43 protein-coding genes are annotated in these 45,283 nt (G+C 73.1%); 22 read left to right on the forward strand and 21 right to left on the reverse strand.

The features are described 5' to 3' along the window. On the reverse strand, positions 1–763 hold a 763-nt coding region (locus tag ACS04_RS11490; RefSeq protein WP_048476506.1), incomplete at its 3' end, for an SDR family NAD(P)-dependent oxidoreductase. 126 nt (positions 764–889) lie between these two features. Continuing rightward, complete coding sequence (locus ACS04_RS11495; protein ID WP_245236363.1) at positions 890–2,011, reverse strand: Gfo/Idh/MocA family protein; 1,122 nt, start codon at positions 2,009–2,011, stop codon at positions 890–892. Positions 2,012–2,413: 402 nt separating this feature from the next. On the opposite strand from ACS04_RS11495, the gene ACS04_RS11500 reads away from it, so the two are divergent. From ACS04_RS11500 to ACS04_RS11515, 4 genes are all read left to right on the forward strand, one after another. Beyond that, positions 2,414–3,286, forward strand: coding sequence for a glycosyltransferase family 2 protein (locus tag ACS04_RS11500; protein WP_053080745.1), 873 nt, complete (start codon positions 2,414–2,416; stop codon positions 3,284–3,286). A gap of 141 nt (positions 3,287–3,427) precedes the next feature. Further along, the gene (locus ACS04_RS11505) at positions 3,428–4,810 is read left to right on the forward strand and encodes an MFS transporter (protein WP_048476474.1); all 1,383 of its coding nucleotides are present in this window, start codon (positions 3,428–3,430) and stop codon (positions 4,808–4,810) included. After that, entirely contained in the window at positions 4,807–5,820 is a 1,014-nt protein-coding gene (locus ACS04_RS11510; RefSeq protein ID WP_048476475.1) for a TolB-like translocation protein, read from the forward strand. Before ACS04_RS11505 ends, ACS04_RS11510 begins: the two co-directional genes overlap by 4 nt. A gap of 74 nt (positions 5,821–5,894) precedes the next feature. After that, positions 5,895–6,683, forward strand: coding sequence for an SDR family NAD(P)-dependent oxidoreductase (locus tag ACS04_RS11515; protein WP_048476476.1), 789 nt, complete (start codon positions 5,895–5,897; stop codon positions 6,681–6,683). A gap of 100 nt (positions 6,684–6,783) precedes the next feature. Here ACS04_RS11515 and ACS04_RS11520 read toward each other — a convergent pair whose 3' ends face one another. Both ACS04_RS11520 and ACS04_RS11525 read right to left on the reverse strand, forming a co-directional pair. After that, on the reverse strand, positions 6,784–7,563 hold the full coding sequence (locus ACS04_RS11520) for a TIGR04222 domain-containing membrane protein (RefSeq protein ID WP_048476477.1): 780 nt from the start codon (positions 7,561–7,563) through the stop codon (positions 6,784–6,786). A 66-nt stretch (positions 7,564–7,629) separates the two neighbouring features. Then, positions 7,630–8,028 (reverse strand): SHOCT domain-containing protein, encoded by a 399-nt coding sequence (locus ACS04_RS11525; RefSeq protein WP_048476478.1) that lies wholly within the window; start codon positions 8,026–8,028, stop codon positions 7,630–7,632. Between the two features lie 229 nt (positions 8,029–8,257). Here ACS04_RS11525 and ACS04_RS11530 point away from each other — a divergent pair, with 229 nt between their 5' ends. Continuing rightward, positions 8,258–9,559 carry a hypothetical protein gene (locus ACS04_RS11530; protein ID WP_053080746.1) on the forward strand — a complete coding sequence of 434 codons (1,302 nt, stop codon included), beginning with the start codon at positions 8,258–8,260 and terminating at the stop codon, positions 9,557–9,559. Between the two features lie 58 nt (positions 9,560–9,617). Here ACS04_RS11530 and ACS04_RS11535 read toward each other — a convergent pair whose 3' ends face one another. Further along, positions 9,618–11,039: a DUF2252 domain-containing protein gene (locus ACS04_RS11535; RefSeq protein ID WP_048476480.1), complete on the reverse strand. Its 1,422-nt coding sequence runs from the start codon at positions 11,037–11,039 to the stop codon at positions 9,618–9,620. Between the two features lie 100 nt (positions 11,040–11,139). Then, positions 11,140–12,144: a YhjD/YihY/BrkB family envelope integrity protein gene (locus ACS04_RS11540; RefSeq protein WP_245236364.1), complete on the reverse strand. Its 1,005-nt coding sequence runs from the start codon at positions 12,142–12,144 to the stop codon at positions 11,140–11,142. Positions 12,145–12,343: 199 nt separating this feature from the next. Here ACS04_RS11540 and ACS04_RS11545 point away from each other — a divergent pair, with 199 nt between their 5' ends. The 5 genes from ACS04_RS11545 (at position 12,344) to ACS04_RS11565 (ending at position 16,359) form a co-directional block, all read left to right on the forward strand. Beyond that, positions 12,344–13,042 (forward strand): GAP family protein, encoded by a 699-nt coding sequence (locus tag ACS04_RS11545; RefSeq protein ID WP_048476481.1) that lies wholly within the window; start codon positions 12,344–12,346, stop codon positions 13,040–13,042. Between the two features lie 174 nt (positions 13,043–13,216). Beyond that, on the forward strand, positions 13,217–13,690 hold the full coding sequence (locus ACS04_RS11550; protein ID WP_245236365.1) for a DUF6325 family protein: 474 nt from the start codon (positions 13,217–13,219) through the stop codon (positions 13,688–13,690). A gap of 43 nt (positions 13,691–13,733) precedes the next feature. Continuing rightward, positions 13,734–14,018: an SHOCT domain-containing protein gene (locus ACS04_RS11555; RefSeq protein ID WP_048476482.1), complete on the forward strand. Its 285-nt coding sequence runs from the start codon at positions 13,734–13,736 to the stop codon at positions 14,016–14,018. A 58-nt stretch (positions 14,019–14,076) separates the two neighbouring features. Then, positions 14,077–15,480 (forward strand): chloride channel protein, encoded by a 1,404-nt coding sequence (locus ACS04_RS11560; RefSeq protein WP_048476483.1) that lies wholly within the window; start codon positions 14,077–14,079, stop codon positions 15,478–15,480. Between the two features lie 84 nt (positions 15,481–15,564). Next, positions 15,565–16,359 carry an aminotransferase class IV gene (locus ACS04_RS11565; RefSeq protein WP_048476484.1) on the forward strand — a complete coding sequence of 265 codons (795 nt, stop codon included), beginning with the start codon at positions 15,565–15,567 and terminating at the stop codon, positions 16,357–16,359. A gap of 42 nt (positions 16,360–16,401) precedes the next feature. On the opposite strand, the gene ACS04_RS11570 is transcribed toward ACS04_RS11565, so the two are convergent. The 8 genes from ACS04_RS11570 to ACS04_RS11605 form a co-directional block, all read right to left on the reverse strand. Beyond that, the gene (locus ACS04_RS11570) at positions 16,402–16,668 is read right to left on the reverse strand and encodes a hypothetical protein (RefSeq protein WP_048476485.1); all 267 of its coding nucleotides are present in this window, start codon (positions 16,666–16,668) and stop codon (positions 16,402–16,404) included. Between the two features lie 10 nt (positions 16,669–16,678). Next, positions 16,679–17,140: an ArsR/SmtB family transcription factor gene (locus tag ACS04_RS11575; protein ID WP_245236366.1), complete on the reverse strand. Its 462-nt coding sequence runs from the start codon at positions 17,138–17,140 to the stop codon at positions 16,679–16,681. A gap of 158 nt (positions 17,141–17,298) precedes the next feature. Beyond that, a complete protein-coding gene (locus tag ACS04_RS11580) occupies positions 17,299–17,673 on the reverse strand; it encodes a hypothetical protein (protein WP_048476486.1) in 375 nt (124 codons plus the stop codon). 213 nt (positions 17,674–17,886) lie between these two features. Further along, positions 17,887–20,415, reverse strand: coding sequence for an acyl-CoA reductase (locus ACS04_RS11585; protein WP_245236367.1), 2,529 nt, complete (start codon positions 20,413–20,415; stop codon positions 17,887–17,889). Then, on the reverse strand, positions 20,412–21,620 hold the full coding sequence (locus tag ACS04_RS11590; RefSeq protein WP_245236368.1) for a LuxE/PaaK family acyltransferase: 1,209 nt from the start codon (positions 21,618–21,620) through the stop codon (positions 20,412–20,414). Before ACS04_RS11590 ends, ACS04_RS11585 begins: the two co-directional genes overlap by 4 nt. Further along, on the reverse strand, positions 21,617–22,753 hold the full coding sequence (locus tag ACS04_RS11595; protein WP_048476487.1) for a GNAT family N-acetyltransferase: 1,137 nt from the start codon (positions 22,751–22,753) through the stop codon (positions 21,617–21,619). Before ACS04_RS11595 ends, ACS04_RS11590 begins: the two co-directional genes overlap by 4 nt. Then, positions 22,750–24,129, reverse strand: a complete 1,380-nt coding sequence (locus tag ACS04_RS11600) for an MFS transporter (protein ID WP_245236369.1) — start codon at positions 24,127–24,129, stop codon at positions 22,750–22,752. The genes ACS04_RS11595 and ACS04_RS11600 overlap by 4 nt, the downstream gene beginning before the upstream one ends. Next, positions 24,126–25,400 (reverse strand): phenylacetate--CoA ligase family protein, encoded by a 1,275-nt coding sequence (locus tag ACS04_RS11605; protein WP_048476488.1) that lies wholly within the window; start codon positions 25,398–25,400, stop codon positions 24,126–24,128. The genes ACS04_RS11600 and ACS04_RS11605 overlap by 4 nt, the downstream gene beginning before the upstream one ends. A 442-nt stretch (positions 25,401–25,842) precedes the next feature. Here ACS04_RS11605 and ACS04_RS37435 point away from each other — a divergent pair, with 442 nt between their 5' ends. Continuing rightward, entirely contained in the window at positions 25,843–26,181 is a 339-nt protein-coding gene (locus ACS04_RS37435) for a hypothetical protein (protein WP_048476489.1), read from the forward strand. A gap of 22 nt (positions 26,182–26,203) precedes the next feature. On the opposite strand, the gene ACS04_RS11615 is transcribed toward ACS04_RS37435, so the two are convergent. Together ACS04_RS11615 and ACS04_RS11620 are read right to left on the reverse strand one after the other, a co-directional pair. Next, on the reverse strand, positions 26,204–27,172 hold the full coding sequence (locus ACS04_RS11615; RefSeq protein ID WP_048476490.1) for an alpha/beta fold hydrolase: 969 nt from the start codon (positions 27,170–27,172) through the stop codon (positions 26,204–26,206). Positions 27,173–27,384: 212 nt separating this feature from the next. Next, positions 27,385–28,854: an MFS transporter gene (locus tag ACS04_RS11620; RefSeq protein WP_078864666.1), complete on the reverse strand. Its 1,470-nt coding sequence runs from the start codon at positions 28,852–28,854 to the stop codon at positions 27,385–27,387. A gap of 139 nt (positions 28,855–28,993) precedes the next feature. On the opposite strand from ACS04_RS11620, the gene ACS04_RS11630 reads away from it, so the two are divergent. After that, the gene (locus ACS04_RS11630; RefSeq protein WP_078864673.1) at positions 28,994–29,815 is read left to right on the forward strand and encodes a helix-turn-helix transcriptional regulator; all 822 of its coding nucleotides are present in this window, start codon (positions 28,994–28,996) and stop codon (positions 29,813–29,815) included. Positions 29,816–29,900: 85 nt separating this feature from the next. Here the strand turns inward: ACS04_RS11630 and ACS04_RS11635 are convergent, their stop codons facing one another. Further along, positions 29,901–30,287 (reverse strand): hypothetical protein, encoded by a 387-nt coding sequence (locus ACS04_RS11635; protein ID WP_048476494.1) that lies wholly within the window; start codon positions 30,285–30,287, stop codon positions 29,901–29,903. Positions 30,288–30,643: 356 nt separating this feature from the next. Here ACS04_RS11635 and ACS04_RS11640 point away from each other — a divergent pair, with 356 nt between their 5' ends. Next, a complete protein-coding gene (locus ACS04_RS11640; RefSeq protein ID WP_048476495.1) occupies positions 30,644–32,089 on the forward strand; it encodes a glyceraldehyde-3-phosphate dehydrogenase in 1,446 nt (481 codons plus the stop codon). Positions 32,090–32,187: 98 nt separating this feature from the next. Here the strand turns inward: ACS04_RS11640 and ACS04_RS11645 are convergent, their stop codons facing one another. Both ACS04_RS11645 and ACS04_RS11650 read right to left on the reverse strand, forming a co-directional pair. Further along, positions 32,188–32,997 carry an NPP1 family protein gene (locus tag ACS04_RS11645; RefSeq protein ID WP_078864668.1) on the reverse strand — a complete coding sequence of 270 codons (810 nt, stop codon included), beginning with the start codon at positions 32,995–32,997 and terminating at the stop codon, positions 32,188–32,190. A gap of 138 nt (positions 32,998–33,135) precedes the next feature. Next, the gene (locus ACS04_RS11650) at positions 33,136–34,020 is read right to left on the reverse strand and encodes a methylenetetrahydrofolate reductase (protein WP_048476496.1); all 885 of its coding nucleotides are present in this window, start codon (positions 34,018–34,020) and stop codon (positions 33,136–33,138) included. A 56-nt stretch (positions 34,021–34,076) separates the two neighbouring features. Between ACS04_RS11650 and ACS04_RS11655 the strand changes: the two genes are divergently transcribed. The 5 genes from ACS04_RS11655 to ACS04_RS11675 all read left to right on the forward strand — a co-directional run bounded on the left by ACS04_RS11655 (position 34,077) and on the right by ACS04_RS11675 (position 38,109). Beyond that, the gene (locus ACS04_RS11655; protein WP_483414638.1) at positions 34,077–35,045 is read left to right on the forward strand and encodes an NsdA family TPR-like regulatory protein; all 969 of its coding nucleotides are present in this window, start codon (positions 34,077–34,079) and stop codon (positions 35,043–35,045) included. Positions 35,046–35,133: 88 nt separating this feature from the next. Further along, complete coding sequence (locus ACS04_RS11660) at positions 35,134–35,871, forward strand: response regulator transcription factor (protein WP_048476497.1); 738 nt, start codon at positions 35,134–35,136, stop codon at positions 35,869–35,871. Further along, positions 35,868–37,316 carry a sensor histidine kinase gene (locus ACS04_RS11665; RefSeq protein ID WP_048476498.1) on the forward strand — a complete coding sequence of 483 codons (1,449 nt, stop codon included), beginning with the start codon at positions 35,868–35,870 and terminating at the stop codon, positions 37,314–37,316. Before ACS04_RS11660 ends, ACS04_RS11665 begins: the two co-directional genes overlap by 4 nt. 122 nt (positions 37,317–37,438) lie before the next feature. Then, positions 37,439–37,855 carry a hypothetical protein gene (locus tag ACS04_RS11670; protein ID WP_048476499.1) on the forward strand — a complete coding sequence of 139 codons (417 nt, stop codon included), beginning with the start codon at positions 37,439–37,441 and terminating at the stop codon, positions 37,853–37,855. Beyond that, positions 37,852–38,109 carry a hypothetical protein gene (locus tag ACS04_RS11675; RefSeq protein ID WP_158977241.1) on the forward strand — a complete coding sequence of 86 codons (258 nt, stop codon included), beginning with the start codon at positions 37,852–37,854 and terminating at the stop codon, positions 38,107–38,109. Before ACS04_RS11670 ends, ACS04_RS11675 begins: the two co-directional genes overlap by 4 nt. A gap of 69 nt (positions 38,110–38,178) precedes the next feature. On the opposite strand, the gene polX is transcribed toward ACS04_RS11675, so the two are convergent. Then, complete coding sequence (gene polX / locus ACS04_RS11680) at positions 38,179–39,903, reverse strand: DNA polymerase/3'-5' exonuclease PolX (RefSeq protein WP_048476501.1); 1,725 nt, start codon at positions 39,901–39,903, stop codon at positions 38,179–38,181. Between the two features lie 152 nt (positions 39,904–40,055). On the opposite strand from polX, the gene ACS04_RS11685 reads away from it, so the two are divergent. Further along, positions 40,056–41,429, forward strand: coding sequence for a GH1 family beta-glucosidase (locus ACS04_RS11685; protein ID WP_048476502.1), 1,374 nt, complete (start codon positions 40,056–40,058; stop codon positions 41,427–41,429). Then, positions 41,426–42,682, forward strand: coding sequence for an MFS transporter (locus ACS04_RS11690; protein ID WP_048476503.1), 1,257 nt, complete (start codon positions 41,426–41,428; stop codon positions 42,680–42,682). Before ACS04_RS11685 ends, ACS04_RS11690 begins: the two co-directional genes overlap by 4 nt. Positions 42,683–42,744: 62 nt before the next feature. Here ACS04_RS11690 and ACS04_RS11695 read toward each other — a convergent pair whose 3' ends face one another. Continuing rightward, positions 42,745–42,981 carry a chaplin gene (locus tag ACS04_RS11695; protein ID WP_048476504.1) on the reverse strand — a complete coding sequence of 79 codons (237 nt, stop codon included), beginning with the start codon at positions 42,979–42,981 and terminating at the stop codon, positions 42,745–42,747. 244 nt (positions 42,982–43,225) lie between these two features. On the opposite strand from ACS04_RS11695, the gene ACS04_RS38140 reads away from it, so the two are divergent. Together ACS04_RS38140 and ACS04_RS11700 are read left to right on the forward strand one after the other, a co-directional pair. Further along, positions 43,226–43,390, forward strand: a complete 165-nt coding sequence (locus tag ACS04_RS38140) for a hypothetical protein (protein WP_158977244.1) — start codon at positions 43,226–43,228, stop codon at positions 43,388–43,390. A 5-nt stretch (positions 43,391–43,395) separates the two neighbouring features. Further along, positions 43,396–45,258, forward strand: a complete 1,863-nt coding sequence (locus ACS04_RS11700; protein ID WP_048476505.1) for an ABC transporter ATP-binding protein — start codon at positions 43,396–43,398, stop codon at positions 45,256–45,258. Positions 45,259–45,283 lie beyond the last annotated feature (25 nt).

Below are 45,283 nucleotides of genomic sequence, written 5' to 3' on the forward strand. Positions count from 1 at the left end.
GCAGGCTGGTCTCGGTCCCGCTCGCGATGTTGAACACCTCGTCGGTCAGGTCCGATTCGGCGGCGAGCAGGTTGGCGCGCGCGATGTCGCGCACGTCGGCGAAGTCCATGGTCTGGGTGCCGTCGCCGAGGATCAGGGGCGGCTCCCCCGCGGTGATCCGCTCCATCCAGCGGATCAGCACCTCGGTGTAGAGCCCGTGGATGTCCATCCGGGGCCCGTAGACGTTGAAGTAGCGCAGCGCGACGTAGTCCAGCCCGTACATGGCGTGGAAGCTGCGCAGCATCCCCTCGTTGAAGGCCTTCGCGGCCCCGTAGAAGGTGTCGTTGTTGTACGGGTGGTGGCGCTCGGTGGTCGGGAAGGTCTCGGCGAGGCCGTAGACCGAGGCCGAGGAGGAGGCGACCACCTTGCCCACCCCGGCGGCGACCGCCGCCTCCAGCACGTTGAACGTGCCGTCCACCAGGACCTCGTTGGCCAGGCGCGGCTCCTCCGCGCACTGGGTGATCCGGATGGCGGCGAGGTGGAAGACCAGTTCGGCCCCCTCGGTCGCCTTGCGTACGGTCTCCCGGTCCCGGATGTCGCCCTCGACGACCTCGACCGCGCCGCTCTTCAGGGCCCGGGCCAGGTTCCCGAGCCGCCCCCGGACGAAGTTGTCGAGCACGACGACCTCACGCGCCCCGTGGTCCACCAGCTGGTCGACCACGTGCGAGCCGATCGTGCCCGCCCCGCCGGTGACCAGAATCCTCTTGCCTCGTACGCTGCTCAACGCCCTGCCCCTACTGAGTCGGTCGTGGTGTTTGGTGCCGGTGCGCCCGGCGCGGCGTGCCCGCCGGGCGAGGTGGTGCGGGGGGCGCCTTCCGTCGCGGTCGGCGCCCGGTGTCAGCGGCCGGGGTCAGCGACCGGTGCGCAGTCCGACGACCGCGCCGCGGAACTCCAGGCTGCGGGAGGCGGCTTCGAGGATGTCGAGCACCTGGAGGCCCGCCCGGCCGTCGGTGAGCGCCGGCCGCCGGGTCCGTACCGCGGCGGCGAACTCCTCGACCATGCTGCGCAGGGCCTCCTTCTCGCCGAGCGCGGGCGCCACCATCTCGCCGGTCCGGTAGGAGACGAGCATGTCCCGGCGCTCGTCCGCGCCGATCTCCTGCGGGGCGGTCATGTCCACTCCGCGGTCGAAGACGGCGACGCGCTGCGTGGGGTTGAGGTCGTCCCAGACCAGGGTGCGCTTGGAGCCGCCGACCATCGTCGTGCGGACCTTCACCGGGGAGAGCCAGTTGACGTGGACGTGGGCGATGGCGCCGGTGTTGAGCGTGAGCGTCAGATAGGCCACGCAGGACTGGCCGGCGCCGATCGGGTCGGCGCCGTGGGCGGCGACGGCGACGGGGTGCACGTTGTCCGGGAGGATGAAGTCGAGGACGGAGAGGTCGTGGGGGGCCAGGTCCCACAGGACGTCGATGTCCTTCTGGACGAGGCCGAGGTTGATCCGGACCGAGTCGACGAACTGGATGTCGCCGAGTTCGCCGGAGCGGACCATGTCGCGGATGCGGCCCACCGCGGGGGTGTAGCAGTAGGTGTGGTCGCACATGAGGGTGAGGCCGCGTTCCTCGGCCTCGGTGACCAGGCGCAGCCCGTCCTCGTACGTGGCGGCCAGTGGCTTCTCCACGAGGACGTGCTTGCCGGCGCGCAGGGCGGCCAGGGCCACGTCGAGGTGGGTGCCGGCCGGGGTGGCCACGGCGACGGCGTCCACAGCCGGATCGGCCAGGACGGCCGCGTAGTCCGCGGTCGCCTGGACGGTGGAGTAGCGGCCGAGCACCTGCCGTGCCCGGTCGAGGTTCAGATCACAGAGCCAGCGGAGCCGGAACTCCGGGCTGGACTGGAAGTTGCGGACGAGATTGGGGCCCCAGTAGCCCGCGCCGACGACGGCCACGCCTAACGGCTCCGCCGGTGCCGCGGCCGCGGCCCCCGGGCCCCGCCCCTCGTCCTTGGCGGGGTCCTTCGCGGTGTCCTTCACAGCGTTCACCTTTTCCTTCCGCGCACGCCCGCGGGCGCGATCGACAACCCATGGCCGGGACGCGTGCGAAGGAAGGGGGTGCCGACGGCCGGCGCCGGGGCGCGTGCGCGACCCGTGCGTGACCTGCCAGGCGGTGATGGCCCCCCACGACCGATGCCCTACGTGTTGCGACGTACGTACGCCCCCCGGCCGCCCGGCGCCCCTCGCACCGGTCCGGCCCCGGGCAGGCGGCCTGTTCCCCCAAGCCGCCGGACCCGTATGTTCCCCAACTGCCCTGCTCCCACTGGATTTCAGCGTCGCCGAAGCGCGCCGGATCCGGTCGGCTGCGTTCAATCTAGACCACCGGGACTACCCCCGGGGGGAGTTGGAGGAAACGGTCGGCTCGGGTGTTCGAGCGTGCATACTTCCGGGGTGACCAGCATCGTGATCCCGGCCCACAACGAGGGCCGGGTCATCGGCCGGCTCCTCGACGCGCTCCTGGCCGACGCCCCGGCGTCCGGGCCCGACATCGTCGTGGTGTGCAACGGCTGTACGGACGACACGGCGGCGGTGGCGGGCGCGCGGGGCCCCCGCGTACGGGTGGTGGAGATACCGACTCCCTCCAAACACACGGCACTTCGGGTCGGGGACGAGCACGCGCAGGGCTTTCCGCGCCTGTACGTGGACGCCGACGTGGAGGTCGGGGCGGCCGACGTGCGGGAGCTGACCGGCGCCCTCGCGGCCCGTCCGGACCTGCTCGCCGCGGCCCCCGGCCGGGACATCCCTCTTTCCGGGTGCGCCTGGCCGGTCCGTGCGTACTACCGGGTCTGGCAGCGGCTGCCGGCCGTCCGCGAGGGGCTGTTCGGGCGCGGGGTCATCGCGGTGACCGAGCCGGGACACGCGCGGATCGCCGCTCTGCCGCCGCTGATGGCCGACGATCTGGCCGCGTCGCTGGCGTTCGCTCCGCAGGAGCGGCGCGTGGTCGAGACGGCCCGGGTGGTGGTGCGTCCGCCGCGCACCTGGGGGGACTTGATCAGGAGGCGGGTCAGGGCGGCCACCTCCTCCGCCGAGCTGGAGCGCTTCCAGGCCTCACAGGCGCCCGGAAGCGCGCAGGGGGCGCACGCGCCGTCCGCGCGCACCGGTACGGATGATCTGCGCGCCCTGTTGCGGGCCCAGCCGAGCCTGTTTCCGGGGGTGGTGGTGTTCGTGGCGGCGGCGCTGGCCGCGCGGCGCCGGGCCCGCAAGGCCATCCGTTCCGGGGACTTCTCGACGTGGCTGCGCGACGAGAGCAGCCGGCAGGGCTGAGCGGTGGGGCACCGGGGCGGACCGGACCGCTGCGGTGTTCCGCCAAATCACGCCGTACACGGCCCGGTTGGGCCGTACGCGCATTAGGGTCTCCTGCGTACGTACGAGTGACCTGACCGTCGGCACCGGGAGCTCCAGAGCATGTACCTCGCGGACCGCTCCGCGCCCGCCGGCGCGAAGACCGCACCGGACGGCGCCCCCGTCCGGCCCCCCGCGATCGCCCCGACCGTCCTCGCGCTGGGCGCGGTCAGCCTGATCACGGACGTCTCCTCGGAGATGGTCACCGCGGTGCTGCCGCTGTACCTGGTCGCCGGGCTCGGGCTGAGCCCGCTCGGCTTCGGGGCCCTCGACGGGGTCTACAACGGGGTCGGCGCGCTGGTGCAGCTGACCGGCGGCCACCTCGCCGACCGGGTACGCAACCACAAGTTGATCGCCGGTATCGGCTACGGCCTGTCCGCCCTGTGCAAACCGCTGCTCCTGCTCGCGCACAGCCTGGGCCCGGTCGGTGTGGTCCTGGCGCTGGAGCGCACCGGCAAGGGCCTGCGCACCGCACCGCGCGACGCCCTCATCTCCCTTTCCACACCGCCCGAGTCGCAGGGCCGGGCGTTCGGCGTGCACCGCGCCATGGACACCACCGGGGCGCTGCTCGGCCCGCTCGCCGCCTTCTTCATCCTGAACGCGGCGGTGGGCGGGTACGACGCCGTCTTCGGGGTCAGCGCGTGCGTCGCCGTGCTGGGTGTGGTGGTGCTGATGCTGTTCGTCCCCTCGGGGGCGGCGCCGGGCCCGGCGCCGGAGGCGGCGACGAAACGGGACGGCGCGAAACGGGGCGGCGCTGTCGGCGCCGATCCGGACGGCACTGATCCGGGCGGGGCGCACTCCCCCCGGGTGAGCGTGCGCGAGGCGGCGGCCCTGCTGCGTCTGCCCCGGCTCCGCGCCCTCGCGCTCTGCGCCGCCCTGCTGGGCCTCACCACCGTCAGCGACGCGTTCCTCTACCTCCTGCTCCAGGACCGCACCGGCATCCACGAGCAGTGGTTCCCGCTGCTCCCGCTCGGCACCGCCGCCGTGTTCCTGCTGCTGGCCGTGCCGGCCGGCGCGCTGGCCGACCGGATCGGGCGCCGTACCGTCTTCCTCGCCGGGCACGCCCTCCTGCTGGCCGGTTACGGGCTGCTCTTGTCGGCCCCGCACTGGCCGGCCCTCCCGTACCTGGTCCTCGTCCTGCACGGCCTGTTCTACGCGGCCACCGACGGGGTGCTGCCCGCCGCCGTCGGCGCGAGCGTCCCGGCGAAGCTGCGGGCCACCGGCCTCGCCGTCGTCGGGACCGGCCAGGCACTGGCCCGCTTCGGCTGCTCACTCGCCTTCGGGGCCGCCTGGACGATGTGGGGCGCGGGTCCCGCCCTCGCGGCCGCGGCGGCCGGCCTGTGCTGTTGCGCAGCCGTCGCCGGGTTCGTACTGCGCCCGGCGGCTCCGGACACCGAGCCGGACTCCGCCACCGACCCGGCCCGACTCCCCCGAGGAACCCGATGACCCGCTCCCGCCGACTGCTCGTACTCGCGGCGGCCGTGCTGCTCCTCGGGGGCCTCGCCGCCGCGCTCGTACTGCGCTCCGCCGCCCGCGCCGAGCAGACGCACGCGGGGGACCCGACCGTCGCCCAAGGCCGGGTCGCGCTCGGACAGCAGGACCGGCTGGCCTTCCTCAACGGCGCCGGCGGCCCGCACCGCGGGGCGCTCGTCTCGGTCCCGCTGCAGGCACCGCAGACGGAGCGCACCGCCTCGGGCCTCACCTGTCAGCGCTTCCACGCGGCCGCCGGCACCGGGGTGTGCCTGAACTCCTCGCCGGGCGCGCTCGCCCAGGACAACAAGGCCGTGATCGTCGACTCCGACCTGCGTCCGCTGCACAGCTTCCCGCTGGCGGGCACCCCCTCGCGGGCACGGGTCGCACCGAGCGGCCATTTCGCCGCGTGGACGGTGTTCGTCGCCGGCGAGTCCTACGGCGCCGCGTTCTTCTCCACCCGTACGACGATCGTGGACACCCGCACCTGGGCGGTCGAGCCGGACCTGGAGAAGTTCTCCCTCGTGGTGGACGGCCGCCCCTACGCCTCGGGCGACGTGAACTTCTGGGGCGTCACCTTCTCGAAGGACGACGACACCTTCTACGCCACGCTCGGCACCGCCGGCCGGACGTACCTGGTAAAGGGCTCGGTCTCGGGGCGCAGCGTCACCACCCTCGCCCAGAACGTCGAATGCCCCTCGCTCTCTCCGGACGAGACCCGGGTCGTGTACAAGAAGCGCGTCCTGCGCGGGGCCTCGCTGTGGCGCGAGCACGTACTGGACCTGCGGACGCTGCGGGAGCAGCCGCTCGCGGAGAAGCGCAGCGTAGACGACCAGGCGCTGTGGCTCGACGACCGCACCGTGGCCTACGCGCTGCCCGCGGAGGGCGCGCCGGACACCACCGACCTGTGGACGGTCCCGGCGGACGGCTCGGGCACCGCGCGCCTGCTCGCCCCGGCGGCCTCGTCACCGACCCGCCTGGGCTGAACGGGGGGCCACCCGCCTGACGCTGCGGCCCTGTCGGGTCCCGGCGGCGCGGTGCTCGCGCAGACTCACTGCTCGTGGACCTGCATCTCAAGGACAAGGTGGCGCTGGTCACCGGAGCGAGCAAGGGCATCGGCCTGGCGGTGACCCGCGCCCTGGCCGGCGAGGGCGCGCTGGTGGTGGCAGCCGCCCGCACGACGGGCGGCGACCTGGCGGAACTCGCCGCCGGCGGGCGGGTCCGGCCCGTGGCGGTCGACCTGGCCACCCCCGACGGGCCCGGGCACGCGGTACGGGAGGCGGTCGCCGCCTTCGGCGGCCTCGACGTCCTCGTCAACAACGTCGGCGCCGTCCGGCCGCGGCTGGGCGGATTCCTGTCGCTGACCGACGAGGACTGGGCCTGGGCCCTGGACATCAACTTCCTGACCGCCGTACGCACCACCCGGGCCGCCCTCCCGCACCTCCTCGAACGCGGCGCCGGGTCGATCGTCACCGTCAGCTCGGTCAACGCCTTCCTGCCCGACCCGGGGGTGATCGACTACGGCGCGGCGAAGGCGGCGCTCACCAACTTCTGCAAGGCGCTGTCCAAGGAGGTCGGCCCGCAGGGCGTGCGCGTCAACACCGTCAGCCCCGGGCCGGTCGAGACGGCGCTCTGGCTCGGAGACCAGGGTGTCGCCGCCGCGGTGGCGGGCGGAACGGGGGGTTCACCGGACGACGTCGTCGCGGGCGCCGCCGCCCGGTCCGTCACGGGCCGTTTCACCCGCCCGGAGGAGGTCGCCGATCTCGTCCTCCTCCTGGCCTCCGACCGCGCCGGCAACACCACGGGCTCCGACCACACCATCGACGGCGGACTCGTCACGACGCTTTGACTCCGGCGACGCGCCGCTTGCCTCCGGCAGCGCGCCGCGCACGAGGACAAGTGGGGCCCGGATCGGCCCTGGCCCTGGCCCTGGAGGAACTGACGGTGTCCTAACCGCCGCAGGTGAACACCTCCGGGGACCCGCCTCCGCCCCGCTCCATCGGTTCCCGCGGCGGGCGGCCCAGCAGGCCGCTCTCCTCGGTGAAACGGGGAAGACCTGCACGCAGTGCCGGCGCCCCCACCAGCGCGACGTGCAGCAGCAGGCGCGCCGGCTCCCGCTCCGTGGGCCGGGGGGTTCCCGCCTGCTGCATGCGCAGGTGGACCAGGAGTGCGGCGCCGCGCCCGGTGCGCCGGGGCCACACCCACAGCAGCAGGGCGACGCCCTCCGCGAGCAGCGCCAGCGGTAATGACGCCGCGGGCGGCCCCGCCCCGCCGGCCCAGGCCGTCACCGGCCCCGCGGCGAACACCGGGAGGAGCGCCGCCCTGGCCGCGAGCCGGCGCCGGCGCGTCAGCAGCAGCCCGTCGCGCGCGAGTTGCCGCTCGGCGGCCCGCGTCGCCTCCCGTACCCGGTCCTCGCGCTCCAGCAGGCGGGGGTGCAGCCGACCGTGAAGTACCCGGTACACGGATCTGGCCAGATCGGAGCAGCCCGTCGGAGGTGTGGTGGACCGGCGGACCGTGTGCCGCCAGGCCGGTTCCACCGCGCCGGCGAGGTACAGCTCCACCAGCGCGGTCCGCACCGCGGCCCGCGCGCCCCCGCGCAGCAGGGCCGTCTCCACGGGAGTCAGCGGATGCCCGGCCGGGTCGCGCAGCGGGCCCCGGCCGGGCAGGAGACGTAAGACCGCGGCTCCCAGCAGCAATCCGGCCGCGGCCGCGGACACTTCGGTGATCATGATCGCTGATCCACTCCCCCGGGTCCGCCCCCTGCGGACCCGCCACCGAGGCTACCTCCGGTCGGATCAGGTGAGGAGCTTCGTCTTGGCCTGCTGGAACTCGGCCTCTGAGAGGTCGCCCTTGTCCTTCAGCGCGACGAGTTTGGCCAGCTCGTCGGCGTGCGATGCGCCGGCCGGGGACGATCCGGCCGTCTGGCGGATGTAGTCCTGGAGGGCGGCCTCGTTCTCCTTGGCCTGCTTGACGTCCCGCTGGGTCATGCCCTTGCCGCGGGCGATGACGTAGACCAGCACGCCGAGGAAGGGCAGCAGGATGACGAAGATCAGCCAGCCCGCCTTGGCCCAGCCGTTCATCTCATGGTCCCTGAAGATGTCCGTGACGATCTTGAACAGCAGGAACAGCCACATGATCCACAGGAAGAACCAGAGCATGCTCCAGAAGACATTCAGTGCCGGGTAGTCGTCCACGGACGCCTCCTTCAGACGGGCCGTATGCCCTCGATCCGAAGTATTGGCGCGCACATCGCCTTCCGCATGTCGAGCGGGTTCCCGCCGGCCTCCCCGCCGCCCGCCCCTGCGCGCCACGCCGGGGAACCCGCCCGCCTGCCGCGCCCCGCGGCGTTCACCCGGACGGGTCACCCCGCTCGCCGGACGAGGCCGACCGGGATTGCGTGGGGTTCGACCCCGGGAGGCCGCAATGCCGGACGACGAAAACCAGGCCGAGCTCGCCGCACTGCGGGCCCGGATCGCCTCGTTGGAGGCCGACGCCTCCCGGCGCCCGCCACAGCGGCCACGCCACCGGCTGCGCGCGTTCTTCTCGGCGCTGCTCATCGTCATCGGCTGCGTCCTGGCCCCGCTGGGCATCGTCGCCGCCTGGACGTCCGACATCGTGGGTGACACGGACCGCTACGTCGCCACGGTCGCCCCGCTCGCATCCGATCCCGACGTGCAGGCGGCCGTCGCGAACCGGGTCACGGACGCGCTGATGGAGCACCTCGACCTGCCCAAGCTGCTGGAAGGCGTGGCACCGCAGGACCGGCCGCTGCTGGAGAAGGGGCTCGGGAAGCTGGGCGACGGGCTGGAGGGAGCGGTCCGCAGCTTCGTGCACGACAAGGCGGAGGACGTCGTCGCCTCGGACGCCTTCGAGACCATCTGGACCGGCGCGAACCGTACGATCCACACCTCTCTCGTGCGCGCCCTCACCGGCAGCGACGAGGGGGCCGTACAGATCAAGAACGACTCGGTGACCCTCGATCTGGCCCCGGTGATCGAACAGGTCAAGACACGCCTCGTCGACGCCGGGCTCGGCGTCGCCGGGAAGATCCCCGAGATCCACACCGACTTCACCGTGGTCCGGTCGGACGACATCGGCCGCGTCAAGACCGGCTTCCGGCTGCTCGAACTCGCCGGTCTGTGGCTGCCGGTCGTGGCCGTCGTACTCGCCGCCGTCGGCGTGCTGCTCTCCGCGCACCGCCGCCGCACCCTCATCGCGTCCGCCCTCGGCTTCGCCGCGGCGGCGCTCGTCCTGGGGATCGCCCTGACCGTCTTCCGTACGGTCTACCTCAACGCACTGCCCGACACCGTCTCCCAGCCGGCCGCCGGGGCCATCTACGACGCGCTGGTCCGCCTGCTGCGCGTCACGGTCCGCACGGTCGTGCTCCTCGGCGTGGTGCTCGCCCTCGCGGCCTGGCTCTCGGGGCCGGGCCGGTACGCGACGGTGGTCCGCCAGGTGTGGCACTCCGGCATCGCGGCCACCCGTGCCACGGCCGACCGGGCGGGCCTGCGTACGGGCCCGGTCGGGGCGTTCGTGGGCCGCCACCGCGGCTGGATCACCTGGATCCTGGTCGCGGCCGCCTGCCTCGCCTACGTCCTGTGGCCGCACCCCACCGGCTGGGTCGTCGTCGGCCTCGCCCTCGCCCTGCTCCTCGCCCTCGCCGTGACGGACTTCCTCGCCGAGGACGCCGAGGAGGACCGTGAGCCCACTCGGACGGCCCCCTGACGGCCGCGGCCTCCGAGGGGCGGCCACGGCCGCCGCCGGCGACCGGGCCCATCCGCGCTCACGCGGAGCGCGCCGCCACCCGGCCCGAGGCCACCGCCTCCACCAGCGCCTGGTGGTCGCGCTCGTTCCGGTCGGCGTAGGCCTCCGCGAACCGCACCAGGGCCCGGTCGAAGACCTCGCCCGCGCCCAGGTAGGCGGCGATGGCGACCCGGTCGCCGGAGCGGGCGTGTGCCCGGGCCAGCGTGGCGGCGCAGACGTCGCCGAACACCTTCATGCCGGGCGGCAGCATGCCCGCCGGCTCAAGGCTCCCCTTCCAGTCCCGCAACTGCCGAAGGTAGAAGTCCCGTTCCCGCCCGTCGATCCCCTGCGCCCGGTGCCAGCCGAGGAAGATGTCACTGGCGGCCTGCATCAGGCGTTGCCCGGCCACCACCCGCTCGCCCTGCGTGTCCTGCTCGCAGGGGCCGGCGTACGGGGCGAGGACCGACTCCCCCGCCTCCTTGGCCTGGAGGATCAGCGGGTCCTCGCCGTCCTTCCCCAGGAGCAGGATGATCCAGCACCGGGTGCCCACACTGCCCACACCCACCACCTTGCGCGCCACGTCGACGACGGTGAACTCCCGCAGCAGGTGGCGCCGGTCGGAGGACAGGGTCTGCCCGTACCGGTCGACCAGGTCGCGGATGTTCCCCTCCAGCGCGCTGCGCTCCTGGTCCGGCAGCAGCTCCCAGAGCGGGGTGACCAGCGGCGGAAGCGACGTGAACCGGCGCTCCCCGGAGACCGTCTCGGTCAGTTTTCCGGCGGCTTGGACGCTGTCGCGACCGCGGGCCTTCTCCAGTGCCTCGGCCAGCTGCTTGCGGCCGCGCGGGCGCAGTTCGGTCGATGCCAGCGCGCGCAGCTGCTCCGCGTCGATCCGCGCGTACCAGACGTCGAGGTTGTTCATGGCCGCGTAGCGGCGCATCTGCTCGCGGTAGGACCGGCCCGCGGACCGGACGATCACGGCGCGCTCGCGCTCGTCGAACCCGTTCTCCCTGCCCGCGACGGCCAGGCTCACGACCAGCCGTTTCACGTCCCATTCCCACGGTCCGGGCAGCGTCTCGTCGAAGTCGTTGATGTCGAACAGCAGGTTCCGCTCTGGTGAGCCGAGCAGACCGTAGTTCAACATGTGTGCGTCGCCGCACAGTTGGGCCCGCAGGCCCGAAACGGCCGTGTCGGCCAGGTCCCCGGCCATGACGGCGGCCGCGCCCCGGTAGAAACGGAACGGCGACTCCACCATCCGGCCGTAGCGGATCGGCACCAGGTCCGCCACCCGGCCGGCCGATTGCCTTTCCAGTACGTCCACCGGATCCGACCGCCCCGCGGGCGGCTCGAAATCCCCCTGCCCGGAGCGGGGCGCCCTGCGCCGGGCGGCGCGGCCGCGCGCGGCACGCTCCTCGACGGACAGCCGGCGCATGTCGTTGTCGGCACTCGCGGCATACCTTGCCATCGCCGTGCACCTCCAGGCCGCACCCCGCCCCCTGCTGCCCAGCATGGCACTCCCGGCCGGGCACCGCCGTACGGAGGGCCCCGGGCCCGGACAAGGGGGCTCAGCCCCGGCGCGCCCCGTGCCGGTTCGGGACCGGACTGCCCAGGCGACGGGCCAGGAACGGCTCCTGCGCCAGGACGGCACCCACGGTGACACCGACGGCGACCGCGACGCAGAGCACGATCAGCCACGACAGGATGACGAAGACCGAGCCGGCCGAACCGTACTCGCCCAGCGCCCGGTCGAGGGCGCGCGGCATGTAGAAGCCGGCGGTGACCGACAGGGCGGTCATCGCGCCGCCGGTCAGCAGGGCGCCCGGCAGGAGGGGCCGCCAGGGTACGAGGCGGCCCAGCAGGAGGTGCTGGGTCCACCACCACACCAGCGTCTGGAAGAGGAACGTGAGGGGGACGCCCAGCCACAGGCCGACGCCGAACCCGCTGCGCACCGGTTCCTGCACCACCAGCAGACAGATCCAGCCGGCGATCCACACGAGCCAGCGCCAGATCGCGATGTGGACCCCGCTGCGCGGAATCTCCCAGGCCCGCTTGCACAGTCTCTGCATGGCGCGGCTCACGGCGGTCGCCGACAGCAGCACCATGAGCGAGCCCACCACGCCCACCGCGTTCTGGACTTCCGCGTCGGAGCTGCCGAAGAGCGACTGCAGTTGGTCGCTCGCCGCGCCGCTCAGCCCGAACACGGCACGGATCGACGCGGCCATCTGCTGCCGTACGGGCTCCGGGGCGACCGACGCGACGACGAAGACCAGGGGAACGGCGGTCAGAAAGCACTGGGCGGCGAGCCGCGTCGCCGAGTCGAAGATGTTCACCGACACCATGCGCTCCGCGATGTGGGTGATCACCGGGAACCGGGTCTCCGCCCGGCGCTGGAGCCGCCGGGCGGCGATCGTCGCGTGGCGCGTACGGGTCCGCCACCACGTGGGGTGCGGGGCGCCGCGCGGGCGCTTGCCGGACCGTACGCGCTTGCCGGACCGTACGCGCTCGCCGGCCGGCATCAGCCCACCGGGGAGGGGCTCGGCGCGCAGGAGGGCGGGCGGCCGTGCGCCCACGACTGCGCCGGCGCAGCGGTCGTCGACATGGGCTCTCCTTCGTCTGCGTCCAGGTTGGAGGATGCGGCCGGGGGCGGCATCTCGAACGGCATCCGCGGCCGATGGCGCCGGGCGGCGGCGAGCGAAGGTGTCGGGGACGGGTTCCGTGCGTAGGGTCGTCGTGGAACGTCGTCGCACGCCGTCACAGGATGGGGGCGCCATGGTTCTCGACCTCATGCTGATCGCGCTGGCCATCACCATCTACCCGCTGCCCCTCATGGCGTTCGCCCTCGTGGTCTCGTCCGCCAGGGGCGTGTGGAAGGGGCTCGTGTTCGTTCTGGCCTGGCTGGCCTGCCTCGTCGCGGTGATCGCAGCCGTCCTGGCGCTTACCGACGGCCAGCCCCCGCCGCCGCGCTCCCCGCCGGGCGTGGCCGGGCCGGCGGCCAAGCTGGCCATCGGGATCGGACTCGTGTTCTACGGCCTGCACCGCCGGCGCCTGATGCGGGCCCCGGGCGACGCCAGGTCGGACGCCGCCGAAGCGGCGCATGGCCGCAAGGGCCGCGACGGTCCGTCCGGGGAGGCGGCGGCCGACCGCGGCGAGGGCTCGCTCTGGGCCTCGGCCGGTCTGGCCGTACTCGTCCAGCCGTGGGGCATGGTGGCGGCGGGCGCGACGACCGTGCTCGAAGCGAACGCCGCGCAGCCGGCCACCTTCATGGCCCTGTTCGGCTTCTGCCTGCTCGCGAGCGCGAGCCTGCTGGCCGCCGAGCTGTACATCGTGTTCGCACCCGAGGTCGCCCAGGCCCGGCTGCTGCGTCTGCGCACCTGGCTGACGGACCACGCCGAGCAGGCGATCGTGGTGCTCTGCCTCGCGCTCGGTCTGTGGCTGACGGGCAAGAGCCTCTACCAGCTCACCAGCTGACGATTGACCGGCCGACTCGTCGGACCGGCGCTTTCCGGATGTGCGAAGGTTCCCTCCCGGTGCTGGAATGGGCTTAGTCGACCGGCCCTCCTGCCCCTCGCATGCCGGAGGTCACAGCCCGCGGATCAGCGGCCGACGCGACGTCTTCCCTCCCCGAGCACGACAGGAGCAGCCATGAGCAGCGAGGTCGAGGAATCAGGCGGATTCGGCGACATCGACGACATGGGTCCCGTGGACTACGCCGTGATCGAGTTCCCGGGCAACCGGATGACGGGGCAGGGGCTGCCGATGCTCGTCGATCTCGTCGATCGCGGCATCATCCGCATCTTCGACCTGGTCTTCGTCCGCAAGGACCTGGACGGGTCGGTCACGGCGGTGGAGCTCCAGGACTTCGGCGACGAGGTCGACCTCTCGGTTTTCGAGGGCGCCTCGTCCGGACTGCTGGACCAGGGCGACATCGACGAAGCCGGCACCGCCCTGGAACCCGGCAACTCCGCGGGGATCATCGTGTACGAGAACACGTGGGCGGCGCCGTTCGCCCGTGAACTGCGGCGCGGAGGCGCCCAGCTGGTGGCCGCCGGCCGGATCCCCGTCCAGGCGCTGCTGGCCTCGCTGGAGGCCATGGACGTACCGCCCGGCGACGAGTGAGAACGACCGCACCTGTCCGACCGCACCCCTGGAGATGAGCACCATGCCCGGACTTCTTCGCGGAGTCGCCCGAACGGCCGTCGTCGCCGGGACCGCCACCGCCGTGTCCAACCGGGTGTCCCGGCGGCAGGCCGGACGCTGGGCCCAGCAGGAGGCGCCGCAGGCCGCGGCCGCGCCGCCGCCCCCTGCGCCGGCTCCGGCCGCGGCTCCTGCCGCCGACGACATGAGCACCAGGATCGAACAGCTCAAGCAGCTCAGCACCCTCAAGGAACAGGGTGTCCTGACGGAGGAGGAGTTCGCCGAGCAGAAGCGTCGGCTCCTCGGCTGACGAAGCACCCTGTACCGGACTCTCCGGTGAGGGACGTGGGACGGGAAGGAACGGCCCCATGGCGCAGCCGACGCAGCCGAGTCCGGACCGGGGCACGGGTTCGGGTCCAGGCAAGGGTCCGCAGGAGCCTGCGCGGCCCGCGGAGGCGCAGAAGCTCGGCGAGCTGCTGCGCACTCCCGGATACCGCAAGACGCTGGTGTTCTGCGGACTCATCGGCATCCCCGTCTCGCTGGCCGCGTTCTGGTTCCTCGCCGGGATCCAGAAGCTGGAGGCTCTCGTCTGGGTGGACCTCCCGCACGCCCTCGGCCACGACAGTCCGCCCTGGTGGTGGCCCCTGCCGCTGCTGCTCGTGGCGGGGGTCTGCGTCGGTCAGATCGTCACCCGGTTCCCCGGGGCCGGCGGGCACATCCCCGCCACCGGCCTGCATCCCGGCGGTCCCGGAGCCTCGGCCCTGCCCGGAGTGATCCTCGCGGCCGTGTTCAGCCTGCCGCTCGGCGCCACGCTCGGCCCCGAGGCCCCGCTCATCGCGCTGGGCGGCGGACTCGCGATCGCGCTGCGGCACCTCACCGCGACACCGGAGACGCCGATGAGCACCGCCCTGCTGGGCGCGGCCGGTTCCGCCGCGGCGATCGCCACCATCTTCGGCAATCCGCTGATCGGCGCGGTGCTGCTCATGGAGGTCGTGGGCGTGGGCGGGCCCCGGCTGTTCGCCGTCATGCTGCCCGCGCTGCTGTCGAGCGGCATCGGCTCGCTCGTCTTCACCGGGTTCGGCCGCTGGACCGGACTGAAGACGGGCGACCTGTCGCTGAAGTCCTCGGGCATGCACTTCCCCCGTTTGGACGTCGGTGACGTGGTGTGGTCGATCCTCCTCGCCGCGGCCCTCGCGGTCGGCATCCACCTGATCCAGTTCGGCGGACGGCTGACCGCGGTCCGGGTCGCCAAACGGCCGCTGACCGTCACCGCCGTGTGCGCGCTCGCCGCGGGCGTCTGCGCCGCCGCGTACTCCCTGGGCACCGGCCGCTCCCCCGCGGACGTGGCCTCCTCCGGCCAGGCCACGCTGGCCCAGCTCGCCGGTGACCCGCACGCCTGGGCCGTGGGCACCCTGGTCGCCGTACTCCTCTGCAAGGGCGCCGCCTTCTCCCTGTGCCTGGGCAGCCTGCGCGGTGGCCCGATCTTCCCCTCGCTGTTCCTCGGCGCCGCGGCAGGCGTCCTGTGCTCGCCGCTGCCCGGCTTCGGTGTCGGCGCAGGACTGGCGGCCGGCATGGCCGCCGCCACCGTGAGCGCCCTGCGGTTGCCGGTCAGCAGCGTGGTGCTCGTGGTACTCGTGCTGGGCAGCACCGAGATGATCCCGGTGGCGATCCTCTCCGCCGTCGTGGCGCTGGTGACCATCGAACTCCTGCCGCCCGGCCCCGCGATCCCGCCCGTCGGCCGCATGGCGGCCTCCGCGCCGCCGGCCCCGTGAGCGCGTGACGCTCTCGCCGGTCCCGGTGCCGGGGGGCTGCTCCCGACCGCGGCGCAAGCCCGCGGCGGCGGGCAGACTGCGGGTATGGCTTCCCTGAACGGCTCCCCCGCCCCCGCCGCTGCCCTGCGGGCCCTCGCACTGACCAACTACGGGCATTTCACGACGATGAAGGTGGAGGACGGCGGCGTAAGGGGGCTGGGGCTGCACCTCGCCCGGCTGGTGGCGGACTGCCGTGAGGTGTTCGGGACGGAGCTGGATCCCGAGTGGGTGCGGGAGTGCGTACGCCGGGAGGCCGGGGGCGGACGGGCCGGGGCGTTCATGGTGCGCGTCACGGTCTTCGACCCCGAGCTGGATCTGACGGCCCCCGAACGGGCGGGGCGGCCCGGCGTGCTGGTGACGACCCGGCCCGCGGCCGGCTCCGTCGGCCGGCCGCTGCCTGCGCTGCGCGTACAACGGCTCGCCTTCCACCGCGACGCGCCGGCGGTGAAGCACGTGGCGCTGTTCGGGCAGCTGCGGCTGCGGCGCGCGGCGCGGCTCGCCGGGTTCGACGACGTCCTGTTCACCGGCGCGGACGGGCTGGTATCCGAGGGCTGCACCTGGAACGCCGGCTTCGTCGACGAGGCCGGGACCGTGGTCTGGCCGGAGGCCGAGGTGCTGCCGGGGACGACGATGCGGCTGCTGCGGGCCGCCTGCGGCGGGCAGGTCACGGCCGCGGTGACGGACGTCCGGCTGCGCTCGATGCGGGCGGCGTTCGCGACGAGCACGGGCTTCGGGGTACGGGCGCTGTCGGCGGTCGACGACATCGCGTTCCGCGCCGACGACCCGGTGATCGGCGCGCTGCGGGAGTCCTACGCGGCCGTACCGCTGGACCGCCTGTAGCGGAGCGGGCGGGCCTCGCCCCTGGAGCGGAACAGCGCCTGGCTAGTCCTCGGCGAGCTGGGCCACCCAGCCGTACGGGAGTTCCTCGCCGTCGACCGTCACCGCCTCCACGGTGCGCGTCTCGGGGTCGATGTCGGCCTGTACCCCCTCGCCCGCGTACCGCGGATAGCCGGAGGCCCCGAAGTCACCGGTGGCCTCCACCAGGGCGGTGCGCAGCACGCCCCGCCGGGCGGGATCACCCGGCTCGGCGAGGCCCGGACGCAGGACGACGGTGTACTGGGCGGGGTGGGACGCGGGGGAGGAATCCATGCGCCCCAGGCTAGCCACCGACCGCCCGCCGACCGGGTATCCCGGCCTCGTGGCCCGTCCGCGCCCCCGGCTCGCCGGGCGCCCCGCCACCGCCACCGCCCAGGCCCTCGCCGCCCCCGACCGCGGCCCCGGCCTGGCGGCGCGGGTCCACTTGGCGGAGTTCGGCCAGGAGTTCGCTCTGACCCGCCAGGAGTTCGGTCAGGATGCGGCGGGCCGCGCGCAGGAGCTCGGCCACGTCGCCTCCCGCGAGGGCGTAGGTGACGGTCGCCCCGTCCCGCGTGGAGACGACGATGCCGGAGCGGCGCAGGACCGCCAGTTGCTGGGACAGGTTGGACGGCTCGATGTCGATCTCGGCGAGGAGATCGCGCACGGGCATCGGACCGTCCTGGAGGAGCTCCAGGACGCGGATCCGGACGGGGTGTCCCAGCATGCGGAAGAACTCGGCTTTCGCCTGGTACAGGGGTACCTGCATGCCCACGAACGCTCCCGCCGTCACTCGGACCCGTGCTTTCGGCTCCATCATTCCGCCCGATGGGCCCGCACACGCCCCTGCTTGACCAATTTCGGATGTGCCCGATTGAACACTTCTTCAATTCGTGGGCATGCGTGGGCCCCGGCCGGCGGACGCCCCTAGATCTCCAGCGCGGATTCGATGCGCTTGAGCTGATGCCTGGCCATGGCCAGATTGGAGTTCGCCTTGTTCAGCACCACGTACAGGAACAGCCCGTCGGTTCCCCGCCCCCGCAGCAGCCGAATCAGGTGGTACTGGTTCCCGAGCGTGATCAGCAGATCCTCGATCTCGTCCTTCAGACCCAGCATTTCCATGGTGCGGACCTTGGCCCTGATCACGTCGGTGTTCCCCGCGGCGGCGACCGTGAGGTCGAGGTCCTTGCCGCCGCCGAGCGTTCCCAGCGCCATTCCGCTGCCGTAGTCGACGAGGGCGACCCCCAGGGCCCCCTCGATCGAGGTCATCGTCTCCTTCAACGAGACTTCCACATTCGCCATCGGCGCCCGCTCCCTCATGTACGCGTTCACGGCCGGGCGCCGCTCGCGCGGCGCACCGGACCACTGGTGCAGCCGACGCTACTGAGCGTGCGCGGAAAGATGAGGGGAACGGGAGATTTGGCGGAAAACCTCCCATCCCCCTACTAAGATCCGCCCGGCACGCGCATGATCGCGCCGAGCTCGTCGCGGGGCCGGGGACGGGCCGGGCCGGGACTACCGCCTGCCGTCCACCACGGCCAGCAGCTTGCCGCTGGTGGCCGTACGGTCCAGAGCGGCCCCGTCCACCACCTCGACCGCGAAGTCGAGCAGCTTCTCCGCCACCGCCGACCGCACCTCCGGGTACCCGGCCAGGAAGGCCTCCCGCGCACGCTCGGGATCCGGGGCGTGCGCGCTCTCCAGCCGTACGGTGAGCCCCTCGCGGGCCGCGCCGGCCGTCAGGACTGCCTGGAGCTCGCCGCCGTAGCCGAGCCGCTCCCCCGCGATGGCCACGAAGCGGCGGTAGTTGAGGAAGTAGGTCGCCACCCGCATCACCTCGCCCAGCCGGCCCAGCAGTTCGAAGCGCGGGGCGTGGCTGCCGCAGGGGCAGCGCCCGGGCAGCGCGCGCCCGAGATCGCCGATCACGTACCGGTCGAGGTGCTGGCCGCGCCGGGCGCGGGTGGTGAAGACGAGGCGGCCGGTCTCCCCGAGGGCCACGGGACGGTCCTCGTCGACGTCGACGATCTCCAGCGTGTGCAGGTCGGCGTGGAGGTGGTGGACGCTTCCGCCGCTCTCCCCGCACTGGTAGCCGAGGGGCCCGAGGTCCGTGCTGCCGTAGGTGATCGAGTGGATGACCTCGATGCCGAACGTGTCGGTCAGCGTCCTGCGCTGTTCCTCGGTGAAGTGCTCGCCGCCGTAGTAGATCTTGCGCAGGCCGCCGTACGCACGCAGCAGGTCCGCTTCCTCGTGCAGCAGCTGCCAGAGGTAGGAGGGCATGCCGAACAGCGTGTCCACCTCGTACGCGGCGATCATCTCGGCGGTGGCCCGGTGGTCGGGGCCGGCGGCCATCGGCATCTGGACGCCGCCGAGCCGCTCCAGGATGGAGAAGAAGCTGATGAACCCGCCGTACATGCCGCCGCAGTAGAAGAGGTTGGCCGTACGGTCGCGGGCCGGGTCGTAGCCGGCGGCGAGCAGGCCGCGGGCGGCGGCGTGCATCTGCGTGTCGTAGTCCTCGTACGTGAACAGCGACAGGGCGGGCGTACCGGTACTGCCCCCGCTGCGGAAGTACAGCTCCGCGTCGCCCCGGTCGACCCCGCGGTTGAGGGCTTGGACGGTGGCCTTGTCCAGCAGCGGACCGGCGGGCGGCGGGAACTGCGCCGGGCGGGCGAGGTCGTCGAGGCAGGCGGTGGCCGCGAAGCGCGCGTCGGCTTGGACGGCCACGCGGCGGCTGTAGCGCTGGAGGGCGTAGACGCCGTCGTGCGGCTCACCGGCGTAGCCGGCCGTCATGGCCCCGACGGGGGTGACGCGGGTGGCACCGGCGGCCAGCACCAGGGCGGAGAGCTCGGCGATGTCGGTGCGGCTGCCCGCGATCCCGGCCGTCTGGAGGTAGCGGCGCATCGGGCGCAGGGTCGCGATGAGGTCCTTGCGCGGCAGCGGCTTGACCCAGACGCTGCGGTGCAGCGGCGAAGCGGTGAGCGCCGGGCGGCTGTCGGCCATGACCCGCCAGGTGCCGTCGGGGGCGGCCAGGACGCGGGTGAGGCCCAGGTGCTCCTCCAGGCGGGCAAGGTGCTCGGTGGTGGTCAGCTCCGCGTACTCGGCCGGATCGAGGTCGCGGTCCGACGCGGTGGGGGCGGGCTGCGCGGCCAGGGCGTCGGCGAGGCGCGCGGCGAAGGCGTGGAGCGCCTCGGTGTTGCCGGGATCGGTGTCGAGGTAGACGACCTGGGGGCTGGAGCAGGCCTGCTGCTCGAAGAGGCAGACGTCGGCGGCCAGGGCGCTCAGCGTCGCCCCGTCGGCCCAGGCCTCCTCGGTGACGTACGCGAAGGAGATCTTGTGCCCCCACTCCACCAGGCGGCAGCCGGGCGGGACATGGGCGGCGACGCCCTCGACGGCGCTCTCGCCGCCCCAGACCGCGACCGCGTCGGCGGGCGCGCACATCAGCCGCAGCCACTCCTGCCGGGAGGAGGGGAAGCGGAGCACGATGATGCGCTCGGCGAGGGCGCCGGTCGGGTCCTGCGCGGCGAGTTCGGCGAGGAGGTGCTGGGCGAGGAAGGTGTCGGCGCTGCTGGTCTTGAGGACGTTGACGTTCCCGGCGAGGAGCCCCTCGATCAGGCTGAGCGGGGCGACGGTGGCGGCGTTGCCGGGGGCTATGTGGGCCACCAGCCCGACGGGCGCCCAGGCCTCGTAGACCGTCTCCTTGGCGTCGGGGCGGTTCAGCCGCTGCGGGGCGGCGCTGCCCAGCTCGCGGCGGAGCTTGCGGGTGAGGGTGGGGCGGGCGAGGAACTCGGCCAGCTCGGCGAGGAGTTCCTGCCGCTCGGCGTCCGTGCCCCCGGGCAGGTGGGGGCCGAGCCGCTCCTGTACCCGGTGGCCCGGGTCGCGCAGGGCGCGGGAGAGCTCGTCGCAGGCGGCCAGGACGGTCTCGGTGTCCAGGGGCGCGGCGAGCGCGGACTCGACGGCCGCGGGCAGGGCGGCCAGCCTGCGGGCGGCCTCCTCGTCGCCGATGAAGGTGCCCTGCCAGTAGTGGTGGTTGAGGTTGATGGTGTCGGTCACGACATTCCCTTCATCAGTTCGGCGGCGGCCACGGCGCAGCTGCGGTTGCGGCTGACGCCGGCGCGGCCGTGGATCGTGAACCACGGCGTGGTCAGCTCGCAGCCGCACTCCCCGCCCGGGTGGAGCGAGGCGAGGTCGCCCATGACCACGCTCTGCGCCGGTACGGAGGTGATGTACGGGGACACCAGGTGCAGGTAGCCGCGCTCGCCGTACGGGAGGGGTTCGAGAGTGCGGGTCGAGCGGATGAAGACGCGGGACCAGACGGGTGCGTGGAGGTTGTGGTGGGAGCACTCGATGTACGGGATGCAGTGCTCGACCGAGCCGAAGGTGTCCCGGATCCGCCCCGAAGGGACGCCCAGCTGCTCGGTCACCCGGGCGTACAGCTCGTGCTTGCCGATCTGCCGGTCGGTGTGGCCCTTCCAGCCGCCGCCGAGGATGATCAGGGATCCCTCCGGCAGCTCCAGCGGCGGGAGCCCCATGGCGCGCATCCGCTCCAGCGTGAACCAGAGGAAGGCCGGGAAGCCGAGGATGCGTACGGGTACGTCGTCCTCGGCGAAGCGGCGCAGCGCGGCGACGCAGCCGAAGGGGTCGAACTCGTGGCCGTTGCCGGTGTCCCGCAGGGCGTACTCGACCTGCCGGGCCGGGGCGAAGTCGCACAGGTAGTTGTCGGTGAACGAGGTGCCCAGGTTGAGGTCGCGGGCGGGCTCGTAGCTGTAGAGCAGGTAGTTCACCTGCTGGTCGGGGGTGATCCAGCCGTTGTGGTCGAAGATGCGGGCGACCATGCGCTGGGCGGAGCGGATGGTCCACTCGTCGAAGAACATCTGCGACTTCTGTCCGGTGGTGCCGGAGGAGGTCAGGTGCAGGTGCACCTGGTCCTCGGGTATGGACAGGACCTCGTGGCGCTTGAAGAAGTTCGCGTGCACCAGCGGCGCCCGGTAGGGGGTGTCCGGCCGCGCGCCGTCGTCGTACAGGCTGCGGAAGAACGGGGAGCGGTCGCGGTGCCAGGCGTTGGCCTGCGCCATGGCGGCGGCGAACAGCTCCTCCTCGGCGGGTCCGCAGGTGTAGGGGTCGGTCAGGTCGCAGAGCTGCTGCACCCGGGCGAGGGCGCCGGCGTCGGGGACGTCGACGGGGCCGAGGTGGGGTTTCGGGCCGGTCGTGGAGGGGGTGGTGGAAGGGGCCGTGGAGCCGGCCGTGGCAGGGGTCATGAAGCAACCTCACGTACGGGCAGATGCGTCGACGCCCAGGCCGACACGTAGGAATCGAGGTAGGGCCGCAGCGGCGGGTCGACGACGAGCCCGCGGAAATCGATGTGTTCGGCGGTCCGGGACATCACCACGTAGTCGTGGAAGCCGTCCCCGTCCCGGCGCATGGCCGGATACAGGGCTCCGGCGATGAAGCCCTGAGCGGCGAAGGCGGACAGCGCGGCGTGGTGTTCGAGCGGTACGAGCGCCTCGACGTAGCCCGCTCCGGCGCGGGTCAGGGTGCGGGTGACCGGTTCCAGCCAGCCGGCGGCGGCCGCGGGGTCCGGGTGGGCGGTGACCAGGGCGCAGTAGCCGCCGGTGCGGTTGAGGTAGGCGTACACCTCGAACCCGCCGTCGTCGGGGGTGAGCAGGGTGTTGGGGGTGTGCAGCGGGTAGAACCAGCGGCCGGTGTCGGGGAAGTGCTCCTTGAAGCGGCGGCGGACGAAGGCCGGCGCCTCGATCATCTCCAGCCGGCGCGGGGCGGGCCCGGGGGCCGCCGGCACCGGCGGGGTCGCCCGGGCGTCCGCGTAGCTGATGCCGAGGGCGGCCTCGGCGGTGCGCAGGAGCGGCATCAGGGAGGCGGGGACCTCGGTGACGGGGACCCGGCGGTCCAGCACCCCGGGCGAGTGACGCGCGTAGAGTGCCAGGCTTTCGCGGCTGCTGAGATCCACGGCGTTGGGCAGGATGCCGAGCGGCCGGAAGCCGTTGCGGGCCACGACGCGCTGGGGTCCGGCGCTGACGGTGCGGACGGTGGCGTACACCGAGTCCAGTTCCCCGGCGTCGAGCGTGCCGGCGCAGACGGCCTCGGTCAGCTGGCCGGCGAGGCCGGAGCCGCGCTGGTCGGGGTGGACCGCGAGGCCTTCGAGGCGGCCGATGCGGCTGCCGGATTCGCCGTGCACCGCGGCCGATCCGGCGAGGGCCCCGGTGCGGGGGCAGCGGGCGACGAGCCAGAGGGTGTGCGGGTCCTGGATCAGCCGTGACATCTCGGCCGGGTCGTTGCCGAGGGCGGTGGGGTAGTGCGGTCCGTAGACGGCGTAGTAGAGCTGGCGCAGATCGGCGATGTCGGCGGGGGTGGCCTGCTGGATCGCGGCGGTCATCGCACGCCTCCTGCGGGGGTGGGCTCCGGGGTGCCTGCGGCGGGGCCGGGCGTGCCGGCGTCGCCGGGCGGTACTCCGGCCGGCAGGTCCGCCGGTTCGCCCGCCGGGCGGGGGTGGCCGGGCAGCAGGGCCAGGGCGAGGGCGGCGGGCACGAGTCCGGCCGCCTGGACCAGGCACAGCGTCTGGGCGGAGAAGTGGTCGCCGAGGAAGCCGAAGAGCAGCGAGGCGACCGGGAAGGTCGCGCCGAGGACGGCCTGCATGACGGCGAAGAACGCGGGCTTGTCGGCGGCCGGGACCAGCCGCTGGAACAGGGCCACGAAGCGGACCCCGATCACCCCGACGCACCAGCCGGTCAGCAGCAGGGCCCCGGCGATGACGGGTCGCGCGGCGATCAGGCCGGGTATGGCGAGGGCCGCGGCCATCGCGCCCAGGCACGCGGTGCCGACCACGGCGGGCCGGCCGGGCACCCGGGCGCCGGTGAAGGAGCCGACGAGCGTGCCCGCGCCGAGCGAGGCCTCCAGCAGGGCCACGGTCGCGCCGTCGCCGTGCAGGACGGAGGCGGTGTACAGCGGCATGACCACGAACACGGCCGTGGTGAAGAGGTTGGCCGCGGTGAAGCAGAGCAGGATGCCGCGGACGTACGGCATGGAGCCGAGCAGTCGGCGCAGCGTCCGGCGCGGCGCGTCCTGCCCGCCGGCGGCGTCGCCCTCGGCATCGGCATCGGCCGCGGGGTGAGCGGCGGTGCGGAACCGTACGGTCGCGATGAGCAGAGCGGCCGTGCCGTAGGCGGCGGCGCAGCCCGCGGCCAGGCCGGCCACCCCGGCCGCGTCCACGACCAGGGCTCCGAGCAGGGCTCCGCCGAGGCTCGCCAGCGACTGGGTGGACAACTCGAAACCGGTCGCGGCCTCGATGTCCGCGTCGTCGACGAGTTCGGGCACGGAGGTGGTCAGGCAGGGGTCGAAGAAGGCCTGGCAGCTCGCCAGGGCGAGGGCCGCGGCGTAGGCGGCGGCGACCGGGAGTTCGCTCGCGCCGGCCCACACGGCCAGCGCGGCGGACGCGGCTCCCGCGCCGCCCGCCGCGGTGCGCAGCAGCGAGCGGTGGGCGAAGCGGGCGATGGCGCGGGCCACGAGCGGGGCCAGGACCACGGCGGGCAGCGTGCTGACCGCCATGAACAGCCCGGCCGCGAGGCCGCCGTCGGCGGATGCGGCCTCGCTGATGAGCCACCAGGAGATGCCCACCTGGAACATCCGGACACCGGCCTGGGTGAGGACCTGGCCGAGCCATACGGTGCCGAAGGCGCGGTTGCGCAGGACGAGGGGGCGTGCGCGGCCCGTGGGCCGGGCCGGCGTCCGCGTCGGTGTCGGTGTCGTCGTCACGAGGTCGGCCTCTCGTCGAGGACGCGGACCAGCTTGCCGGTGCGGGGGTTGACCACCAGGTCGCGGTGGCGGGCCCATTCGACCCGGAGCGGGTGCACGAACCCGGCCGCGACGCTGTCCGGGTAGAGCGGCCGGGCGGCGTCGAGCCCGGTGACGACCGCCTTGGCGAGGACCTCCAGGGCGGCCGGGTCCTGTCCGGCGGCGGTGGCCAGGCGCAGGACGAGGCCGTCGCGGCCCTCCCAGCGGCGTACGACGAGCTGCGTGCCGGTGACGAGCCCGTGGGCGTCGGCCACGGCCACGGCGTCCGTGACGTCCTGCGCGTACAGGGAGACGGGTCCGACGCGGACGCCTTCCTGCGCGCGGCCGAGGATGCGGAAGGCCCCGCCCTCGGCCCCGATCCACTCCGCGCGGTCGCCGGCGGGGTAGCGGATGACGGGCATGAGGTGGCGGTAGAGCTGGGTGACGACCACCCGGCCGGGGCGGCCCGGCTCGCGGATCGGCTCGCCGGTCGTCTCGTCGAGGATCTCGACGAGGGTGTGCGGGGCGAACGGCCGGTGCGTACGCGTGTCTTCGTCCGTGCCGGGCACCGGCCCTCCCAGGAGGCCGCCGTCGACGCTGGCGTAGCCCAGCGAACGGGGCGTGGCCCGGGGGAAGGCGGCCGCGAGGAGGCGGCGCTGGTCCTCGAAGAGGGCTTCGCCGCCGAAGAACAGGAACTCCACGCCGGGCAGTTCGCGGCCGGCGGCGACCAGGTGCTCGGCCATGCGGCACAGCGTGGTCGGCGTCCCGGCGAGCACGTCGGCGGCGAAGTCCTCGATGGTGGTGAGCGTCGAGTCGATCGGTGCGGCGCCGCCTATGGGGAGGCGGACGTTGGCGACGGGTGCGTGCGCGAGCGAGTCCAGGATGAACAGGAAGCTGGCGTACAGCTCACCGGCGTAGAAGAGGTCGGCGACCCGGTGTCCGGGCCGCAGGCCCGCGTCGACCATGCCGGAGCCGAAGGCGGTGACGAACTCCCGCCATTCCTCCCGGGTGTAGCAGGAGAACCGGGGCGTTCCCGTCGTACCGCCGGTCTTGAACACGACGGCTTCCCCGAGGGGGGCGGTCAGGACGCGGTTGCCGTCCAGGGTGTTGGCGGCCCAGAACGCGTCCTGGTCCACGACGGGCACGTCGGTGACGCGGCTCACGTGCGGTGGCAGGTCCGCGTAGAGCTCGGCATAGAAAGGGGAACGGTCGCGGGCGAATCGCACGAGGTCTGAAAACTGCTGGACGGGCATACTGCCTTTACCTCGGAAAGATGAAAGATGAAAGTTGAAATGGGTGGGATGCAGGCGGCGCGCGCGTCGGGGAGTGGCGGGAATCACACCACCCTCATCCGTTGAGCGGTCAACAATGCGCATGCCGCGCACAGTTGGCGAGCGCGGGCTCAACCTGATGTCTGTTCACATCATGAGACAAGTGGAACGCACCGCCAAATCGATCGATGGCCACACCACGGACTTCAGGCCCCCGGGGCCGAAACCGAACAGCCCGGGATTCATTCGGGCGATTGTGCGGGCACCGGTTATGCGGAGTCCGATGCGGAATCGGTGACGGGCCGGCAAAGCCTGCCCGTGGTAGTGGCGTTCACCGCCGATTTCCGCCGGCTCCGACCAGCCACTCCGGCGCGTGCGCGCGGCCGTCCGTGTCCCCGCCGCCCGGGGAATCGTTTGCCCAGGCATGACGACGACGCGCTCCACGCTCACCCCCACGGCGCGGCACCGGGCGGCCGCGGACGAGGGCGGGCGGCCCCCGTACGTCCCCGCGCCCCGGCCGCCGGCCCACGCGGCTGCGTCCGCCCCCCTGTTCGAGCAGCTCGCCCGGGAGTGGACGGCTCGCGGGGCCACGGTGCCGGGACGGCCGGACCCGGTCTGGCGGGAGCTCATCTCCTGGGAGCATTTCGAACGGGAGACCGCGGCCACGGTCCGCGATCTGCACCTGCGCGGCCCGGAGCCGGTACCCGTACCGGTGCCCGCAGCCGCCTCCCCGGCCAACCCGCCCCGGTGGACGCGGGCCTGAGGCGCTCACGGGCGCCCGGCGGTCAGTGCCCGAACCGGATCCGGCCGGCGATCAGGCGGATGGCACTGATCGTCAGGTCCGGGTCGTGCAGCTGCACGTAGTGGTCGCTTCCGGTGGCCAGGAGGTGCGGGGTCTGCTCCCCCAGCTCCACCAGGGTCTGCTGGACCGCGGGCCAGGCCCGCTCCAGCGGCGCCAGGAGGTCCTTCGTGCTCCCGGCCGGAGCCGCGAAGGGCTCCGTCTTGCTCAGTACGGCCATCGGTACGTCCGGCAGCGGCTTGGCCGCGCGGACCGCGCCGATCGCGCCGTCGACGTCGACCTTCTCGAACGCCGGGTCGGCGTCGAAGGGCGTGCCGGGGTTGTTGAGCAGCTTCAGGTAGGCGGGCCAGCGGGCGCCGAAGTACGGCTCCACGTCGGTGCCGAACGCGTCGACGAAGACGAGGCCGGCCGTCTTCTCCGGATGCCGCTGCGCGAACAGCCGCGTGATCATCCCGCCGAAGGAGTGGCCGACGAGCAGGTACGGGCCGGGCACGTGCGCCGAGGTCAGCACCCGGTCGAGGTCCGCTTCCAGCGCGCCGAGGGAGCGCGTCCCGGTCCGCGGCGTACTGCGGGTGGTGAGCGCCGGCGGGTTCGTGTAGTGGATGGTGCCGGGCCGGTCGTACGTGCACACCCGCGCGAAGGCCGCGACGCCCGGGAACACCGCCGGGGCCTTCGGGACGGGCGGCCGGGTCTCGGTCAGGTTCCAGGTGTCCGAGGAGTCGTGCAGCCCGGACTCCAGGACCACCGTCGGAGCGCCGCTCCCCTTGCAGCTCAGCCAGAGCTTTCGGCCGCCGCCCACGTCGACCTGGCGGGAGAACTCCCCCGGGTCCCGGCTCGGCCCGGTGGCGGAGGCGGCCGGGGCGCCCCGGAGCGCCGACGGCCCGCCGCACCCCGGAAGCACGGCCAGCGCGCTCGCGGTCAGCACGGCGGTCAGGAGCGGGATCCGCTGTCCCACCGGCACTCCCTTCCTCGTGTCCTCGTACGCCTGCCCGGCCCGATCATCCGGTACGGGCGGCCGGCGGCGCGCGATCGCCGCGCAGGAGCCGCCGAGGCCGGACGCGGACGGGGACCGGTCGGCGGAGGAAGCCCTCCGCTGCCGGTCCCCGGTCCCGCACGCACGTGCCGATGCCGTTGCCGTTGCTGACTCCGATGCCGTGCCGACGCCGGTCAGGCCTTGCGCCTACGGCTGCCGCGCAGGCCGACTCCCACCAGGACCGCGGCCGCGACCACGATCGCCGCGTCGAGCGCCAGGACCGTACGGACCCCGTCGAAGAGCGAGGCCTGCGTGGTGGCGAGGACGCCGAGCAGCGGGATCCCGATCGTCAGGCCGACCTGCTGCGTCGTGGTGACCAGGCCGGTCGCCAGCCCCTGCTCCGAGTCCGGCACGCCGCTGGTCACGGTCAGCCCGTAGGAGATGATCGCGCCGAGGTGGAACACGCTGGCCACCGACACGGCCACCGTCGCCGGCAGGGCGCCCGACTCGGCGCCCAAGGCGAGCAGGGCGGCCGTGAACAGGCCCTGACCGAGCAGCGAGCCGGCCAGCGTGCGCCGGGGACCGAAGCGGCCGATGACCTTGGGTGCGTACGCGCCGGCGAACGCGGAGGCGATGCCCTGGACGCCGAAGACCAGACCGGTCCGGAAGGGGGACAGCTCCAGCGTCTCCTGGAGGTAGAGGGTCAGGACGAAGACGACCGTCGACATCGTCGAGAAGGTCACCAGTCCGGCGACATTGCCCCAGGCGACGGTGCGCCGCTTCAGCATCGGCAGCGAGACCAGCGGGGCCGGGCTCTTCGACTCCACGACGGCGAAGGCGAGGAGCAGGGCCAGTCCGGCGAGCAGCGTGCCCCACACGTCCGCGCCGCCGAAGCCGCGCTGGGCCGCCGAGGACAGGGAGTAGATCACCGCGAGCAGGCCGCCGGTGACGGTGACGGCGCCGGGTACGTCCAGGCGCGGCCGGTCGGGGGTGCGGGACTCGGGCAGCAGTCCCGGGGCCAGGGCCAGCACGGTCACGGCGGTGACCGCGAGCAGCCCCATCGTGGAACGCCAGCCGAGGGTGTCGGTCATGACGCCGCCCAGGACCATGCCGATGGTGAAGCCGAGGGAGAGCAGGGTGCCGGAGATGCCGAGGGCCTTGTCGCGCAGCGGGCCCTCGGGGAACGTCGTGGTCAGCAGGGACATGCCGGTCGGCACGATGACCGCCGCGCCCAGGCCCTGGAGGGCGCGCCCGGCCAGGAAGGACGCCGGGTCCCAGGCCAGGGTGGCGAGCAGTGAGGCGGCGCCGAAGAGGGCGAGGCCGGCCAGGAACAGCCTCTTCCTGCCGTACAGGTCGGCGATCCGGCCGAAGAGGAGGAGAAAGCCGCCGGAGGGCAGAGCGAAGGCGGTGACGGCCCATTGGAGGGCCGACCGGCTCAGGCCCAGGTCCTTGCCGAGCACCGGGAGGGCCACGTTCAGTACGGAGAAGTCGAGCGCCACCATGAACTGGGCGGCGCAGAGCACGAAGAGGACCAGCTTGGCGCGGCCGGTGAGCCGCTCGCCCACGGGGGCCGCCGTCGCGGTCACGGTCGCCGCTGTCGTGGTCGCCGCTGTCCTGGTCGCCGTAGTCGTCGTTGTCGTCGTTGTCTGGGAATCGATCGCCATGGCCACACCCTCGCGGCCCGGGAAGGCCCGTGGAGAGTGGGAACTTATCCTGTTGGTGGCACCACCAGGCAGCCGACAGGGGGAGTGAGTGGCCACACCGATCGACAGGCACCGCCGTTCCGAGTTGCGCGAGTTCCTGATGAGCAGACGGGCCCGGGTCACCCCCACGGAGGCGGGATTGCCCGATGGCGGGGCCCGCCGCCGTACCCCGGGCCTGCGCCGGGAGGAGGTCGCCGTGCTCGCGGGGGTCGGTGTGTCCTGGTACCAGTGGCTGGAACAGGGCCGCGACATCACGGTCTCCCCGCAAGTGCTCGACTCGGTGGGCCGGGTGCTCAAGTTGTCCAGTGCCGAGCGCCGGCACCTGTACGTACTGGCGGGGCTCAATCCGCCCGCACTCGAAGTGGCCCCGGCCGACCGGGACATGTGCGAGGGCCTGAAGCGGCTGATCGACGCCTGGATGCCGTTCCCCGCGCACATCATGGACGCGTACTGGAACACGGTCCTCTACAACGACTCGGCCGCGCTCGTGCTCGGCATGCGCCCCGAGATCGTGCAGAACTGCCTGATCGCCTTCTTCACCGACCCCGTCTACAAGGCCCGTTCGCCCCACTGGGAGGAGATCGCGTGCCTCGTGGTCGCCCAGTACCGGGCGGCGAGCTCGGAGTGGCCCGACGACGAGGGCTTCCAGGCGGTCATCGCGGAGGCGCGGGAACTCAGCCCCGAGTTCGCCGCCCTGTGGGACCGGCGGGACGTCCGGCCGGGCGGCCAGATCCGCAAGGAGATCGAGCACCCGGTCGTCGGCACGCTGTACGTGGAGTCGACGCAGCTGCGCGTACCGGCCCGGCCCGACCTGTCGATCGTGCTGCACACCCCGCTGCCCGCCACCGAGACGGCGGAGAAACTGGAGTGGCTGACCTCCGCGGAGGGGCGCCGGGGCACCCTCTACCCGATCGCTGGCTGACCCTCCCGGGCCGTACGCGGGGTGCCCGGACCGGCCCCGAGCCCGGACCGGCCCCAAGGCCCGGTCCGGGCACCCAGGTCGCCGGCTACCGCTCGTCGGCGGCGGCCCGGGTGATCTCTTCTTCCACCGCGCGCAGCTCCTCCTGCCGGTCCAGGAGGATCAGCAGCTCCCGGTGGTTGGCCAGTGCGGTGAGGAGGAGATCGCTCCGGCCGGGCTCCAGCGCGCACATGCGCCGCGCCGCGGCCACGGACTCGGCGCGCAGGGCCAGCGCGATCTCCGGCTGGTGGGCGAACTCGTAACGGCTGTACTTCCACAGTGCGGCGGACAGCAGGGGCAGGTAGGCCAGGGGACTCACCTGAGCCAGGACGCGGTAGGCGGCGACCCGCTCGCGGACCGAGGGCTTACCCGATCCGAGGAGGGCGACCCGGGCTCGGAGGACTGCGTGGTGATCGATGTTCGCCGAGTGATTCATGACGGTGATTCTCAAAGCCGCACAGGGGCTCGGACAAGGGTGATCGGCTGTGCTCTCGGTCCTACGCAAACCCCCTCTGACCTGTCATGATGGTGACGTCATCACCCCTGCGCCCCTCCGGACGGCCCGTCGGCCTCCGCGACGGGATGTCGCCCCCTCGCCCTCCTCCTCGCTCCTCCCCCGCCTCGCCGCGCGCTCTTGCGCGAGTCCACGGACCCCCGCGCGAGCCATTGAGAGGATCACCCAAGAGTAAATCCGGCATATCGCCACAGAACCTCGCCTTGCCGGTCCCCCTTGAGTGATCAAAGTGGCGTGGGGTTAGCATGTGAGCGCCGCCTAGCTCGAAAGATAAACCTGTGACTGTCAATGACGACTCGTTCACCAACTGGAAAAACCGCGAGGAGATCGCGGAGTCGATGATCCCGATCATCGGGAAGCTGCACCGCGAGCAGGACGTGACGATCCTGCTGCACAGCCGCTCCTTGGTGAACAAGTCGGTGGTCAGCATCCTGAAGACCCACCGCTTCGCCCGTCAGATAGCCGGCGAGGAGCTCTCCGTCACGGAGACCCTGCCGTTCCTGCAGGCGCTCACCACGCTGGACCTGGGCCCCTCCCAGATCGACATCGGCATGCTCGCCGCCACCTACAAGGCCGACGACCGCGGCCTGTCCGTGGAGGACTTCACCGCCGAGGCCGTCGCCGGCGCCACCGGTGCCAACAAGATCGAGCGCGGCGAGGGCCGCGACGTCGTCCTGTACGGCTTCGGCCGCATCGGCCGCCTCGTCGCCCGCCTCCTCATCGAGAAGGCCGGCTCCGGCAACGGGCTGCGCCTGCGCGCCGTCGTCGTCCGCGGGGGCGGCGAGGCCGACCTCGTCAAGCGCGCCTCGCTGCTGCGCCGGGACTCGATCCACGGCCAGTTCCAGGGCACGATCACGGTCGACGAGGCGAGCAGCACCATCATCGCCAACGGCAACGCGATCAAGGTGATCTACGCCAACGACCCGAGCGAGGTCGACTACACGGCGTACGGCATCAAGGACGCCATCCTCATCGACAACACCGGCAAGTGGCGCGACCGCGAGGGCCTCTCCAAGCACCTGCGCCCCGGTATCGACAAGGTCGTCCTGACCGCTCCGGGCAAGGGCGACGTCCCGAACATCGTCCACGGCGTCAACCACGACACGATCAAGCCGGACGAGCAGATCCTGTCCTGCGCCTCCTGCACCACCAACGCGATCGTCCCGCCGCTCAAGGCCATGGACGACGAGTACGGCGTGCTGCGCGGCCACGTGGAGACCGTCCACTCGTTCACCAACGACCAGAACCTGCTGGACAACTACCACAAGGCCGACCGCCGCGGCCGCTCCGCGCCGCTGAACATGGTGATCACCGAGACCGGTGCCGCCTCGGCCGTGGCCAAGGCGCTGCCGGACCTCAAGGCGCCGATCACCGGCAGCTCGATCCGCGTCCCCGTCCCGGACGTCTCGATCGCGATCCTGAGCCTGCGCCTGGGCCGCGAGACCACCCGCGAAGAGGTCCTCGACTACCTCCGCGACGTCTCGCTGAACTCCCCGCTGAAGCGCCAGATCGACTTCACCACCGCGCCCGACGCCGTGTCGATGGACTTCGTGGGCTCGCGCCACTCGTCGATCGTCGACGCAGGAGCCACCAAGGTCGACGGCGACAACGCGATCCTGTACCTCTGGTACGACAACGAGTTCGGCTACTCGTGCCAGGTCATCCGGGTCGTCCAGCACGTCTCCGGCGTCGAGTACCCGACGTACCCGTCCCCGGCGGTCTGACCCCGTGACGGCGGTCTGATCCCGCGGCACCGGCGTTCCGCGCGCGGCCCGTTCCACCGCCCACCCGGCGGCGGAGCGGGCCGCGCGCGTTCGCGGGGTCAGGCGTAAGGGTCGAAGGGGATCGGGGGCTTCGAGGCGTTCAGGGCGTCGTTGAAGCGGCCGTCGGAGATCTTGATCGTGGCCGAGCCGAAGTCGGCGTTCACGAGCTTGTCGCGCAGGCCCGCCGGGTAGCCGTTCCAGCCGACGAGGCGCGGGTAGAACCAGTTGCCGGTGTGGTTCTCGGCGGGCTCGTCGTTGCCGTTCGCGAGGCGGTAGAAGTGCGTCGAGACGCCGTCCTTGTGGTAGACGACCTTGGCGTGGGTCCCGTCGAAGCGGACCTGCGAGCGCGGGTACCACTTCCACCCGCTGTGCTGCGAAGTCGACACGTACTGGACCGCGTCGTCCTTGATCCAGACCACCACGTGCTCGAAGTCGTGCCGGTGCCCGATGGCCGCGGGACCGAGCGTGGCCTGGTCCTTCTCGAAGTAGCCCGCGTACATCACGGCGCACCAGCCGTTGTTGCACTTGGCGCGGGAGTAGGTGTTGGAGTTCTGCAGCTGCGCGAGGTCCCGGCAGTGTCCGTTCACCGCTCCGCCGGGCTTCAGGCCGGGGTTGAGCACGCCGCCGCTGCTGATCGCGGCCGTGGCGTAGCAGCCGTCCCCGTCGTAGTCGAAGGCGGGCGAGAAGGTCTGTTCGAGCCCGTCCGCGTTCTGCGGCAGGGCCGGTATCACGTCGGCGACGGCCACGGCCGGAAGGGCCATGACCAGCGCCGCGGCCCCGAGTCCGGCGGTGGTGACGGTCCGGCGGAACCCGGCCCACCGCCGCACGGGGCGAGAGCCCTGGGCTCCGGCCGCGGCTTGGTCGTTCATCGTCCTCGTCGGTGACAGCAGTCTGCGCACATCATCTCCTGACCTGTACGTGTTCAACCGGGCGCAGAGGCGAACGCTAGCCGGGCAACGTTCAAGTCCGGGTCGAGTCAGGCGAATTGCAGATGTACGCACGCCCCGTCAGCCGGCGAGGCGGTCCAGCACCGCGCGCCGCCAGCGCTCCGTCTCGGCGATCTGGTTGAAAGTGAACAGGTGCAGGCCGGCCACCCCGGACTCGGGTGCGCCCAGCGCGGGGGCACTGCGGCGCAGCAGCCGCTCCGGCGAGTAGCCGCCGGGGGCGGCGAAGCGAAGGAACCAGGAGGGGTGGCGGGTCAGGAACTTGGCCGACTCCCCCACGCCGATCTTCGTGGCCATCGACAGCAGCTTCGCGCGTTCGACGGGACCGGCGACCCCGACGTGCACGGGCAGCAGGACCTGCCGGCGCCGCACCCGCCCGAGCCACTGCCGCAGGGTCGCCGGGTCGAAGCACAGGTTGCTGACGATGTAGGTGGCGTGCGGCTGCTTGTCCGACATCGCCCGTACGGCGACCTCGTCGGCGATCAAGGGGTGGCTCTCCGGGTAGCCGGTGATGCCGACGTGCGCGAACGGGCTGCCCAGCTCGCCGAGCCGGCGCAGCACGGGCAGGGCCGCGTCGTAGGCCCCCGCCGGCGGGTCGGCGTCGCCGGCCGGTACGAAGACGTCCTCGATGCCGGCGGCGACCAGCCGGTCCACGATGTCCGAGAGGTGGCCGGCGTCGGTGATCTGCCGGGCCGGGAGGTGCGGGACGACGCGGTAGCCGTGCCCGGCCAGGCGCACGGCGAGGTCCAGGGTGGGACCGATGCCCTTGGCCGGGGAGGCGGTGACGGTGACGGGTACGCCGGCCGGGACGTGCGCCAGCACCTTGTCCTCGGTGGCCTTCGCCGGCAGGACCTCGTAGCGGACCCTGCGCAGGAGCTCCGCGAGGCCGCCCCCGATGACCGGGGCCTGCGCGGGGCGTTCGGGATACGGCGTGGGCCGGGCGGACATGCCGCTCCTCCTCGGGGTGGGGGTGGCGCCGCCTCGGCGGCATCTCGGCCCCCATCATGCCGGGTGCGCCCGTGCCGTCGTCGGCCGCGTACCGCAGGCCGCAGGATGGGACCATGGAACCCCTGGCCGAAATCACCGCGCAGCTCCTGGAGACGGACCGGACGGCGGGGGCGCGCCGGGCAGCCCCGGCGGCGCTGCGCGCCGTCGCCTCGGTCGGCCGACCGGCACTGCGCGGCACCTCGGCGGCCGAACGCGCCGCGCTGACGGAGCTCTTACAGGTCTGCGCCTGGATCCTCTTCGACGCCGAGCGACACCGGGTCTCGCGGCAGCTCAGCCACCGGGCCCTCGCCCTGGCCCGGACCCTCCCCGAGGGCGCCCCCTCCGTCGAGCTGCTCGTCCTGTCCGTGCTGTGCCTCCAGGAGGAGCACCTGGGGCGCCCCGCCGCTTCGCTGCGCATCTCCTCGTCCGTCCTGGCCGGCCGGGACCTCCCGGCGCGGGTGGCCGCCGTCTTCCACGTACGGGAGGCACGCGCGCGGGCCCGGCTCGGGCAGGGCCGGCGGGCGCTGCGCTCCCTCGCCACCGCCCGGGAACTCCTGGCGGACGGGCCGTCCCCGCGCGATCCGTCGTGGACCTGGTGGTTCGACCGGTCTGAGCTCGACGGCCACCACGGCCTCGCCCTCGCCGACCTGGGGGACCCGGACACGGCCGCGGCCCTGCTCCACGAGGCCACGGCGGCGGGCGACGCACCCGCCTACCGGTCGCTCTTCTCCGCCGAGCTCGCCTGCCTGCTCGCGCGGGCCGGAGCCTGGCGCGAGACGGACGCGTGGCTGTCCGGCCTGGTCGAATCCGTCCCGGAGATCGGCTCCGTCCGCGCCCTGGGCGCCCTCGCGCGCACGGCCCGCACCATCGAGCGGGGCCCGCGCGTCCCCCGGGCCATGCGGGACACCGCCGGGTACCTCACCGCAGTCCTCCGGGCGCAGGCCGGTGCCGCGCACCCCGCCTTCCGGAGGATCCGGCGGCCGTGAGAGGGTCGGCCCGGCCCCCGCGGCGGGGCCGCGCACGAGGAGCCGCGTGCGGAGGCGCGTGCGCAGGCGCGGGCGGGGAGGAGGCACTGTGACCGGCACCGGCCGTACACCCGGCGGCACGTCCACCGGGCGGGTACTGGTGGCGGACGACGACGCCGCCATCCGCCGCTCCCTGGAGCGCGGGCTGCGGCTGAGCGGCTTCACGGTCCTGCTCGCCGAGGACGGGCCCGGCGCCCTCGCCCTGCTCGCCGACCAGGACCCGGACGTCCTCGTCCTGGACGTCTCGATGCCCGGCCTGACCGGCACCGAGGTCTGCCGCGCGCTGCGGGCCCGTGGCGACGAGACCCCCGTGCTGATGCTGTCGGCCCTCGACGAGGTGACGGACCGGATAGCGGGGCTCCAGGCCGGGGCCGACGACTACCTGGTCAAACCCTTCGCCCTGGAGGAGCTGGTCCTGCGCCTGCACGCCCTCCTGCGGCGCCGCCCGGCCCCCGAGCCCGCACCCGACGTAGTGCGCGCGGGCCCTCTCGTGATCGACGAGGCCCGCCGCCGGGTCCATCACGAGGAGGACGAACTCCACCTCACGCGGCGCGAGTTCGAGCTCCTGCTCCAGCTGGCGCGCAACGCCGGCATCGTCCTCACCCGCGACCAGCTGCTGGACCGGGTCTGGGGCTACGACTTCGAGGTCCGCAGCGACGCCGTCGACACCTTCGTCAGCTATCTGCGCCGCAAGCTGGAGGAGGGCGGGCGCCCGCGCCTGATCCACACCGTGCGCGGCGTCGGCTTCGTCCTGCGCGTCCCCGCGGCCCGGGAGGGCGGCCAGTGAAGCTCGCCACCCGCATCGCCCTCTCGGTGACCGTCGTGGTGCCCCTGCTGGTGCTCTCCGCGGGGCTGCTGGTCCTCGGACTGGTGAGCCGCGATCTCCACCAGCAGCAGGACACCCGCCTCCAGGACCGGGCCTCCGCCGTCCTCCCCGACGTCAGGACGCTGCTCACGGCCGACCGCAACGGGAAGCCGAAGGTGGAGCAGAACCAGCACCGCAAGGTGCTGGGCGACGTCCTCGACGCCGGGATCCGCGTCCGGACGGCGGACGGAGCCGTCGTCCTGGAAGGCGGCCCACAGCCCGCCGACCCGGTGCGGCTGCCCGAGCAGACGGCGGACGGCCCCGTCACCGTCCGGACCAAGGGGCGCGCCTGGCGGGTGCTGACCGTCCCGGTGGCCGGTCCCGCACCCGGCACGCTCTGGCTGTTCACCCCGGCTTCGGCCGCCGACCCGCAGGTCGTGGCCGTACGCCGCCGGGTCCTGCTGGTGGCCCTGCTGGCGGCGCCGGTCTCGGGGCTGCTCGCGTACGGACTCGCCGGCCGCGCCACCGCCTCCGTACGAAGGCTGAGCCGCCGGGCCGCCGAACTCGACCCCGGCGCGGGACCGGCGGCCTTCGCCGGCACACCGGTGAACATCGCCGAGGTGGACGAACTGTCCAATGCCATCGGCCAGTTGCTGGCCCGCTACGAGGAGCAGGCCGCCCGCACGGCCCAGGCACTGGACACGGCCCGATCGTTCTCCTCCGCCGCCTCGCACGAGCTGCGCACCCCGCTCATGAGCATGCGGACCGACCTGGACGTCCTGGCCGCCCACCCCGACCTCTCCCCGGGGGAACGGGCGGAGATCGTACGGGACTTGCAGCGGGACCACGCCCGGCTGCTGGACCTGCTCACGGCCCTGCGGATGCTGGCGCGGGGCGATCTGGTGGAGGTGTCCGCCTTCACCTCGCTCGATCTGTCCGAGCTGGTGGACACCGCGGCCGGGGAGAGCGCCCGCCGCCACCCGCAGGCGCGGCTCGACGTGGAACTCCCCTCCGAACTGCGGGTGTTCGGGTGGGAGGCCGGGCTGACCATCCTGCTCGCCAACCTGCTGGGCAACGCGGTGGCCCACGGTCACCTGCCGGGCGAACCGGCCAGGATCGCGGTACGGGCGCGGGCGGAGGCCGGGTACGCCGTGCTCACCGTGGACGACGCGGGGCCCGGCATCGCGCCCGGCGAGCGGGAAGCCGTGTTCCGGCGGTTCCACCACCGCCCCGGCAGTCCCGGCTCGGGGCTCGGCCTGACCCTCGTCGCCCAGCAGGTCGCGCTGCACCGGGGCTCCGTCGTGATCGGCACGCCGCCCGGCGGCACCGGTGCCCGCTTCGAGGTCCGCCTGCCCCTGTCGGCGGCGGACGCCCCGGCCCCGAGGCTGCCGCGGCGGCGCGACTGGATCTCCTCGCGGGGCGAGTGAGGGCGGGGGCCCTGGGCCCCGGGCTCCCGCGGACTCACAAAGTTTCCACAAAGACACCCCCTACCGTCCTGACCGGTCGGCCGCCTGTGAGCCGGCCCGTTCGCACCGAAGGGGATTGAGCCATGCTCCCGAACCGTAAGACCGCCGCCACCGCGATCGGCGCCCTCGCGCTGTCCGGCGCCCTGATCTGGGCCGCCCCCGCGCAGGCGGAGTCCGCGAGCCCCGCTCCGGCCGCGTCCAAGACGGCCGAGTCCGCACCGAAGGGCGACGGCGCGAAGGCGATCTGCAAGCGCCTGCCCAAGGCGCAGACCCGCGTCAACACGGCGATCGACCGGCTCAAGGGCGGTCCCACCGTGCTGGGTTCCGTCGCGCGGCTGGAGCAGCGCGTCGCCAACGCCCAGACCGCCGGCCACACCCAGGTACACGACTACCTGAACGACCGCCTGACCTTCCGCAAGAACCTGCTGCCCACCCTCCAGAAGCGGCAGGACGACCTGAAGGCCGTCAGCGCCTGGTGCTCCGCGCAGGGTGCCAAGTGACCCGAGCGACCCGACTGACCCGGGTGACCCGCCCGGGCCGGGCGGCCCGGGTGACCGGGCCCCGCCGCGCCGGCGCGGCGCTCGCCACCCTGGCCGCGGTGACGGCCCTGCTGATCACCGGCTGCGCGCCGGGCGCGACCGCCAAACCGGCCGGCACGGCCGACGGCGCCACGGTCAAGGACATGCAGCAGAAGGTGGACGACGCCGAGAGCGCGGCGGCCCAGGCGGACTCCGACGCCACGCAGAACAACTGACCGACCGCCCCGCACCCATATCCACACCCGCCCAGGCCCGCCCCCGAACCCGGTGGCGGGCCGAGGCGTTCAGGCCCGCTTGGCCTCCAGGAAGCGGTGCAGGCGGCTCCACGGCCAGGTGTTGATCACGTCGTCCTTCGTGAGCCAGCCGCGCTGCGCCGTACCCACCCCGTAGCGCAGGTACGGCAGGTGCGTGGTGGCGTGCGCGTCCGAGTTCACCGCGAACTTCACCCCGTACCGCTTCGCCCGGAGAATGTCCTCGTCGCCTAGGTCGAGCCGCTCCGGGTGCGCGTTGATCTCCAGGGCGGTGCCCGTGCGCGCACATGCCTCGAAGACGGCGTCGAAGTCGGCGTCCACGCCGGGGCGGCGGCCGATCCGCCGGGTGGTGGGGTGGCCGATGACGGCGACGTTCGGGTTCTCGCAGGCCCGGATGAAGCGCCGGGTCATCGCCGCCCGGCTCTGGCCGAAGTGGGAGTGCACGGAGGCCACGCACAGGTCGAACCCGGCGAGGAACCCGTCGGGCCAGTCCAGCCCGCCCTCCGGGCCGATGTTGAGTTCCGTGCCGTGCAGCAGCCGCATCCCGCGCACCGTGCGGTCCAGTGCCCGCAGTTGCTCGCGCTGCGCCAGGATCTTCTCCCGGGTCATCCGCTGCATGGCGAGGTCCGGCGCGTGGTCGGTGACCGCGTAGTACGCGTACCCGCGCGCGGCGGCCGCCGCCACCATGTCCTCCAACGGGGCGAGCCCGTCGGTGAGATCGGTGTGGGTGTGCAGGTCGCCCCGGATGTCACCCTCCTCCACGAGCGCGGGGAGTTCGCCCTTCAGCCCGGCCGCGACCTCTCCGCGGTCCTCGCGCAGGGTCGGCGCGATCCAGGGCAGGCCGAGCCGGCCGTAGACCTCCTCCTCCGTCTCCGAGGCGAGGCTCTCGCCGCTCTCCGCGTCGAAGAGGCCGTACTCGGAGAGCTTGAGCCCCTGGCGCACCGCGAGGGCGCGGGTGCGGATGTTGTGCGCCTTGGACCCGGTGAAGTACTGGAGCCCGGCTCCCCAGGAGGCGGGCGGCAGGACGCGCAGGTCGACCTGGAGGCCGGCCGTCGTGCGAACGGAGGTCTTCTTCGCACCGTGCGCGATGACGTCGGCCACCAGCGGGAGCTCGGTGAGGGCCGCCATGAAGGGTGCGGATCTCCCGGCCGCGACCAGGATGTCCACGTCGCCGATCGTCTCGCGCATGCGGCGCAGTGAGCCCGCGTACGTGCAGCGAACGCACCCCGGGATCCGCTCCATCTCGGCGACGATCTGCTCGGCGATGTCCATGGCGGCGCCGAGCAGGATCCGCCCGTCGGCGTTCCGCAGTACGGATATGCCGTGGAGGATGTTCTGCTCGGTCTGCTCGCCGAAGCCCTTCAGGTCGCGCAGCCGCTCCTCGCGGATGGCGTCCTCCAGCTGCTCGACGGAGGAGACGCCCAGCTCGTCGTAGAGGACGAAGGCCTTGCGCGGCCCGAGACCGGGAATCGCGGTCAGCGCCCGTACCCCGGCCGGGACGGCGGCCCTGCGCGCCTCGATGTCCGGGACGCGGCCGGTGCTCAGGTACTCGACGACCTTCTCCGCGATCGACTTGCCCACGTTCGGGATCTCCCGCAGGCCCTTGACGTCGAGCCCGGCGACATCGGCCGGGTGGCCGCCGATGGCGCGGGCGGCCTTCTCGTACGCGCGCGCCTTGAAGGCGTCGCCGCCGCCGATCGCGATGAGGTCGGCGTACTCCCGGAGCAGCGCCTCGACCTTTTCGTTGGCCCTGGCCATGCCTCCAGGGTGCCTCACCTCGTGCGCCGGGGCCCGGCCGACGACCCCCGACGAGAAGTTGAGGATTGTTCACTTTCCATTGACAGGGCGGGCGCCGCGGGCCAACAGTGTGCCGTCAGCGCCCTCGCACGCCTCGACCGAAGTGAGCCCGTATGACTGCGTCCGTACCCCCGTTCCCCGCCGGCTTCCTGTGGGGCGTCTCCGCCTCGGCGTTCCAGATCGAGGGATCGACCACCGCCGACGGGCGGGGCCCCTCCTCCTGGGACGCGTTCGCCAAGGAGCCCGGGCGCATCAAGGACGGCTCGCACGCCGACGTGGCCACCGACCACTACCGCCGCTACCGCGAGGACGTGGCCCTGATGGCCGGGCTCGGCGTCGGCGCCTACCGGTTCTCGGTCTCCTGGTCCCGCGTCCTGCCGGACGGCCACGGGCAGGTCAACCGCGCGGGGCTGGACTTCTACGACCGTCTGGTCGACGCACTGTGCACGGCCGGCATCGCCCCGGTGCCGACCCTGTTCCACTGGGACACCCCGCTCGCCCTGGAGGAGAAGGGCGGCTGGCTCAGCCGCGACACCGCCGAGCGGTTCGCCTCGTACGCCGCGGTCGTCGCGGAGCGGCTCGCCGACCGGGTCCCGATGTGGATCACCATCAACGAACCCGCCGAGGTCACCCTCCTCGGGTACGGCATCGGCGAGCACGCCCCCGGCAAGGGCCTCGTCTTCGACGCCCTGCCCGCCGCGCACCACCAGCTCCTGGCCCACGGCCTGGGCGTACAGGCGCTGCGCGCCGCGGGCGCCCGGCAGATCGGCATCGCCGCCTCGCACAGCCCGGTCCGGGCGGCGAGCGACAGCGCGGAGGACCGCGGCGCGGCCGAGTTGTACGACCTCCTCACGAACCGGCTCTTCGCCGACCCCGTCCTGACCGGCGCCTATCCGGACCCGGGGCTCGCCTCGATGCTGCCCGGGCCGGTGGCCGAGGACCTGAAGGCCATCTCCGCCCCCCTGGACTGGTACGGGATCAACTACTACAACCCGATGGTGGTGGGAGCCCCGCAATCGAGCGCCACCGCCAGCGGGTTCGGCGGCATCGAGCTGCCGGCCGGCCTCCCCTTCGCCTTCCGGCCCGTCGAGGGGTGCGAACAGACCGACTTCGGCTGGCCGGTGGTGCCGGACGGGCTGCGCGAACTGCTCGTCTCCCTGCGCGGGCGCTACGGCGACCGGCTGCCGCCGCTGTACATCACCGAGAACGGCTGCTCGTACGGGGACGGGCCCGATCCCGTGACGGGACGGATCGCCGACGCGCGCCGGATCGCGTACCACGCGGGCCATCTGGAGGCCCTGCACCGGGCGATGGCGCAGGGGGTCGACGTCCGCGGCTACTTCATCTGGTCGATCCTCGACAACTTCGAGTGGGCCGAGGGGTATCGGCAGCGGTTCGGCCTGGTCCACGTCGATTACGACACGCTGGAGCGGACCCCGAAGGACTCGTACGCGTGGTACCACGACGTGATCAAGGGCGGCAGATGACCGTCGGGGGGACGGCCGCGAAGGCGGCCGGTCCCGCCGATCCGCCGGGCCCGGTCGGCGGGCGGTGGGTGGGCGCGCTGTCCCTCGCCAACCTCGGGGTGTGGGTCGGCTGGTTCGGACCGCTCCAGCTGCTGCTGGCCCGCCAGGCGGAGCAGCTCGCCCCGGACCACAAGGCGGCCACGCTCGCGCTGGTGACGGGGGTGGGGGCGGCCGTCTCGATGGTCGCCAACCCGGTCTTCGGGGCCCTGTCGGACCGTACGACGGCCCGGGTCGGCCGGCGGATCCCCTGGGTGGTGGCGGGGGTGCTCGGCGGGGCGGCCGGGCTGCTCGTCCTCGCCCTGGCTTCGAGCGTGGCCGTGGTGGTCGCGGGCTGGTGCCTGGTCCAACTGGCCCTCAACGCGGCCTTCGCCGCCCTCACCGCCGCAGTGCCCGACCAGGTCCCGCCGCGCCGGCGCGGGCTGGTCGGCGGCTGGCTGGGGGTCTCCCAGATCGGCGGGATCCTGGCCGGGACGGCGCTGGCCACGGCCGCGGGCGGCATCGCGGCCGGTTACCTCGCGTGCGCTGCCTTCTCGGTGCTCGCGGCCGTCCCGTACGCGGTGATGCGGCGCGACTCGCGCTTGCGGCCCGCCGACCGGCCCGCGTTCCGGTGGCGGATCTTCCTCACCGGCTTCTGGATCGACCCGCGCCGCCATCCCGACTTCGGCTGGGCCTGGTTGACGCGTTTCCTGATGAACCTGTCGTACTCGGTCAGCACGATGTACCTGCTGTACTACCTGACCGACGCGGTGCGCTACGAGGGCGACGCGGACACCGGGGTCCTGGTCCTGACGGCGCTCAACGCGCTCACCCTGCTCGCCACGGTGGTGGTCGGCGGGGTCCGTTCGGACCGTACGGGCCGCCGGAAGGTCTACGTGATCGGGGCGGGGCTGGTCATCACGGTGGCCACCCTGCTGCTCGCCGTCTGGCAGACCTGGACCGGGGCGGTCGTCGCCTCACTGGTCCTCGGGGTGGGCTTCGGCGTGTACACGTCGGTGGACTTCGCCCTGCTGACGGACGTGCTGCCGACGGCACAGGACCGCGGCCGCGACCTCGGCGTCATCAACGTCGCCAACGCGCTGCCGCAGGTGCTGGCGCCGGTGATCGCCGCACCGGTGGTCACGCACTTCGGCGGGTACACCGCGCTCTACGCGCTCGCGGGCGCCCTGGCGCTGGCGGGATCGGTGCTGGTCCGTCGGATCCGCGGGGTGCCGTAGGCGGGCACCTGACGCGTCCGCGGCGCCACCGGACGGACCGGCGGCACCGCGGACGCGGCGGATCAGGAGTTGACGCAGACGTTGCCGGCGGCCGGGTTCAGCAGGCCGATGAGGTTGATGCTGTTGCCGCAGGCGTTGAGCTGGAGGTGGATCGGGATCTGGACCACGTTGCCCGAGAGGATGCCCGGCGAGCCGATGGCGTAGCCCTCGGCCCCGGCGTCGGCGGACGCGCTGCCGATGCCGCCGAGCGTCGCGCCGATGACCAGTGCGGCCCCGACGGCCAGAGTGCGGATCTTCATGTGGGTCTCCCATCGCATGAGGGTGTTGCGGGGGCCATCCCATACCAGTGGCGACCGAACCCACCCGATTCACCCGGTCGTGGGCCCCGTCCGCGGGGCGGTGCGGCCGTTCGGAAGACGTCCCCGGCCCTGTGCGGGAGCTTCCGGAAAGTGAATTTTTCCGGAAAGGGCAATCTCCCGGGCGCCCTGGCGCGTATGCCCCTCTGGAAGCCTCTTCAGTGAGACAGCTCATGGAGGAAAACTCATGGCCATCTTCACTCACCTGATTCCCGCGAAGCACCGCCGTCGCGGCAAGAGGGACATGACCTCGGGACGTGACGAGAGCACCGGCAGGCGCCGTCACCGCCGCCGCCACTGCAACAACGACAATGACAACGGCCACCGGGGCAACCACGGCAACAACTGGTAAGCACCATGGGACGGGTAGCGCGGCATGCACTGCGGCGGCTGCTGTCGGTGGCAGAAGACCCCGACGCGGTCGTCGCCGCCGCGCCGCCCGTCACTCCCCGCGAGGCGTTCCGCCGGTTCTGGCCCTACACCCGGGGCGGCCGGCGCTGGCTCGTCCCGATCCTGCTCTTCAGCATGATCGGCCCGTTGATCGACGCGGCCGAGATCTGGCTCTTCAAGGTGGTGGTGGACGAGGTCCTCGTCCCGCGCGACCTCGGCCCGTTCCTGTGGATCGCGTTGGCCTACCTGGGCCTCGTCCTCGCCTCCGGCATTCTCGAGTTCGCCGACGACGTGCTCTCCACATGGGTCGGCGAACGCTTTCTGCTGGCGCTGCGCTCGGACGTCTACCGGCACGTCCAGGGGCTCTCCCTGGGCTTCTTCGAGCGGCGGCGGCTGGGTGACGTACTGTCACGCATCACCGGCGACGTCGACGCGATCGAGACCTTCCTCCTCTCCGGCGTTTCCAACGCCCTGTACTACGTCATCCAGTTGGGTGTCTTCCTCGGACTCCTCTTCTACCTGAGCTGGGACCTGACCCTCCTCGCGCTGGTCATCGTGCCCCTCTTCTGGGGCGCGGCACGGCGCTTCTCCCGCCTCATCAAGGCCGCCTCGCGCGAGCGGCGCCGCCGCAGCGGCTCGATCAGCGCGATAGCCGAGGAGTCGCTCGGCAACATCGCGCTGGTGCAGGCGTACAACCGGCAGGACACGGAGGAGAGCCGGTTCACCCGCGAGAGCGTGGGCCGCTTCCGCGCGGCGATGGTCTCGGCGCGGATCCGCTCCGTGTACGGCCCGCTCGTCGAGGTGATCGAACTGACGGGCGCGCTGGCCGTGATGGGCCTGGGCACGTGGAAGCTGGCGCAGGGCCAGCTCACCCTGGGCGGGCTGCTGGTCTTCGTCGCCCTGCTGGGCCGGCTCTACAGTCCCATCCGCGACCTGTCGCAGCTCACGAACACCTTCTACGCGGCGTCCGCGTCGGCCGAGCGCATCATCGAACTGCTCGACCAGCACCCGCAGGTCGCCGAGGTCGAAGCCGCCCGTGCCCGGAGGATCGGGCGCGCCCGGGGCGATGTCGAGTTCCGCGGCGTCTCGTTCCGCTATCCGGGCACGGCGCGATGGGCCTTGCGGGGGGTGTCCTTCCGCGTACGGCCCGGTACGACGCTGGCGCTGGTCGGGACGAGCGGCGCCGGCAAGTCGACGGTCGGCAAGCTCCAACTGCGCTTCTACGACCCGGACGAAGGGGCCGTCCTCCTCGACGGCACCGATCTGCGGGAGCTGCGGCTGTCCGAACTGCGCGAGAACGTGGCGGTGGTGCTCCAGGAGACGCTCGTCTTCCACGGCACCGTACGGGAGAACATCGCCTACGGGCGACCCGGCGCGAGCGAGGCCGAGATCGTGGCGGCGGCGCGTGCGGCCGACGCCGACGGGTTCATCCGGCTCCTCCCCGAGGGCTACGACACCGTCGTGGGCCAGCGGGGCCGGACGCTGTCCGGCGGGCAGGCCCAGCGCCTGGCGATCGCGCGCGCCATGGTCCGGGACGCGCCCGTCCTGCTGCTGGACGAGCCGACCACCGGTCTGGACGCCGAGTCGGCCCGCCGGATCATGGAACCGCTGCGCCGGCTGATGGCCGGGCGCACCACCGTCGTGATCTCCCACAACCTGCTGACGGTCCGCGACGCCACGTCCACGGTGGTCCTGGACCGGGGCCGGGTCGCCGAGTGCGGTACCCACGAGGAACTGCTCGTGCGGGGCGGCGCCTACGCCCGCCTCCACCGGGTGAACGGCGGCGCCCCCGGCCCCGGACCCTCCTCCCCGCTGAAGGTGCCGTCATGAGCCTCGCGACCACCACCCGCCGCGC

Origin of the sequence: Streptomyces roseus, from assembly GCF_001044425.1 — a bacterium.
In the GTDB taxonomy this organism is placed as follows: Bacteria; Actinomycetota; Actinomycetes; order Streptomycetales; family Streptomycetaceae; genus Streptomyces; species Streptomyces roseus.

What these genes read in the sequence shown, in the direction of transcription:
- ACS04_RS11510 (WP_048476475.1), top strand. Translation starts at nt 4,807, where the DNA reads ATGACCCGCTCCCGCCGACTGCTCGTACTCGCGGCGGCCGTGCTGCTC.
- ACS04_RS11635 (WP_048476494.1), bottom strand. Translation starts at nt 30,287, where the DNA reads ATGAATCACTCGGCGAACATCGATCACCACGCAGTCCTCCGAGCCCGG.
- ACS04_RS11650 (WP_048476496.1), bottom strand. Translation starts at nt 34,020, where the DNA reads ATGTCCGCCCGGCCCACGCCGTATCCCGAACGCCCCGCGCAGGCCCCG.
- ACS04_RS11530 (WP_053080746.1), top strand. Translation starts at nt 8,258, where the DNA reads ATGCCGGACGACGAAAACCAGGCCGAGCTCGCCGCACTGCGGGCCCGG.
- ACS04_RS11545 (WP_048476481.1), top strand. Translation starts at nt 12,344, where the DNA reads ATGGTTCTCGACCTCATGCTGATCGCGCTGGCCATCACCATCTACCCG.
- ACS04_RS11550 (WP_245236365.1), top strand. Translation starts at nt 13,217, where the DNA reads ATGAGCAGCGAGGTCGAGGAATCAGGCGGATTCGGCGACATCGACGAC.
- ACS04_RS11655 (WP_483414638.1), top strand. Translation starts at nt 34,077, where the DNA reads ATGCCGGGTGCGCCCGTGCCGTCGTCGGCCGCGTACCGCAGGCCGCAG.
- ACS04_RS38140 (WP_158977244.1), top strand. Translation starts at nt 43,226, where the DNA reads ATGGCCATCTTCACTCACCTGATTCCCGCGAAGCACCGCCGTCGCGGC.
- ACS04_RS11535 (WP_048476480.1), bottom strand. Translation starts at nt 11,039, where the DNA reads ATGGCAAGGTATGCCGCGAGTGCCGACAACGACATGCGCCGGCTGTCC.
- polX (WP_048476501.1), bottom strand. Translation starts at nt 39,903, where the DNA reads ATGGCCAGGGCCAACGAAAAGGTCGAGGCGCTGCTCCGGGAGTACGCC.
- ACS04_RS11670 (WP_048476499.1), top strand. Translation starts at nt 37,439, where the DNA reads ATGCTCCCGAACCGTAAGACCGCCGCCACCGCGATCGGCGCCCTCGCG.
- ACS04_RS11645 (WP_078864668.1), bottom strand. Translation starts at nt 32,997, where the DNA reads ATGAACGACCAAGCCGCGGCCGGAGCCCAGGGCTCTCGCCCCGTGCGG.
- ACS04_RS11520 (WP_048476477.1), bottom strand. Translation starts at nt 7,563, where the DNA reads ATGATCACCGAAGTGTCCGCGGCCGCGGCCGGATTGCTGCTGGGAGCC.
- ACS04_RS11605 (WP_048476488.1), bottom strand. Translation starts at nt 25,400, where the DNA reads ATGCCCGTCCAGCAGTTTTCAGACCTCGTGCGATTCGCCCGCGACCGT.
- ACS04_RS11555 (WP_048476482.1), top strand. Translation starts at nt 13,734, where the DNA reads ATGCCCGGACTTCTTCGCGGAGTCGCCCGAACGGCCGTCGTCGCCGGG.
- ACS04_RS11700 (WP_048476505.1), top strand. Translation starts at nt 43,396, where the DNA reads ATGGGACGGGTAGCGCGGCATGCACTGCGGCGGCTGCTGTCGGTGGCA.
- ACS04_RS11620 (WP_078864666.1), bottom strand. Translation starts at nt 28,854, where the DNA reads ATGGCGATCGATTCCCAGACAACGACGACAACGACGACTACGGCGACC.
- ACS04_RS11580 (WP_048476486.1), bottom strand. Translation starts at nt 17,673, where the DNA reads ATGGCGAATGTGGAAGTCTCGTTGAAGGAGACGATGACCTCGATCGAG.
- ACS04_RS11590 (WP_245236368.1), bottom strand. Translation starts at nt 21,620, where the DNA reads ATGACCCCTGCCACGGCCGGCTCCACGGCCCCTTCCACCACCCCCTCC.
- ACS04_RS11560 (WP_048476483.1), top strand. Translation starts at nt 14,077, where the DNA reads ATGGCGCAGCCGACGCAGCCGAGTCCGGACCGGGGCACGGGTTCGGGT.
- ACS04_RS11695 (WP_048476504.1), bottom strand. Translation starts at nt 42,981, where the DNA reads ATGAAGATCCGCACTCTGGCCGTCGGGGCCGCACTGGTCATCGGCGCG.
- ACS04_RS11630 (WP_078864673.1), top strand. Translation starts at nt 28,994, where the DNA reads ATGAGCAGACGGGCCCGGGTCACCCCCACGGAGGCGGGATTGCCCGAT.
- ACS04_RS11575 (WP_245236366.1), bottom strand. Translation starts at nt 17,140, where the DNA reads ATGCAGGTACCCCTGTACCAGGCGAAAGCCGAGTTCTTCCGCATGCTG.
- ACS04_RS11595 (WP_048476487.1), bottom strand. Translation starts at nt 22,753, where the DNA reads ATGACCGCCGCGATCCAGCAGGCCACCCCCGCCGACATCGCCGATCTG.
- ACS04_RS11685 (WP_048476502.1), top strand. Translation starts at nt 40,056, where the DNA reads ATGACTGCGTCCGTACCCCCGTTCCCCGCCGGCTTCCTGTGGGGCGTC.
- ACS04_RS37435 (WP_048476489.1), top strand. Translation starts at nt 25,843, where the DNA reads ATGACGACGACGCGCTCCACGCTCACCCCCACGGCGCGGCACCGGGCG.
- ACS04_RS11565 (WP_048476484.1), top strand. Translation starts at nt 15,565, where the DNA reads ATGGCTTCCCTGAACGGCTCCCCCGCCCCCGCCGCTGCCCTGCGGGCC.
- ACS04_RS11690 (WP_048476503.1), top strand. Translation starts at nt 41,426, where the DNA reads ATGACCGTCGGGGGGACGGCCGCGAAGGCGGCCGGTCCCGCCGATCCG.
- ACS04_RS11505 (WP_048476474.1), top strand. Translation starts at nt 3,428, where the DNA reads ATGTACCTCGCGGACCGCTCCGCGCCCGCCGGCGCGAAGACCGCACCG.
- ACS04_RS11570 (WP_048476485.1), bottom strand. Translation starts at nt 16,668, where the DNA reads ATGGATTCCTCCCCCGCGTCCCACCCCGCCCAGTACACCGTCGTCCTG.